This window comes from Duganella sp. OV510 (assembly GCF_900100205.1).
Lineage (GTDB): Bacteria > Pseudomonadota > Gammaproteobacteria > Burkholderiales > Burkholderiaceae_D > Rugamonas.
The window spans coordinates 55,404-112,552 of sequence record NZ_FNEQ01000002.1 but is presented as its reverse complement, the minus strand read 5'-3'; the positions used below and the strand labels follow the sequence as shown (position 1 = coordinate 112,552).

At 62.2% G+C, this 57,149-nt stretch carries 50 protein-coding genes (2 of these 50 cut by a window edge); 19 read left to right on the top strand and 31 right to left on the bottom strand.

Going from position 1 to position 57,149, the window contains the following annotated elements; translation table 11 throughout:
• The 7 genes from BLS51_RS07610 to zwf form a co-directional block, all read right to left on the bottom strand.
• Positions 1–351 carry the start of an efflux RND transporter periplasmic adaptor subunit gene (locus BLS51_RS07610; RefSeq protein ID WP_090181983.1) on the bottom strand. It extends 876 nt beyond the left edge of the window, so 351 of the gene's 1,227 nt are visible here — the first part of the coding sequence; it begins with the start codon at positions 349–351; its stop codon lies beyond the left edge, outside the window.
• Positions 352–457: 106 nt separating this feature from the next.
• Positions 458–1,393, bottom strand: a complete 936-nt coding sequence (gene tal, locus BLS51_RS07605; protein ID WP_090181985.1) for a transaldolase — start codon at positions 1,391–1,393, stop codon at positions 458–460.
• Between the two features lie 62 nt (positions 1,394–1,455).
• Positions 1,456–2,319, bottom strand: coding sequence for an EamA family transporter (locus BLS51_RS07600; protein WP_090181987.1), 864 nt, complete (start codon positions 2,317–2,319; stop codon positions 1,456–1,458).
• Positions 2,320–2,323: 4 nt separating this feature from the next.
• Entirely contained in the window at positions 2,324–2,722 is a 399-nt protein-coding gene (locus tag BLS51_RS07595) for a response regulator (RefSeq protein ID WP_229207517.1), read from the bottom strand.
• Positions 2,723–2,732: 10 nt separating this feature from the next.
• The gene (locus BLS51_RS07590; protein WP_090181993.1) at positions 2,733–4,169 is read right to left on the bottom strand and encodes an ATPase domain-containing protein; all 1,437 of its coding nucleotides are present in this window, start codon (positions 4,167–4,169) and stop codon (positions 2,733–2,735) included.
• 59 nt (positions 4,170–4,228) lie between these two features.
• A complete protein-coding gene (locus BLS51_RS07585; RefSeq protein WP_090181995.1) occupies positions 4,229–5,083 on the bottom strand; it encodes an SIS domain-containing protein in 855 nt (284 codons plus the stop codon).
• Positions 5,083–6,555 carry a glucose-6-phosphate dehydrogenase gene (zwf, locus tag BLS51_RS07580; RefSeq protein ID WP_090181997.1) on the bottom strand — a complete coding sequence of 491 codons (1,473 nt, stop codon included), beginning with the start codon at positions 6,553–6,555 and terminating at the stop codon, positions 5,083–5,085. The genes BLS51_RS07585 and zwf overlap by 1 nt, the downstream gene beginning before the upstream one ends.
• A gap of 415 nt (positions 6,556–6,970) precedes the next feature.
• Here zwf and BLS51_RS30505 point away from each other — a divergent pair, with 415 nt between their 5' ends.
• Positions 6,971–8,446, top strand: coding sequence for a methyl-accepting chemotaxis protein (locus tag BLS51_RS30505; RefSeq protein ID WP_090182000.1), 1,476 nt, complete (start codon positions 6,971–6,973; stop codon positions 8,444–8,446).
• A gap of 48 nt (positions 8,447–8,494) precedes the next feature.
• On the opposite strand, the gene BLS51_RS07570 is transcribed toward BLS51_RS30505, so the two are convergent.
• Both BLS51_RS07570 and pgi read right to left on the bottom strand, forming a co-directional pair.
• The gene (locus tag BLS51_RS07570) at positions 8,495–9,382 is read right to left on the bottom strand and encodes an SMP-30/gluconolactonase/LRE family protein (RefSeq protein ID WP_229207518.1); all 888 of its coding nucleotides are present in this window, start codon (positions 9,380–9,382) and stop codon (positions 8,495–8,497) included.
• Positions 9,379–11,031: a glucose-6-phosphate isomerase gene (gene pgi, locus BLS51_RS07565; protein ID WP_090182002.1), complete on the bottom strand. Its 1,653-nt coding sequence runs from the start codon at positions 11,029–11,031 to the stop codon at positions 9,379–9,381. The genes BLS51_RS07570 and pgi overlap by 4 nt, the downstream gene beginning before the upstream one ends.
• 213 nt (positions 11,032–11,244) lie before the next feature.
• On the opposite strand from pgi, the gene edd reads away from it, so the two are divergent.
• Positions 11,245–13,167 (top strand): phosphogluconate dehydratase, encoded by a 1,923-nt coding sequence (gene edd / locus BLS51_RS07560; protein ID WP_090182004.1) that lies wholly within the window; start codon positions 11,245–11,247, stop codon positions 13,165–13,167.
• 1 nt (position 13,168) lies between these two features.
• Complete coding sequence (eda, locus tag BLS51_RS07555; protein ID WP_090182006.1) at positions 13,169–13,795, top strand: bifunctional 4-hydroxy-2-oxoglutarate aldolase/2-dehydro-3-deoxy-phosphogluconate aldolase; 627 nt, start codon at positions 13,169–13,171, stop codon at positions 13,793–13,795.
• Positions 13,796–13,991: 196 nt separating this feature from the next.
• Here the strand turns inward: eda and BLS51_RS29250 are convergent, their stop codons facing one another.
• From BLS51_RS29250 to BLS51_RS07545, 3 genes are all read right to left on the bottom strand, one after another.
• On the bottom strand, positions 13,992–14,456 hold the full coding sequence (locus BLS51_RS29250; protein WP_139168671.1) for a hypothetical protein: 465 nt from the start codon (positions 14,454–14,456) through the stop codon (positions 13,992–13,994).
• 125 nt (positions 14,457–14,581) lie between these two features.
• A complete protein-coding gene (locus BLS51_RS29960; RefSeq protein WP_217636436.1) occupies positions 14,582–14,779 on the bottom strand; it encodes a BrnA antitoxin family protein in 198 nt (65 codons plus the stop codon).
• Positions 14,780–15,051: 272 nt separating this feature from the next.
• The gene (locus BLS51_RS07545; protein ID WP_090182011.1) at positions 15,052–15,945 is read right to left on the bottom strand and encodes a LysR family transcriptional regulator; all 894 of its coding nucleotides are present in this window, start codon (positions 15,943–15,945) and stop codon (positions 15,052–15,054) included.
• An 81-nt stretch (positions 15,946–16,026) separates the two neighbouring features.
• Here BLS51_RS07545 and BLS51_RS07540 point away from each other — a divergent pair, with 81 nt between their 5' ends.
• A complete protein-coding gene (locus BLS51_RS07540; RefSeq protein WP_090182013.1) occupies positions 16,027–16,743 on the top strand; it encodes an NAD(P)H-dependent oxidoreductase in 717 nt (238 codons plus the stop codon).
• Between the two features lie 101 nt (positions 16,744–16,844).
• Positions 16,845–18,107 carry a nidogen-like domain-containing protein gene (locus BLS51_RS07535; RefSeq protein ID WP_090182015.1) on the top strand — a complete coding sequence of 421 codons (1,263 nt, stop codon included), beginning with the start codon at positions 16,845–16,847 and terminating at the stop codon, positions 18,105–18,107.
• Here BLS51_RS07535 and BLS51_RS07530 read toward each other — a convergent pair.
• Complete coding sequence (locus tag BLS51_RS07530) at positions 18,096–18,407, bottom strand: hypothetical protein (protein ID WP_090182018.1); 312 nt, start codon at positions 18,405–18,407, stop codon at positions 18,096–18,098. The genes BLS51_RS07535 and BLS51_RS07530 overlap by 12 nt on opposite strands.
• A gap of 68 nt (positions 18,408–18,475) precedes the next feature.
• Positions 18,476–19,876 (bottom strand): cytochrome P450, encoded by a 1,401-nt coding sequence (locus BLS51_RS07525; protein WP_090182021.1) that lies wholly within the window; start codon positions 19,874–19,876, stop codon positions 18,476–18,478.
• Positions 19,877–19,965: 89 nt separating this feature from the next.
• Between BLS51_RS07525 and BLS51_RS07520 the strand changes: the two genes are divergently transcribed.
• Positions 19,966–20,802 carry a helix-turn-helix domain-containing protein gene (locus BLS51_RS07520; protein ID WP_090182023.1) on the top strand — a complete coding sequence of 279 codons (837 nt, stop codon included), beginning with the start codon at positions 19,966–19,968 and terminating at the stop codon, positions 20,800–20,802.
• 6 nt (positions 20,803–20,808) lie between these two features.
• Here BLS51_RS07520 and BLS51_RS07515 read toward each other — a convergent pair whose 3' ends face one another.
• The 3 genes from BLS51_RS07515 to BLS51_RS07505 are packed head-to-tail and all read right to left on the bottom strand — an operon-like array spanning position 20,809 to position 22,759.
• The gene (locus BLS51_RS07515) at positions 20,809–21,750 is read right to left on the bottom strand and encodes a sensor domain-containing diguanylate cyclase (RefSeq protein WP_090182028.1); all 942 of its coding nucleotides are present in this window, start codon (positions 21,748–21,750) and stop codon (positions 20,809–20,811) included.
• Position 21,751: 1 nt separating this feature from the next.
• Positions 21,752–22,384 (bottom strand): chemotaxis protein CheC, encoded by a 633-nt coding sequence (locus BLS51_RS07510; RefSeq protein ID WP_090182030.1) that lies wholly within the window; start codon positions 22,382–22,384, stop codon positions 21,752–21,754.
• A 3-nt stretch (positions 22,385–22,387) separates the two neighbouring features.
• Complete coding sequence (locus tag BLS51_RS07505; RefSeq protein ID WP_090182032.1) at positions 22,388–22,759, bottom strand: response regulator; 372 nt, start codon at positions 22,757–22,759, stop codon at positions 22,388–22,390.
• A 148-nt stretch (positions 22,760–22,907) separates the two neighbouring features.
• On the opposite strand from BLS51_RS07505, the gene rpiA reads away from it, so the two are divergent.
• A complete protein-coding gene (gene rpiA / locus BLS51_RS07500) occupies positions 22,908–23,585 on the top strand; it encodes a ribose-5-phosphate isomerase RpiA (RefSeq protein ID WP_090182034.1) in 678 nt (225 codons plus the stop codon).
• Between the two features lie 47 nt (positions 23,586–23,632).
• Here the strand turns inward: rpiA and BLS51_RS07495 are convergent, their stop codons facing one another.
• Together BLS51_RS07495 and argA are read right to left on the bottom strand one after the other, a co-directional pair.
• Positions 23,633–23,905 (bottom strand): oxidative damage protection protein, encoded by a 273-nt coding sequence (locus tag BLS51_RS07495; protein ID WP_090182037.1) that lies wholly within the window; start codon positions 23,903–23,905, stop codon positions 23,633–23,635.
• A gap of 35 nt (positions 23,906–23,940) precedes the next feature.
• Entirely contained in the window at positions 23,941–25,251 is a 1,311-nt protein-coding gene (argA, locus tag BLS51_RS07490; protein WP_090182039.1) for an amino-acid N-acetyltransferase, read from the bottom strand.
• Between the two features lie 56 nt (positions 25,252–25,307).
• Between argA and hrpA the strand changes: the two genes are divergently transcribed.
• Positions 25,308–29,657, top strand: a complete 4,350-nt coding sequence (gene hrpA, locus BLS51_RS07485; protein ID WP_229207519.1) for an ATP-dependent RNA helicase HrpA — start codon at positions 25,308–25,310, stop codon at positions 29,655–29,657.
• Between the two features lie 66 nt (positions 29,658–29,723).
• Positions 29,724–30,752, top strand: a complete 1,029-nt coding sequence (locus tag BLS51_RS07480; RefSeq protein ID WP_175472534.1) for an extracellular catalytic domain type 1 short-chain-length polyhydroxyalkanoate depolymerase — start codon at positions 29,724–29,726, stop codon at positions 30,750–30,752.
• Positions 30,753–30,758: 6 nt separating this feature from the next.
• Here BLS51_RS07480 and BLS51_RS07475 read toward each other — a convergent pair whose 3' ends face one another.
• Positions 30,759–31,715, bottom strand: coding sequence for a redoxin domain-containing protein (locus tag BLS51_RS07475; protein WP_090182042.1), 957 nt, complete (start codon positions 31,713–31,715; stop codon positions 30,759–30,761).
• Positions 31,716–31,939: 224 nt separating this feature from the next.
• On the opposite strand from BLS51_RS07475, the gene BLS51_RS07470 reads away from it, so the two are divergent.
• A complete protein-coding gene (locus tag BLS51_RS07470; protein ID WP_090182044.1) occupies positions 31,940–32,233 on the top strand; it encodes an addiction module antidote protein in 294 nt (97 codons plus the stop codon).
• On the opposite strand, the gene BLS51_RS07465 is transcribed toward BLS51_RS07470, so the two are convergent.
• Positions 32,230–33,483: a putative Na+/H+ antiporter gene (locus BLS51_RS07465; RefSeq protein WP_090182046.1), complete on the bottom strand. Its 1,254-nt coding sequence runs from the start codon at positions 33,481–33,483 to the stop codon at positions 32,230–32,232. The two genes, BLS51_RS07470 and BLS51_RS07465, sit on opposite strands and share 4 nt — an antisense overlap.
• 113 nt (positions 33,484–33,596) lie before the next feature.
• Between BLS51_RS07465 and imuA the strand changes: the two genes are divergently transcribed.
• From imuA to BLS51_RS07450, 3 genes are read left to right on the top strand one after another with little or no spacing between them, the layout of a single operon-like run.
• Positions 33,597–34,289 carry a translesion DNA synthesis-associated protein ImuA gene (gene imuA, locus BLS51_RS07460; protein ID WP_090182049.1) on the top strand — a complete coding sequence of 231 codons (693 nt, stop codon included), beginning with the start codon at positions 33,597–33,599 and terminating at the stop codon, positions 34,287–34,289.
• Positions 34,219–35,697 (top strand): Y-family DNA polymerase, encoded by a 1,479-nt coding sequence (locus BLS51_RS07455; RefSeq protein ID WP_090182051.1) that lies wholly within the window; start codon positions 34,219–34,221, stop codon positions 35,695–35,697. The genes imuA and BLS51_RS07455 overlap by 71 nt, the downstream gene beginning before the upstream one ends.
• A 9-nt stretch (positions 35,698–35,706) precedes the next feature.
• Positions 35,707–36,465 carry an alpha/beta hydrolase family protein gene (locus tag BLS51_RS07450; RefSeq protein WP_090182053.1) on the top strand — a complete coding sequence of 253 codons (759 nt, stop codon included), beginning with the start codon at positions 35,707–35,709 and terminating at the stop codon, positions 36,463–36,465.
• Here the strand turns inward: BLS51_RS07450 and BLS51_RS07445 are convergent.
• The 3 genes from BLS51_RS07445 to BLS51_RS07435 all read right to left on the bottom strand — a co-directional run bounded on the left by BLS51_RS07445 (position 36,462) and on the right by BLS51_RS07435 (position 39,422).
• Positions 36,462–36,800, bottom strand: coding sequence for a hypothetical protein (locus BLS51_RS07445; RefSeq protein WP_090182056.1), 339 nt, complete (start codon positions 36,798–36,800; stop codon positions 36,462–36,464). The two genes, BLS51_RS07450 and BLS51_RS07445, sit on opposite strands and share 4 nt — an antisense overlap.
• 16 nt (positions 36,801–36,816) lie before the next feature.
• Positions 36,817–37,455 carry a glutathione S-transferase family protein gene (locus BLS51_RS07440; protein ID WP_090182058.1) on the bottom strand — a complete coding sequence of 213 codons (639 nt, stop codon included), beginning with the start codon at positions 37,453–37,455 and terminating at the stop codon, positions 36,817–36,819.
• An 86-nt stretch (positions 37,456–37,541) separates the two neighbouring features.
• On the bottom strand, positions 37,542–39,422 hold the full coding sequence (locus BLS51_RS07435; protein WP_090182060.1) for a M61 family metallopeptidase: 1,881 nt from the start codon (positions 39,420–39,422) through the stop codon (positions 37,542–37,544).
• A 184-nt stretch (positions 39,423–39,606) separates the two neighbouring features.
• Between BLS51_RS07435 and BLS51_RS07430 the strand changes: the two genes are divergently transcribed.
• From BLS51_RS07430 to coaD, 5 genes are all read left to right on the top strand, one after another.
• On the top strand, positions 39,607–40,062 hold the full coding sequence (locus BLS51_RS07430; protein ID WP_090182063.1) for an Hsp20 family protein: 456 nt from the start codon (positions 39,607–39,609) through the stop codon (positions 40,060–40,062).
• A 152-nt stretch (positions 40,063–40,214) separates the two neighbouring features.
• Positions 40,215–41,726, top strand: a complete 1,512-nt coding sequence (locus tag BLS51_RS07425; protein ID WP_090182065.1) for a Do family serine endopeptidase — start codon at positions 40,215–40,217, stop codon at positions 41,724–41,726.
• Between the two features lie 48 nt (positions 41,727–41,774).
• Positions 41,775–42,434: a response regulator gene (locus BLS51_RS07420; RefSeq protein WP_090182067.1), complete on the top strand. Its 660-nt coding sequence runs from the start codon at positions 41,775–41,777 to the stop codon at positions 42,432–42,434.
• Positions 42,435–42,442: 8 nt separating this feature from the next.
• Positions 42,443–43,819 carry an ATP-binding protein gene (locus BLS51_RS07415; RefSeq protein ID WP_229208059.1) on the top strand — a complete coding sequence of 459 codons (1,377 nt, stop codon included), beginning with the start codon at positions 42,443–42,445 and terminating at the stop codon, positions 43,817–43,819.
• Positions 43,820–43,851: 32 nt separating this feature from the next.
• Positions 43,852–44,988, top strand: a complete 1,137-nt coding sequence (gene coaD / locus BLS51_RS07410) for a pantetheine-phosphate adenylyltransferase (RefSeq protein WP_090182073.1) — start codon at positions 43,852–43,854, stop codon at positions 44,986–44,988.
• A gap of 10 nt (positions 44,989–44,998) precedes the next feature.
• On the opposite strand, the gene BLS51_RS07405 is transcribed toward coaD, so the two are convergent.
• The 7 genes from BLS51_RS07405 to BLS51_RS07375 all read right to left on the bottom strand — a co-directional run bounded on the left by BLS51_RS07405 (position 44,999) and on the right by BLS51_RS07375 (position 53,913).
• Entirely contained in the window at positions 44,999–45,505 is a 507-nt protein-coding gene (locus BLS51_RS07405; RefSeq protein ID WP_090182075.1) for a hemerythrin domain-containing protein, read from the bottom strand.
• Between the two features lie 347 nt (positions 45,506–45,852).
• Positions 45,853–46,578, bottom strand: a complete 726-nt coding sequence (locus tag BLS51_RS07400) for a tetratricopeptide repeat protein (protein WP_090182078.1) — start codon at positions 46,576–46,578, stop codon at positions 45,853–45,855.
• A 2-nt stretch (positions 46,579–46,580) separates the two neighbouring features.
• Positions 46,581–48,698 carry a bifunctional 2',3'-cyclic-nucleotide 2'-phosphodiesterase/3'-nucleotidase gene (locus BLS51_RS07395; protein ID WP_090182081.1) on the bottom strand — a complete coding sequence of 706 codons (2,118 nt, stop codon included), beginning with the start codon at positions 48,696–48,698 and terminating at the stop codon, positions 46,581–46,583.
• 84 nt (positions 48,699–48,782) lie between these two features.
• A complete protein-coding gene (locus tag BLS51_RS07390; protein WP_090182084.1) occupies positions 48,783–50,495 on the bottom strand; it encodes a DUF3443 domain-containing protein in 1,713 nt (570 codons plus the stop codon).
• A 2-nt stretch (positions 50,496–50,497) separates the two neighbouring features.
• Positions 50,498–50,944, bottom strand: a complete 447-nt coding sequence (locus tag BLS51_RS07385; protein WP_229208058.1) for a DUF2844 domain-containing protein — start codon at positions 50,942–50,944, stop codon at positions 50,498–50,500.
• Between the two features lie 104 nt (positions 50,945–51,048).
• A complete protein-coding gene (locus BLS51_RS07380) occupies positions 51,049–51,474 on the bottom strand; it encodes a coiled-coil domain-containing protein (RefSeq protein ID WP_090182089.1) in 426 nt (141 codons plus the stop codon).
• Between the two features lie 57 nt (positions 51,475–51,531).
• Positions 51,532–53,913 (bottom strand): TonB-dependent receptor plug domain-containing protein, encoded by a 2,382-nt coding sequence (locus BLS51_RS07375; protein WP_090182093.1) that lies wholly within the window; start codon positions 53,911–53,913, stop codon positions 51,532–51,534.
• A 291-nt stretch (positions 53,914–54,204) separates the two neighbouring features.
• Between BLS51_RS07375 and BLS51_RS07370 the strand changes: the two genes are divergently transcribed.
• Positions 54,205–57,149 carry the 5' portion of an error-prone DNA polymerase gene (locus BLS51_RS07370; protein ID WP_090182095.1) on the top strand. It continues 223 nt past the right edge of the window, so the window shows 2,945 of its 3,168 coding nt (coding positions 1–2,945); it begins with the start codon at positions 54,205–54,207; its stop codon lies off the right edge, out of view.

Genomic DNA, 57,149 nt, shown 5'->3' with positions numbered 1-57,149 from the left:
CAGATTGGCCTCGGCCTTGGCCACCGCTGCCTGCGCACTGTCGAACGACGCCTGGAACTGCGCCGGATCGATGCGGAACAATACCTGGCCGGCCTTCACATCGCCGCCTTCCTGATACACCCGCTGCAGCACGATGCCCGCCGTCCGCGCCCGCACCTGGGCGATGCGTGACGCCTCGGTGCGGCCGGGCAGCTCGCTGCTCAGCGTGATGGCGGCAGGGGTGACGGTAACGACAGCAACAGTGGGAGGTGGCGGCGCGGCGGTATCGGCATGCTTTTCGCCGCAGGCGCTCAACAGCGCGAGGAGGGCAGGGAGGGTGACAGCAACGGTGCAACGAGCAGGAAAGCGCATGTACAGTCTCGCATTGGTTTCATAGTTGATGCAAGATTGTAATGCAAAAAAGGCAGGAAAGCGGCGCTGGCCACCTTCCTGCCTTTTACAGAGCAAGCGCTGCGGATTAACGCATGCCGGAGATGATCTGTTTCAGCTTGGCGGTATCGGCGACGAAGGCGCGGATGCCTTCGGAAGTCTTCTCGGTCGCCATCGCGTCTTCATTCAGCATGAAGCGGAAGGTTGGCTCGTCGATGGAGATCTTGCCGATTGGTGCGCTGCTGCTGCCATCCGGGCTCAGTTTGCGTTCCAGCGGTGCGTTGGTGTCGGCCAGCTTTTGCAGCAGGTCCGGGCTGATGGTCAGCAGGTCGCAGCCGGCCAGTTCCAGGATCTGGCTGGTGTTGCGGAAGCTGGCGCCCATCACTTCGGTGTTGTAGCCGAACTTGCGGTAGTAGTTGTAGATGCGCTTGACCGACTGCACGCCCGGATCTTCCGCACCCTGGTAGTCGATGCCGGTGGATTTCTTGTACCAGTCGTAGATGCGGCCGACGAACGGCGAAATCAGCTTGGAGCCGGCTTCGGCGCAAGCGATTGCCTGTGGCAGAGAGAACAGCAGCGTCATGTTGGTGTGGATGCCTTCTTTTTCCAGGATCTCGGAAGCGCGGATGCCTTCCCAGGTCGAGGCCATCTTGATCAGCACGCGCTCGCGGTCGACGCCGTTTTTCTCGTACAGCTGGATCAGTTCACGGCCCTTGGTCACCGAGGCGGCGGTGTTGAACGACAGCGCGGCGTCGATTTCGGTCGACACGCGGCCAGGAATCACGCGCAGGATCTGCTTGCCGAATGCAACCAGCAACTGGTCGATCACGACGCTGGTCGAAGCGTCCATGTTGTCGCGCACGGCTTTTTCCAGCAGCGGCTTGTATTCTTCCTTCTGCACCGCCTTCAGGATCAGCGATGGATTGGTGGTGGCGTCGCGCGGCGTGTACTGCTGGATGGCCTGGAAGTCGCCGGTATCGGCGACAACGGTGGTGTATTGCTTGAGCTGTTCGAGTTGGTTCATAAGCGCTGCCGTTTTGATAAGGGAGTTGTTGTCGCGCTTATTTTACTCCTAACCCGGCCCTGTCAGCCCAGCCGCATGACAATTGCGCCACAGGCGATCAGCGAAATCGCCAGAATGCGCCCCGGCGCCAGCCGCTCGCGCAGGAACAGCGCGGCTATCGCGGCAGCAAACAGGATCGAGGTTTCGCGCAGCGCGGCCACCGCCGCCACCGGCGCCTGTGTCATCGCCCACAGCGCCAGGCCGTAGGAGGCCAGCGTACCGAGGCCGCCGACCAGCATCACGCGGGCGTGGGTGCGGGCGTATGCCGGCAGTTCGGACCAGCGCCGGGTGGAGCACAACAGCAGCAGCACGGCGGTCAGCACGAACAGCCACATGGTATAGCCGGCCGGTGCACCGGAGCGGCGCACGCCGACGCCGTCGATCATCGTGTAGGCAGCGATGATGGCGGCGTTGAGCAGCGCGTACAAGGTGGCGCGGCGGCGGGCGGCGCGGTTGGCGGCGCTGTCGGCGCCGACGCTGGCGCCACGCAAAATGGTCAGCGTCAGCACGCCGCCGCAGATCAGCGCCACCGCCAGGTCCTGCCGCCAGTGCAGGCGCTCGCCCAGCAGCGGCACGCTGGCCAGCGCCACCAGCAGCGGCGCAGCGCCGCGCATCAGCGGGTAGGCCTGGCTCATCTCGCCATGCTTGTAGGCGGCCGCCAGCAACTGGTAATAGATGACCTGGCAGCAGGCCGACGCCGCCAGCCATGGCCAGCTTGCCGCCAGTGGTGCCACAACGAAGGGCAGCAGCGGCAGCGATACCAGGCCGGCGCCGCAGGCCACCAGCAAAGTCGTCAGGTATTTGTCGGGACCGGCCTTGACCAGTGCATTCCAGGTGGCGTGCAGCAGTGCGGCAAACAGGACGATGCTGGCTACCGATCCTTCCACCGTCTTAACCCCGGCGAGCGATCAGCTTGTCGATTTCGTCCAGCAGCGTGTCGAACGGCACCGGCTTGCGGAAGAAGGCGTCGCACGGCGGCTGCAGGTCCCTGGGCATGATGCCGGCGCTGGCCAGGATGAAGGGAATCTCGCGCAGCGCCGGATCGTCGCGCCAGGCCACGCACAGGTCGGCGCCATTCATCACCGGCATCATGTAGTCGGAGATCACGATGTCCGGCCGCTCGCGGCGCGCCACCGACAGCGCTTCGGCGCCGTTGCCGGCGATGCGCACACGAAAGCCGCGATATTCAAACAGCATGGTGTAGGCCGACAGGACATCGAATTCGTCGTCGACTACCAGAATGAGCTTGCCATCCGGGTTGCTGTCCATGATTGCGGGATGGTCGCTCATGGCCGGCCCGCTATCGGTTCAGTATCGGCGGCACGGTGGGCGGCACCGCGCCGTCGATGCTCATGCCCTGGTCGGAAATGAGCAGCACATGGTTGGCGGCGTCGTAGCTGTTTTCGCGCAGCTTCAGCACGCCAATCTGGCGCAGGTTGATGCCGGCCACGTCGACGTAACGCATCAGGATGATGTTCTCGAACAGGATCGAGGCGGCGGCGTCGTTCTCCATCGGGCCATGGCCGAAGTACGGCAGTTCCTGCGTGAAGAAGGTGGTGACATTGCGCACCCGCAGTTCATTGACGAAAGCCGCCAGGAAGGCGCGCCAGCGGCCTTCGTGCATGACGATCTCGCGCAGGCCGTCGACACCATCGATCAACAGGCGGCCGACATTGCGCCGGGCGATATTCTCCAGCGTACCTTGCGCCAGACTGTCGACCAGCACTTCCAGCGGCGGATGCCAGATGATCTGCAGCGCGCCATTGTCGAAGTAGGGTTGCAGTTCCATGCCGACGCTGCGCGCCTTTTCCAGCAGCCGCTGCGGCGACTCGTAGAAGCCGACGATCAGCGCCTGCTCGCCGCGCTGCAAGCCCTCGTGGATGAAATGCAGGCCCATCAGCGTTTTGCCGACGCCGGGATTGCCCAGCAGCGCAGTGGTCGAGCCCTTGGCGACACCGCCATTGGTCAGTCTGTCCCAGCCAGCGATGCCGAAGCCCAGCCGTTCACGCGACCCCGGCGGCATCGCCGCCGACAGCGTGCTGACTGCTTCCAGGCGCGGGTAGATGGCGATGCCATCCTCGCCTACCTCGAACACATGGCGGCCCAGCAGGTGCTTGGAGCCGCGCAGCTTGAACACTTTCATTTCCCGGATCAGTTGCAGGCCGCGTTCGTACTGGCTCAGTTCAATCAGGCCATCGACCAGCGTGTTTTCCGAATCCGCCTGATTGCCTTCGGTCGGCGACAGCAGGAAGGTGGTGCATTCCATGGTCGACACCAGCGAATTCAGCGACAGCATGAATTCCGACAGCGCCAGGTCCGACGGCTTGGCCTCGCGCACGGTGCGGAAGCCATCGATGATCATGATGTCCGGCCGCTGTTCAGCCAGCGTGGCGGCGATGGACTTCAGTAGTTCGCGCAGGCCGCCCCTGAGCAGATCGTTGTAAGCGCCGATAAACAGGATGCGGTCGTCGACCAGCGCATCGTCGAAGAAGGAGAAGTTGCTCAAATGGTTGAGCATCTTGCCGTGGGTTTCGGCGATCAGTGTCAGGATCAGGACTTTCTTGCCCTGGCGCGCATGCTCGAAGCCGATCTGGCAGGCCAGCGTGGTCTTGCCGCTGCCGGCCAGGCCCTGGATCAGGTACAGGCTATGCGCGGGAAAGCCGCCGCCCAGAATGTCATCCAGGCCGGGAACGAGGGTTTTCAGCAGGGGGATGCGCTGGGGCGAGCGGTTGTGCATGGCGCAAGGTTGTATGTGCAGCAAATATCCGCACTGTAGCACAACCGCTTATTTGGTGGTTAGCCGATGAATGAATCGAATTGCAAGTCGAACTCCTGCAGCGCCTTCTGCGCGTTCTGCATTTTCTTGCGGAATTCCGGCCCGCGTTGCAACGCCAGGCCCACGGCCAGCACGTCGATCACCACCAGGTAGGCCAGTCGCGCCGAGATCGGCGTGTACGGGTCGATATTGAAGATCAGGTCGATCGGGATCAGCACCGTTGCCAGGTCGGCCAGCGGCGTGCCGGACGGCGCCAGCACGATCACCTCGGCGCCGCCACGGCGTGCCAGCTTGACCGAGCGCACCAGCGACGGGCTATTGCCGCGTTGCGAAATGGCCACCAGCGCGTCGCCGGTGCGCAGCAGCGCGGCGGCGATGCTGTGGATGTGCGGGTCGGCATAGGCCACGGTCGGCACGCCGGAACGGAAGAACTTGTGCTGGGCATCGGCGGCCACGATGCCGGACGTACCCTGGCCATAGAACTCGATCTTGTTGGCCTTGGACAGGATGTCCAGTGCCTTCTGGATCGCTTCCGGATCGAGGTTGTTGCGCAGATCGAGCAGGGTGTTGATCGAACGGCTGCAGATCTTGTTGACCAGGTCGGCCGCCAGGTCGTCCTGGGTCGGCTGCTCGTTCAGCCCCGGCAGCGCCAGCGCCAGGCCCTGGGCCAGCTTGAGCTTGAACTCATGCCAGCCGTCGTAACCCAGCGTGCGGCAGAAGCGCACCACGGTCGGTTCGGATACCTGCGCGTTTTTGGCGAGTGCAGTGATGTTCTGGTTGACCGTCTGCGTCGGGTGTTCGAGCACGGCCAACGCGACCTTGCGCTCCGATTTGGAGAGCGAGTCGAGTTGGGTGCGAATGGAATCGAGTAGCATCAGTCTTCCGGTAAAACTTCTTCACGCCATTGCAGGCCGTCGCGGCCGATCAGCGCCGAAGCGGCTGCCGGGCCCCAGGTGCCGGAGGCGTAGGGCAGCGGGTAGCTGTCTTCCGATTCCCAACTGTTGAGAATAGGCTCGACCCATTCCCACGCGGCTTCCAGCTCGTCGCCGCGCATGAACAGCGTCAGCTGGCCGCGCAGCACGTCGAGCAGCAGGCGCTCGTAGGCTTCCATGCGCGGCGATTTGAATTGCTCGCGGAAGTCCAGTTCCAGTTCTGCCTGTTTCAAACGCATGCCGTCGCCCGGCGTTTTCGCCATCAGATTCATGCGCAGGCCTTCGTCCGGCTGCAAGCGGATTACCAGCGAATTCGGCTGGAAACTGTTGGTTGGCTGGTTGAAGATCGAGTGCGGAATCTGCTTGAAGCGCACGACGATTTCCGCCAGGCCGTCGGCCATGCGCTTGCCAGTGCGCAGGTAGAACGGCACGCCGGCCCAGCGCCAGGTGTCGATTTCCGCCTTCATCGCCACGAAGGTTTCGGTGCGCGAATGTTCCGGCGCATCCGGCTCGTCACGATAGCTTGGCACCGCCTTGCCGTCGACGTGGCCGGCGCGGTACTGGCCGCGCACGATGTTCTGGGCCAGCGTGGTTGGCGTGAACTTTTTCAGCGAGCGCAGTACCTGCAGCTTGGCGTCACGCACGGCGTCCGGCGCGATCGAGGTCGGCGGTTCCATGGCGACGATGCATAGCAGTTGCAGCAAGTGGTTTTGCAGCATGTCGCGCAGCGCGCCCGAGGTGTCGTAGTAGCCAAGGCGGTTACCCACGCCCAGCTTCTCGGCGATGGTGATCTGCACGTCGGAAATCCATTCGCGGCGCCACAGCGGCTCGAACAGGATGTTACCGAAGCGCAGCGCCAGCAGGTTCTGCACGGTTTCCTTGCCGAGGTAGTGGTCGATCCGGTAGATCTGCGATTCCTCGAATACCTTGCCCACTTCAGCATTGATCTGCTTGGCCGAGGCCAGGTCGCGGCCCAGCGGCTTTTCCAGCACCACGCGCGAATTTGGCGTGACCAGGCCGTTCTCTTTCAGGTTCTCGCAGATTTTGGAGAAGATGGCTGGCGGCGTCGCCAGGTAGTAGACCTTGGTGATCGCTTCTTCCTTGCGCAACGCTTCCACCAGGCCCTTGTAGCTGCCGGCGTCGGTGGCGTTCAGCGAAACGTAGACGATGCGCTTGGTAAAGCGCTCCCACGCGGCCGGAATCACGGCCGGCGATTTGATCAGCGGTTTGGAGGTGGTTTCGACGGTTTGCAGGAATTCTTCCTGGCTGGCGTCCGCACGGCCGACGCAGATGATGCGCGCAGTGGGCGGCAGGTCTTTGGCTACATCGCGGGCATACATCGCGGGCAGCAGTTTGCGCATCGCCAGATCGCCGCTGCCGCCAAACAGAACCAGATCAAAATCGGAAAGAGCCATAGTGTGTGAATCGTCGCAAAAAAAGTGCCGGGAAAATGGCCGCGAGCTTGCGGCCGCTATGTGTAAATTTACTACTTATCAAGGTGGTTTGCAAGAAATTTTACTACATTGCCCTATGGCGCCTCGTGGGAATCGCCGGCTGGCCGATGCCACTGTTGCGCGGTTGCCCCAGCTGTTGCGTTTAATTTCCTCAAGGCAAAAAGCGCTATAATACTGGCGTTCCCGCATGCGATCTGTTCGCCGTTTCGCGCCCTTTTGCGCGGCCTCCACCGGATCACGCTGCGCATGCTGCCGCCACTTCGCGGCGCCTTTTCTGGCATCCGGCCTTTGCCCCGCCGTCCTCTGACCAACCATTATAAGCTGGCCCGTCGTCGCGTGCAGTCGTGTTGCGCCGCCGGACCTGTGGGAGTTCTCCATGAATACGCGATTCGATCCCTTGCAGGCGATTGCCGTGCAGGCCGACAAGATGATGTTGTGCGTGCTGTGGGCCTTGCAGCTGTTCTCGCTGGCGCTGGCCGGGCTGAACGATACCTGGATGCTGGCGCTGGTGATCGGCCTGCTGGCGGCGGGCGTGCCGACCGCGCTGCACTTCAGCGCGCCGGGTTCGGTGCTGACACGCTGCGTGGTGGGCGCCAGCGTGATGGTGTTCGCCGCGCTCAACATCCATCAGGCGGCCGGGCTGACCGAGCTGCATTTCGGGATTTTTGTCTACCTGGCGTTTTTGCTGGCGTATCGCGACTGGAAGCCGATCGTGGTGGCGGCCGGCGTGGCAGCGGTGCATCACCTGAGTTTCCATTATCTGCAGGAGTGGGGCTATGGCGTGATGTGCTTCACCCGCCCGCAGTTGTCGACGGTGTTCATTCATGCCGCCTATGTGGTGGTGGAGTCGGCGGTGCTGATCTTCCTGGCGACCATCCTGCGCCGCGCTGCCAACCAGGCGGCGGAGCTGGAGGGCATTGTGTCGGCGCTGGCGGCGATTGAAGGGCGTATTGATTTGTCGGCCACCGAGGCGAAGCCGCGCAGCCGACTGGCGCGCAAGCTGGTGGAGATGCTGGTGACGATGCGCGACACCATTTCCGGCGTGCGCGATGGCGCGCATACGATCGCCGGCGCGTCCGGCGAAATCGCCCAGGGCAATGCCGAGCTGTCGCGCCGTACCGAACGCCAGGCAGGCAGTATTGAGCAGACGGCGACGTCGATGTCGCGCCTGGCGGCGACGGTGCGGCAGAATAACGAGAGCGCGCGGCAGGCGAATGCGCTGGCGCAGAGTGCCTCGGTGATCGCGGCGAAGGGCGGTGAGGCGGTGCGGCAGGTGGTGGACACCATGGGTGAGATCAATGCATCGTCGCGGCGGATTGTGGACATCATTTCGGTGATTGACGGTATTGCGTTCCAGACCAATATCCTGGCCTTGAACGCGGCGGTGGAAGCGGCGCGGGCGGGTGAGCAGGGCAGGGGCTTTGCGGTGGTGGCATCCGAGGTGCGCAGCCTGGCGCATCGCTCGGCTGCGGCGGCCAAGGAGATCAAGGAGTTGATTGGTAATACCGTGCAGACGGTGGACGGCGGCAGCAAGCTGGTGGACGAAGCTGGTGCGACCATGCTGGAGGTGGTCGACAGCGTGCAGCGGGTGACGGCCATCATGGGCGAGATGAGCAACGCCAATCAGGAACAGAACGAGGGTATCGAGCGCATCAACAGCGCCATTGTGGAATTTGACGAAACCACGCAGCAAAATGCCGCGCTGGTGGAGGAGGATGCGGCAGCGGCCGATGCGCTCGCGCAGGAGGCGCGTCATCTGACCACGCTGGTGTCCGCGTTCAAGCTGGAAGGACGGGGTGATAGCGCAACACTGTCCGCGCCCGCGCGACTGCAACTGGCGACCACGCCCTGACCCGCACGGCGATCCGTCGCGGGGTCAGCCCCTCTGTCGTAGTGGGGGTTAGCGCGAGCGGTAGGTCGGCTCCACGCGGCCGGCGACATCCATCTGAATCGCCAGCAGCTTGCCGCTCAGCGGATACTGCTCCAGCTCCGCTGCCGGACGCGCACCGGCGCTGGTCACGTACAAGGTGCGCAGGTCCGGTCCGCCAAACGCTGGCATGGTCGGACAGCGTACCGGCAACTTGATCTCGCCCAGCAGCTCGCCCTCCGGCGACAGCTTGACGATGCGTGCACCTTCAAACATCGCCACCCAGTAATTGCCCTCGCTATCAATGGCGGCGCCGTCGGGACGGCCGCCATAATTGTTCTCCTTATCCGCCGAGAACTGATGCAGTACGCGCTGATTCGCTACCGCACCCGTGGCGACGTCATAATCCAGCCGGGTGACGCGGTGCGCAGCGGTGTCGGCGTGATACATGGTCTTCTGATCCGGGCTGAAGCCCGAGCCGTTCGAATTGGTCATGCCGCCCGACCACGCCGTGCGCAGCTTACCCTGTTCCAGCACAAACATCTCTGCCGCCGGCTTGTCGCGCGGCTCGTAGATGGTGCCGACCCAGAAGCGGCCCGCCGGGTCCACATGGCCATCATTGAAGCGCGTGATCGCCTGATCGTAAGGCGCCGCCACAATCCCGGTCAGTTTGACCGCATCGCTGCTGGTATCCAGATGCGCAAAGCCGCTGCGCATCGCAACGATCAAACCACCCTGGTCGCTGATCGCCAGCGTTGCCGGCTCGCTGGCCAGCTTCCACGCGCGGTGTGCGCCACTGGCAGGATCAAGCCGGTGCACGGTAAAGGCCGGAATATCCACCCAGTACAGCGCCTGTTCCTGTGGATGCCACAACGGGCACTCGCCCGTCTGCATCACCTCATCGTAAGCTACGGTAATCATATGTGTTGCGCCGCTTTCGCCATGAAGATCAGGCCATTGGTCGAGCTATCGTGACGCTCGGGCTTCACCTCGCCGGTCAGCTCCGACTGGATATTCCTGGCCAGTACCTTGCCCAGCTCCACGCCCCACTGGTCGAAGCTGTTGACGTCCCAGATCACGCCTTGCACAAAGGTCTTGTGCTCATACAGCGCAATCAGCGCGCCCAGCGCAGCAGGCGTTAACTGATCCATCAGAATGGTGTTGGATGGCCGATTGCCTGGGAAAGTCTTGTGCGGCACCAGCGCCTCGACCTGCTCGGCGCTCAGGTTCTGGCCGGCCAGATCGGCGCGCACCTCATCGGCGGTCTTGCCGGTCATGAAGGCTTCGGACTGCGCGAAGCAGTTGGCCAGCAGCGCGTCGTGATGACCTGCCAGGTCATGCGTCGCACGCAGCGCGGCGATGAAATCGATCGGCGTCACATCGGTGCCCTGATGCAGCAACTGGAAATATGCATGCTGCGCGTTGGTGCCGCACTCGCCCCAGACTACCGGGCAAGTGACGGTATCCACCTCGGCGCCATCGCGCGTCACGCGCTTGCCGTTGGATTCCATGTCCAGCTGTTGCAGGTAGGCCGGGAAGCGGTTCAGATCCTGATGGTAAGGTGCGATCGACAGCGAACCGGCATTCAGGAACTGGCGGTTCCAGAAACCGACCATCGCCAGCAGCACCGGCATGTTCTGCTCCAGCGGCGCTTCGCGGAAGTGTTCGTCCATCGCATGCGCGCCAGCCAGGAAATCGTTGAAGTAGCCGAAGCCCACTGCCAGCGCCACCGACAGGCCGATCGCCGACCACACCGAGTAGCGGCCGCCAACCCAGTCCCAGAACGGGAACATATTCGCGGTGTCGATACCGAATTCCGCCACCGCCTTGGTGTTGGTCGACACAGCCACGAAGTGCTTGGCCAGGTTTTCCTGCGTGCCACCGTTGTGCAGGAACCAGGTCCGCGCGGTGCCGGCATTCAGCATGGTCTCGGCTGTGGTGAAGGTTTTGGATGCGACGATGAACAAAGTCGTTTCAGGATTCACCTGCGCCAGCGCCGCATCCATGTCATGACCATCGACGTTGGAGACGAAGTGCATTTTCAGGCGCGGATGCGCATACGAACGCAAGGCCAGCACCGCCATCTTCGGGCCGAGGTCCGAGCCGCCGATGCCAACGTTGACGATGTCGGTAATCGGCTTGCCGCTGTAGCCCAGCCACTGGCCATCGCGCACGCGGTCGGTGAATTCCTTCACATGGTCCAGCACCGCATGCACATCGGCATTGACGTCCTGGCCATCGATCACCAATTTCTTGCCGCGCGGCATCCGTAGCGCTGTGTGCAGCACGGCGCGTTGTTCGGTAAGATTGATCTTCTCGCCACTCAGCATGGCGTCGCGCTGGCGCTCCACGCCGCGCTCACGGGCCAGATCCAGCAGCAGGCCGATGGTGGCGCTGTTCAGGCGGTTCTTGGAGTAGTCGAGGAACAGGCCGGCCGCATCCACCGTCAGCTTGGGAAAGCGCTGGGCATCGTGCGCGAACAGCGAACGCAGTTGCCAGTCTTGGGCATCGGCGGCGTGGGATTCGAGAGCTTTGAAGCTGGCAGTGGAAGTAAGTGCAGGCTGGCGCATAATGTTGTGAGTAGGGAGGGGATAGCAGAATGATACAGGAAAATTCGGTAAATTCACTACGCTTTCAACGTGGCGCACGAATTTTTATAGCGCTAAAAGGGATGATGTAACCGTGTTACGAACCCGCCAGCATAAGCCAGCTATCTAAGAAAAGCCGATGGGCTTATAGATTTTGTAGTAAAATTTCACGGAATCCATTCATAAGGAACGATCATGGCGTTGCATCCAGTCCTGGAAACTGTCACCAATCGCATCATTCAGCGTAGCAAACCTTCGCGCGGCGCCTATCTGGCCCATCTCGAAGCGGCCCGTGTCAAAGGCCCGCAGCGCGGCACGCTGGCCTGTACCAACCTGGCGCACGGCTTTGCTGCCTTCCCGGCCAACGACAAGCTGGTGCTGAAAGAGGTGAAGAAGCCTTCGGTGGCGATTGTTTCGGCTTACAACGACATGTTGTCGGCGCATCAGCCATTCGAGCGTTTCCCTGAAATTATCAAACAGGCGGTGCGCGAAGTGGGCGCGGTGGCGCAGTTCGCCGGCGGCACACCCGCCATGTGTGACGGCGTCACGCAAGGCCAGCCAGGCATGGAACTGTCGCTGTTCTCGCGTGACGCGATTGCGATGGCGACTGCTGTAGCGCTGTCGCACAATATGTTCGACTCGGCGCTGTACCTGGGCGTGTGCGACAAGATCGTGCCGGGCCTGCTGATCGGCGCGCTGCACTTCGGCCATCTGCCGGCGGTGTTCGTGCCGGCCGGCCCGATGACCACCGGCCTGTCGAATTCCGAGAAAGCCAAGATCCGTCAGCTGTACGCGCAAGGTAAGGTCGGCCGTGCCGAACTGCTGGAAGGCGAGTCGCAGTCGTATCACAGCGCCGGCACCTGTACCTTCTACGGCACCGCCAACTCCAATCAGATGCTGATGGAAGTCATGGGTCTGCATCTGCCGGGCGCCGCCTTCATCACCCCGAACACGCCGTTGCGCGATGAGCTGACCAAGGCTGCCGCCAAGCGCGCCGCTGTCATCAGCGATCAGGGCAGCGAGTATCTGCCGGTCGGCCATGTGGTCGACGAGAAGGCCATCGTCAACGCCATTGTCGCGCTGCTGACCACCGGCGGTTCGACCAATCACACGCTGCACCTGGTGGCGATCGCCAAGGCTGCCGGTGTGGTGATCGACTGGAACGACTTCGACGAGCTGTCGAAAGTGGTGCCGCTGCTGTGCCGTATCTACCCGAACGGCGAAGCGGATGTGAACCACTTCCACGCCGCCGGCGGCACCGGCTTCGTCATCCGCGAACTGCTGGATGGGGGCCTGCTGCACGACGACGTCACCACCATCCTGGGCAAAGGCCTGCGCGCGCACTGCACCGAGCCATTCCTGGGCGAAGGCGACCAGGGCGTCGTGTGGAAAGACGCGCCGCTGCAATCGGGCGATGACAAGGTGCTGCGCAAGTACGACGCACCGTTCTCGCCGGACGGCGGCATGGTGCTGGTGCAGGGTAACCTGGGCCGCGCGGTGATGAAGGTGTCGGCCGTGAAGCCGCAGCACCGCACCGTGGAAGCGCCGGCGCTGGTATTCAATTCACAGGAAGACTTCATGGATGCGTACAAGGCCGGTCAGCTTGATCGCGACTTTGTTGCCGTGATCCGCTTCCAGGGCCCGCGCGCCAACGGCATGCCGGAGCTGCACGCGCTGACCCCGGCGCTGGCCAATCTGCAGGACGCCGGCCGCAAGGTAGCGCTGGTGACCGACGGCCGCATGTCGGGCGCATCGGGCAAGGTGCCGGCGGCGATCCATGTATCGCCGGAGATTCTGGCCGGCGGCCCACTGGGCCTGGTGCGTGATGGCGACATCATCAAGGTGTGCGCTGAAACCGGCACGCTGGAAGCGATCGTGGATTCTGCCGTGTGGCACGCGCGCTCGATGGCGCAAGCCGACATGTCGCCAAACCAGGTGGGCATGGGCCGCGAGCTCTTCTCAATGTTCCGCAACAGCGTGAGCGAAGCGGAGCAGGGCGCGACTACGTTCCCGCTGCCGTCGCCGATCCACACCACGGTGAACCTGCATGAAAAAGAACCGGTCGGTAACACCGTGCCGGGTTCCGACGAAGACTTCTCGACCAAGAAAGATGCCTGATATGACTCTGTCTCTTCTCGATATTATGCGTACCTCGGCCGTGATCCCTGTGATCGCGATCGACGAACCTGAACATGCAGTCCCGCTGGCGAAAGCGCTGGTGGCGGGCGGCATCCGCGTGCTGGAAGTCACGCTGCGCACCAAGCACGGCCTGGGCGCGATCAAGGCCATGACCGCAGTGGAAGGCGCCATCGTTGGCGTTGGCACGCTGACGCAGCCGGAAGAATTTGCCGCCGCGCGCGACGCTGGTGCGGTGTTTGGCGTATCGCCTGGGCTGACCCCGGCGCTGATCGCCGCCGCCAAGAGCAGCGGCCTGCCGCTGCTGCCGGGCGTAATGACGCCGTCGGAAGTGATGGTGGCGCGCGAGCAGGGCTTCAAGCAGCTGAAACTGTTCCCGGCCGTGCCGGCGGGCGGCGTCGGCATGTTGAACGGCATCGGCGGCCCACTGCCGGATGTTACCTTCTGCCCGACCGGCGGCATCTCGATCGAAACCGCGCCGCAGTTCCTCAAACTGAAGAACGTCGCCTGCGTCGGCGGCTCCTGGCTGACGCCGAAAGACCTGATCGCCAACGGCGAATGGGACAAGATCACCGAACTGGCCAAAGCCGCCAGCGCCCTGCGGGCTTGAACCACAAACGACGCTATGTGAAATGAGCCCCGAAAGTTGGACAGCAACCTTCGGGGCTCATCAAAATAATCAAGCGTTAGTATTCAATCGGCACTCAAGATTTTTGTCTGCTCTTTTTCAAGATCAGAAATGGTGGACTGTAGAGAGATTCTTATCTGCTGTATCGTATTGAAGAAATCGGTAAAATTTTCGCCATTCATTTCACGATTCTGCCGTATAGCATCCCTGACGATTTCAGAAAATTGTCGAATTGTCGAATTGTCGAGCTCAGTATCATTGCAAGACTCACGAGCTCCGGAGTAGGTAAGTCATGCAACGAGATGGCAGAAACAGCGCCAGAAATTGCATTGAGTTCACCGAGATCGAGGCGTACTCGCCCCGCCCCTACATCATGAACTTGGTCTCGGGTAGCAAGTGAGGTAGCGACATGATCCACAACTCGTCCCGAGCTTTTCGCTAGCATTCCGATGGCGCCAGTAATGCGCATCTGGGTTCTCAATAGATCAGCCTGCTGAAGCTTTCGCGCGCCCTCATACTGAGACTTTGACTGGCGATTTGAAATAAGTGCAGCAGTAATAATTGCCACGCCAGCCAAAATAGCTTGAGCCCAACTAGCCCATTCTGCACTGGTGAGATTAGACATAAAGCATAGTGTGTTCATGCGACTCCTTTTTGTCTGCAAAAGGCCTGCCCGCAAATGCCGAGGTGGAGAATAATTTCTCCCACTGGCATTTCTCGTTTAGCCTGCTTGAAAGCGAATCGGTTCCCTTCTATGGAACACTTCCTTTATGGCAGGCTCTCACTTAACAGCTTTGCCATGCGGAGCTGCCAATCGGCGCCACTGGCCTTCCATTTAGCCACGACTTCAGTTGGCAAGCACAGGGAAATGTTCTCGACCAAGGTGAGCCGGGATGGCTGACCACTTTTCATTTGCTTCACTGATTCCAGTAAATCCTGTTGGAACTGCTCTTTTTCAGAAACCATCTTGAATCTCCCTTCGTAGCTCGGCACCCGCCGCTGGCAGGAATGATGTCGCCTGCATCCGGATGAGCAGCTATCCAATTGATAAATTCTGTACGCTCTTCATCGCTCCAGATATCCGCCGCGTAGCGTATGAAAACGCTGGTTTCAGCGACGGTACGCATGGCGGGATTTTACGCTTAAATAATGCGATGCCATCAATGTCTCCGTGAAGTAGATACTCCAACGAATGGTATTGAAGATTATTTAATGCGTATTGATCCGCGCCTGAAACGCTACATGTTTGTGGCAATGTGCTCGCGCAGCCATTGGTGGGCCGGGTCGCGGTGTGAGCGTTCGTGCCAGAGCATGACCATGTCGTAGCCGGGAACCTCGACTGGTGGCGCCACGATGCGTAGGGCTGGATTGCCGCGCACCAGCCGCTCGGGCACCATCGCCACCAGGTCGGTGCTGGCCAGCGCCGAGATCACGAACAGGAAGTGCGGCACCGACAGCACCACGCGCCGCGTCAGGCCCGCCTGTGCCAGCGCCTTATCGGTGATGCCGCTAAAGCCGCCGCCGTTTGGCGAGACGATGACGTGTTCCAGTTCGCAGAATTGTTTCAGTGTCGGCCGTCGTTTCAGGCGTGGATGGGCGGCGCGGCCCGCCAGCACGTAGTTCTCCTTGAACAGCATGCGATGACGCAGCTCCGGCGGCGCATCCTCGGCGATGTGGAAAGCCAGGTCGATGATCCCTTGTTCCGCCTGTCGCGTGATGTGCGGCGGTGCCAGTTCCAGCACCGCCAGCCGCGTGCCGGGAGCGGCGGCGCGCAGGCCGGCCATGGCCGGCAGCAGGATGGTCGATTCGCCGTAATCTGTGGCGGCCACGCGCCAGGTCTGCTCCGCCTGTGCGGGATCGAATGGCGCGGCCGGCGCGATGGCGTGTCCCAGCGCCGCCAGCGCCAGCCGCAAAGGCTCACGCAACGCTTCCGCGCGCGCGGTCGGCCGCATGCCGCGCGGCCCCGGCAGCAGCAGCGGATCGCCAAAGATGTCGCGCAGCTTGGCCAGATGCACGCTGATCGACGGCTGCGAGAAATTCAGCCGCTGTGCCGCGCGTGTGACGTTGTGCTCGGCCAGCAGTACATCCAGCGTCACCAGCAGGTTGAGGTCTAGTCGTCTGAGATTATTCATGTCTATAGCTGGAATATCAGGAATTCATTTCTACTATACCTGACGCCAGCCTATGCTGAGGTTTTCCACACGGAGCCTTACATGAACATCCTGATTGTCTACGCCCATCCCGATCCACGCTCGCTGAACGGCGCCTTGAAAGATTACGCTGTCGAGCACCTGCAGGCATCCGGCCATGCGGTGCAGGTCTCGGATCTCTACGCCATGCAATGGCGGCCCACGCTGGAGGCTGGTGAAACGCCCGGCCCCGAGGTGCTGCGCGAGCAGGAAAAGCTGTTATGGGCCGACACGGTGATTTTCCAGTTCCCGCTGTGGTGGTTTTCCATGCCGGCCATCATGAAGGGCTGGGTCGAGCGCGTGTTCAGCCATGGTTTTGGCTACGGTATCGGCGAACATTCCGACCGTCGCTGGGGCGACCGCTACGGCGAGGGCACGCTGGCCGGCAAGCGCGCTATGCTGCTGATAACGGCCGGAGGCTGGGAGCCGCACTACAGCGCACGCGGCATCAATGGCCCGATCGAACAGCTGATGTTCCCCATCCAGCACGGCGTGCTGCATTACGCCGGCATGCAGGTGTTGCCGCCATTCCTGATCTACCGCACCAGCCGCATGGACGAGGCGCGCTTTGCGGCGGCGCGCGCAGAATTAGGTCAGCGCCTGGATACGCTGCACAGCACCGCGCCAATTCCATTCCGCCGCCAGAACCATGGCGACTACGACATTCCCGCGCTGACGCTGAAGAATAAGGTCGCGCCAGATCAGTTCGGTCTGGAAATTCATGTTAAGACGCAGGAATAAAAGTTTACAAAATTAAAATATTGATAATTTTCTGTGGCTCGGTTATTGTCTTAAGTTGTACTTAAAAGAACAACTTTATTTAACCCTGACGGAGAAATTCAATGACCTTAGCCACAAAGAAATTCTTGGCGGCAGCCGTGATGGCTGCCATGGCAAACCTGGCCTCTGCGGCCGCCACCAGTGGCCCACTGTTGACCGGGCTTGGCGGCGACAGCGGTTACGGCACGCGCATCATGGAACCGAATGATGACAGCTCCAGCCTGCAGCAGGCCTTGCCTTTCTCGTTGAATTTCTTTGGCAATAGCTATGACAACTATTTCGTCAACAACAACGGCAATATCTCCTTCGGCCGCGCCTTGTACGAATTCACGCCAGAGGTCTTCCCGATCGCCAACGTACCGATGATCGCGCCATACTGGGGCGACGTCGACACCCGCAACCAGGGTGGATTGAGCAACCCTTTCCATAACAACGTCTACCTGGCCACCACCGGCAGCTCGGTGGTAGTGACCTGGGATACCGTGGGTTACTATGATTACCACAACGACAAGCAGAATACCTTCCAACTGGTGCTGACCGATCGCTCGGCGCAAACCTCGCGCGCCGGCGACTTCGACATGGAGTTCCGCTATGGCCGCCTGGAATGGACGACCGGCGACGCCAGCGGCGGCAACGGTGGTCATGGCGGCAACGCGGCGGTGGCGGGCTGGAATGCCGGCGCGGCGGTGAACTCGTTTGCGCTGGCCGGCTCCGGCACGCAGAATGTGCTGCAACTGCTGAACGGCAGCAACACCGGCCAGACCGGCGTCTACCGCTTTGAAGTGCGCAGCGACGCGCTGGTTGGCAGCACGCCCTACAATCCTATCCTGCCGACCAATCCAGGCTCGGGCGATGGCGCGTGGGAATTCGTCAACGTGCCGGTATCGGCTACCAACCCAGTGTGGTTCGATCCGGACGTGGCAGTGGGCTATGTGTATCAGGTGAATGGCGCCGGCCCGCTGATAAGCTCGGTGATCCTGCCGCAAGGCATCGGGGATGGCCGCTACGATATCTACGTCTGGGAAAACGGTGACTGGAAACTGCTGCAGGGTAATGTGCTGGGCGGCCAGACCTTCAGCTTCGGCACTGCGGTGGACCGCTTCAAGGTGCTAGGCATCGAAGAAAGCGCCGGTCTGAATCCGGCCAGCCCGATTGCTTTCTCGGCCGGCCTGGTGTTCGACCAGAATGGCACGGTCAACCTGAGCCAGCACGCTATTTCGGTGAGCGCCGTGCCCGAGCCGGCAACCTACGCCATGATGGGCGCCGGCCTGGCGATGCTGGGCATGGTGGCGCGTCGCCGCAAGAAGGCGGAATCAGCCGCCTAACTTGTTGTACAGCGTACCGGACCAACGGGCGGTGATGCGGCTGCAATGCATCTCGAACTCATCGCCGTCCTTGGTCTTGGTCGCCTGGAAGTGATTGATGGCGATGCGCGTGGCGTCCTGCAACGCGCCCGCCTCGGTGATCTGCTTCGGTGGTGGCTCGTCGCGGACGTGCAGCAGGTATGCCACTTTTTTCGGATCGCTGTTCTGGTCGTACCAGATCTCCACGCGGATGGCGTCATCATCATGTTCGCTCTCCGCGAAGCACCGGCCCTGTCGCCTCGTTTCAAATTTAAACCGCATCGCGCCCCTCCATAGAACCGATGGAGCAGCCTAGCACGGCTGCCGCGCACGCGAAATATGCTTGCAAATCAGGAGTGTTGCAAGCGCATCCGCAAGCCGATCGGGGACATGGTGAAGGCCATCAGTTCCTCGGGCTCCTTGCCATCGATGGTATCGATCGAGGCGATGTCGAAACTGGACAGCAGCATGGCGCTGGCGATCTTGATTTCGAGTAGCGCCAGGTAGCGCCCCGGACAGGTTCGCAGGCCGGCGCCGAAAGGCATCGAGACGTGCTTGCTGATCGCGCCTTCGCCACGTTGCAGCCAGCGCTCCGGCTGGAACGCCGCCGCCTCCGGCACATGCGATGCCGTCACGCTATCGTTGCGCATCACACACCATAGCAGGCCGCCCTTTGGCACTTGCACATCGCCGACCACGCTGTCACGCAGCGCTTCCAGTGGAATGAATGGCGCCACCGGTTTCAGGCGCATCGCTTCCTGCGCGCAGGCGTCGAGATAATCCAGCGCATCCATTTGTTCGATGGTGAACGCACGCACGTCCGGTGCGATGCGCATGACTTCCTCGCGTGCCTTGTGCATGGCGGCGGGATTTTGCTGTAGCAGGTAAAGCATCCACGCCAGCGTGTTGCTGGTGGTGTCTTCGCCAGCCAGCAGCATGGTGGTGACATTGCCGGCCACCGCGTCGTCGGTGACACCACTGCCGCCTTCATCCGCCGCGCAGATCATTGCCTCCAGCAGGTTGGCCGGATGCGCGCGCCGCGATGGTTCCGCCGCCAGCCGCGCGCGGGCGGCGGCGACCAGCTCATCGACGGCCTTGTTCAATGCCAGCAGGTGTGTGTCCAGCTGACGGTCCTGCGGTAGCTTGAGATAGCGCCAGTAGGGAAAGAGGGCGATCGAACGACGTGCGACGGCCGGCAGCACCACGTCCATGTGGCGCTGAATGACGTCCTCGCCACCATCGATGGTATTGACCTCGGTGCCGAACGCCAGCCCGGCGACAATGTCGATGCTGTAGCGCTTCAGGTCTTCCGCCAGATCGATTGTGTCGCCATCGTGCGCGGCGGTCCGCCAGCGCTGTTGCAGCCGCAGCGCCACGGACACCAGCGATGGGAAATAGGCCTTCACCGCATGGGGCGCCAGCGCCGCCATCACCATGCGCCGCTGATCGCGCCACGCTGTGCCTTCGGCCAGGAACACGCCGGGACGGCCGCCCATTTCATCGGAGATGCTGGCGGTGATGGCCGGGCGGCGGAAGCCATCGGGGCGGTCACGCAGCACGGCGCTGACCAGTTCATGGTCCGCCACCACCAGCAGGGGCGTGCGGCCAAAGGTGATCTTGAATAGCGGGCCATATTGCCGCGCCCATGCTTCCACATCCTGATGGATGCGCAAAGGCCGCATCTGCGGCAGGTTGCCGGCCAGTGGCCAGGGCCGTGGTCCTGGCAGGTCGTTCATGTGGCGTGATCGCATGCGGGCTTTCCTCGATGAAGATGCCTGAGTGTGCGCCTGGCTGCGGCCAGCGTATTGAACGTTTACGACATTGGTATACACTAGCCGGCATGGAAACGCCTACCCGATTGGTCTTCCCGCGCAAGTCGCTGTCGTCGTGCGTGCGGGCTTATGTTTTGCGCAGTACAGTCGAGACGCCGCTCACCGAGCGCGAGGACCGCTACAACCATTATCCGGCCACGCCGCACTGCTCGGTCACCTTTTACATCGAGGGCGACGTGGAAGTGGTTGATCCGCCAGGCGTGACGCCGGACCAGTTCCGCGCTGTCTTCTGCGGACCGCAGACGCGGCCGCTGAGTACTTACAATCCCGGCCCGGTGCGCATGCTGATGGTGATGTTTTATCCGCAGGCGCTGCACACGCTGTCCGGCGTGGATATCTCGGCGTGGGTGGATCGCTGGGCATCGGCAGGCGAGGTGCTGGGCCCCGCGTGGCACACCTTGACGCAAGCAGTGTTGAACGCGCCCGATGACGCCGGGCGGCTGGCGTTGATCGAGGAATTCCTGGAGCCGCGCTGGCAGGCTACGCGTCCCGGCGGCGCTGGTGCGCTGGCCGGCGACTGGGTACGCCACCTGGCCGCGCAAGCCGCCGATACCGCGCTGGGACGCGGCGTGCGCAACATCGAGCGCCGCATCAAGATCCGCGCCGGCCAGCCGCTGCGCAAGCTGCTGCGCTTCCAGCGCGCCGAACACTCCTTCTTTGAGGCGCGTGAAGAATACCTGGCCGGCAAGGCGGTATGGTCCGACATCGCCGCGCGCGGCGGCTACTCGGACCAGGCCCACTTCTGCCGCGAAGCGCGCGAGATCACCGGCCACAGTCCACTGGAACTGGCGCGCGTGCTGGCGTCCAGCGACGAGAGCTACTGGATCTATCGCGTGTGGACGTGACGCTTCTCATGCTGGCAGCAGCGCCGCGACCAGGTTGCGGCCGTTGCGCTTGGCCTGATACAAGGCGCGGTCAGCGGCGCCGATCAGGGCTTCGATTTCCACCGGCGTTTCGGGCTTCTGCGTGGCGATGCCAATGCTGACCGTCACCCGTTGCGATGGATCGGTGTTGCGTTCGTGCGGTATCGCCAGTTCCTGCGCCCGCGCGCGTATCGCCTCGGCCATCAGCAAGGCCTGATCGACATCGGTCTCCGGCAGGATCATCGCGAATTCCTCGCCGCCATAGCGCGCCATCAGGTCGCAGGGACGCTTGAGCATTTCTGCCAGCGCGCCGGCCACCTGGATCAGGCACTGGTCGCCTTTCTGGTGGCCGTAATGGTCGTTGTAAGCCTTGAAGTGGTCGATGTCGATCATCAGCAGTGACAAAGGCGTGGCGCCACGCTTGGCGCGCCGGTGTTCCTTCTCCATCGCTACATCGAAGTGGCGGCGGTTGGCGATGCCGGTCAGGCCGTCGGAGAAGGTCTGCGAACGCAGCACCATGGTCTGCTCGCGCAGCAGCCGTTCGCGTCCGACGGCGATGCTGACATCGCTGACCTGGATCAGGCAGTGGCGCGGCGCGCCTTGCACGTCGACCGGCGTGACTTCGACCGCCTGCTGGATGCGTTCATCGCGCAGGTATAGCGCAAAAGGCGCCTTGTTCAGCGTCTGCGACAGCAGCGACGGGAAGTTGTTATACAGCGCGTACTGGATGGCGGTGTCGACCCGGCCGCCGCGCAGCTCGGGACAGACGGCAAAGAAGTCGCGGCCGATCACCTGTTCATGCGTCAGGCCGGAATGCCGGACCATCCACGCATTCCACAGCACGATGCGGCGCTCGTGATCCAGTACGACGGCGCCCAGGCTCACCGCGCAGAACACGCTTTCCAGCAGGGGCAGGCGGAGCGGGTCCATGTCAGCCCTGTCCCATCGCGCGCGCGATGTAGAGATTGATCTGGTCTTTGAGGTCGTGCAGCGCGGAGATGGCCAGCACAAACGCCACGTAGCCGTGGATCTGGTGCTTCTCCAGCACGAAGTCGATGTGCAGCATCAGCACCACCGTGTCGGCCTGGCTGCCGGCTGCCGTCGCGCTGAGGATTTCATCGCTGGTGCCAACGTGGTACTGCGGCAGCGAGCCTTGCAGCTCGCGCTGGAAGATATTCGCCAGCGTGCCGACGCAGGAGTTCAGCATGATATTACCGATCTCGCACATGGCTTCCTGCTCCATTTCGGTCAGCTCCTTCAGTGGCACCGACTCGCCGACCATCAGCCGCACGATCTCCAGGCTTTTATCTTCGGGGAACATGAGGATGGCTTCCGTCTCGAAGGCGCCAGTGTAATGCTGGCTGACGCCGCAGATGCGTTCCGGGCCTGTGTCGCTGGCGCCCAGCAGCCGCGCCGCCTCGGCCCTTGGAATGAAGCTGATCGACGGCACCGACATGCGCACCGCCTCATTGACGATGGCGCTCATCGAGGCGGCCGCGTGGCCGACGCCGATGTTGAAGATCTCGATCAGCGCATCGTTCTCCAGTTCGGACAGCTGGAACATGCTCTACGCCGCTTCCAGCGTGGCGACCAGCTGGGCGATGCGCGCCTCGGTGATCGGCTTCTCGACAAAGCCGATGCCCATGGCACTGGCGCGCTCGCGGGTGGCGGTTTGCACATTAGCCGTCAGCAGCGAGATCGGTATGGCGGGGAATTCCTGGCGCAGCTGCTCGGCGGCGGCGATGCCGCCCATGCCGGGCATGTTGACGTCCATCAGGATCAAATCGGGCGTAGTGTGGCGCGCCTTGACCAGCGATTCCTCGCCGGTGGCGGCTTCCTCGACAATCCAGTCGGCGCGCAGGCCGGACAGGTATTGCCGCGCCATCATGCGCGACACGCGGCTGTCATCGACTATCAGGACGGTTTTGGTGCTGGCCATGTCTCTTTTCCCCGATGGATCTTTTTAACCATTCTCGCATATCCCATGGCCAAACTGACTATAGTGTTGCATTTGTTGTACGCTGATTCGGTAAAAATCGGGATGGTAAAATAGCGTTATCCGATTTCCCATCTCTTATGTATTTATCATGACCCAAGACGAACTGAAACAAGCCGTAGCCCGCTCCGCCATTGACTATGTGGTGGAAAACGAGATCATTGGCGTCGGCACCGGCTCCACCGCCAACTTCTTCATTGATGAGCTGGCCAAGATCAAGCACAAGATCAAGGGCACCGTGGCCTCGTCGGAAGCCACCGCCGCCCGTCTGCGTGGTCACGGCATTGACGTGTTCGACCTGAACGATGTGGCGGAAATCGCCGTCTACATCGATGGCGCCGACGAGATCGACGCTTCCGGCGCCATGATCAAGGGCGGCGGTGCTGCGCTGACGCGTGAAAAGATTGTCGCTTCGGTATCGAAACAGTTCGTCTGCATCGCCGACGGCTCGAAGCTGGTAGATGTGATGGGCAAGTTCCCGCTGCCGGTGGAAGTGATTCCGATGGCGCGCGCGTCGGTGGCGCGTGAGCTGGTCAAGCTGGGCGGCACGCCGAAGCTGCGCCTGAAAGCCGGCACGGAAGAGGCGTTTGTGACCGACAACGGCGGTTATCTGCTGGATGTGGCGGGCCTGTCGATTACCGAGCCGAAGGCGCTGGAAGCGCAGATCAATCAGATCGTTGGCGTGATTGCGGTGGGGCTGTTTGCGGCGCGTGGCGCCAATGTGTGCCTGCTGGGCACGGCGGAAGGTGTGAAAACGCTGAAGTTCTAAGGAAGAGATGCTCCCCGGCTGTGGCCGGGGAGTGGGCTGGCCTAAGCTTACTCGGCCGGTGGCACGTAGCCTTGTGCCGCATCGGCGCCGTCGCCGAAGAAGTGTTTTTCCATCTGTGCGGCCAGATATTTGCGGGCGCGCTGGTCGGCCAGGTTCAGGCGGTTTTCATTGACCAGCATGGTCTGGTGCTTGAGCCACTGGGCCCACGCTTCCTTGGACACTTGCTCCCAGATCTTCTTACCCAGTTCACCCGGATACGGCGGGAAGTCCAAGCCCTCGGCTTCCTTGTTGAGTTTAATGCATTGAACGGTGCGGGCCATGTGGGTTGCTCCTAAAGCTATCTGTAAAATAGTGATTATAAGGTCTTAATCAAAACCTGGGATTTGCGCTGCCAGTTATACATGCGCTGGCGGTCCTTCGGCAGGGCGTCCACCGTGGCCGGATGGAAGCCGCGCTTGATGAACCAGTGCGCTGTGCGGGTGGTCAGCACGAACAGTTTCTGAATGCCCATGGCGCGTGCGCGGTTTTCCATGTGCTTGAGGATGCGGTCGCCGTCGCCCTGGCCCTGTACTTCCGGGTTGACGGTCAGGCAGGCCATTTCGGCCATTTTCTGTTCCGGGAACGGATACAACGCAGCACAGCCGAACAGCACGCCATCGTGGTCGATGACCGAGAACAGGTCGATTTCGCGCTCGATCAGCTCGCGGCCGCGCTTGACCAGCGTGCCGTCGGCTTCCAGTGGCTCGATCAGCTTGATAATCCCGCCAACGTCCTCAATTGTGGCGGGACGCAGCGATTCCAGGTTCTCGTGCGAGATCATGGTGCCCACGCCATCGTGGGTGAACAGTTCCAGCAGTGCCGAGCCATCCATGTCGAACGAGACGATGTGCGAGCGCTCGACGCCGTTGTCGCAGGCCTTGATGCAGTGCTTCAGGTAGAAGGCGGTGGCGTCCGGCAGGAAGCCGGCTTGCAGCACGGCTTCCGCTTGGTGCGACGACAGCTCGCGGATTTCGGCGCCGGTGGCGTCGGCCATCAGCGGAGTCTCGGTGATGAAGATCAGCTTGTCGGCGTGCAGCGAGATGGCGGCGCTGCACGCCACGTCTTCCATGGTCAGGTTGAACGCCTCGCCGGTGGGCGAGAAGCCCAGCGGCGACAGCAGCACCAGGCCGTCCGAGCCGAGGATGGAGTGAATGGTTTCCGCGTCCACCTTGCGGGTCACGCCGGTCAGTTCCAGGTCGACGCCGTCGATGACGCCCAGCGGGCGGGCGGTGATGAAGTTGCCGGAAATGATACGGATCGCCGCATTGGACATCGGCGTGTTCGGCAAGCCCTGGCTGAACGCGGCCTCGATATCGAGGCGCAGTTCGCCGGCGGCTTCCTTGGCGCATTCCATGGCGGCGGTGTCGGTGATCCGCACGCCGTTGTGGAAGCGGCCTTCGACGTTACGCAGGGCCAGCTGTTCGGCCACTTGCGGGCGCGAGCCGTAGACTACGGTGACATTGATGTCCAGCGCATGCAGCAGCGACAGGTCGTGGGCCAGCACCGGCAGCGCGCCGGCGGCAACCAGTTCACCTGGGAAGGCGACCACGAAGGTCTTGCCACGGAAAGCGTGGATGTAAGGCGCGACAGAGCGCAGCCATTGGACGAATTGGGTAGGGTTTTCCATTAGCCGCATTATAATTCGGGGCGCGACGTCCGCGCCAAATACCTTTGTAAAAAACAATGTCAGAAGCCAGCAACAAGCCACAGAAACCGTCTTCCAGCCCTCAAACCGCTGCCAACCGTCCCGCGCCAGCCGCCCAGGCCCGCGCCGGGCAGGGCCAGCCACGCCCGCAAGGCGAGCGCGCTCCGCGCGGCGAGGGCGGCGCGCAGCGACCCGCAGGCCAGCCGCAGCAGGGCCGCAATCCGCGTGCTGCTGGCGCCGAGCCCCGTGTGGACGGCGCCGCGCCGCAGGGCCGTGGCCCGCGTGATCTCCGTGTGGACAGCGCCTCGCCGCAGGGCCGTGGTCCGCGTCCGGCGGGTGCCGAGTCGCGTGGGCCGCGTGGCCCCCGCCCTGAGGGGGATGCTGGCGAGCGTGGAGCGCGTCGTGATGGCCGGCCACCGCGTTTGACGCCGGAGGAACAGGCGGCGCGCGAGGCCGAGCGTAATGTCCGCAATCCGCTGCCGCCGATCACCTTCCCTGAAGACTTGCCGGTCTCCGGCCGCCGCCACGAAATCGCCGAGGCGCTGCAAAATAACCAGGTCATCATCGTCTCGGGCGAAACCGGTTCCGGCAAAACCACCCAGCTGCCGAAGATCTGCCTGGAACTCGGCCGTGGCCAGAAAGGCCTGATCGGCCACACCCAGCCACGCCGTATTGCCGCCTCGTCGACTGCCAAGCGCATCGCCGTGGAACTCGGCTCGCCGCTGGGCGAACACGTCGGCTTCAAGGTGCGCTTCGCCGACACGCTGCAAAAAGGCGCATCGGTCAAGCTGATGACCGACGGTATCCTGCTGACCGAAACGCAAAGCGATCCGCTGCTCAAGGCCTACGACACCATCATCATCGACGAGGCCCACGAGCGCAGCCTGAACATCGACTTCCTGTTGGGCTACCTGAAGCAGCTGCTGCCGCGCCGCCCGGACCTGAAAATCATCATCACCTCCGCGACGATTGACGCCGACCGCTTCGCGCGCCACTTCGGCACGCCGGAGAAACCGGCGCCGGTGATTGAAGTCTCCGGCCGCCTGTACAAGGTGGAAGTGCGCTACCGCCCGATCGAGAGCGACGTGCCGGCCGGCGCCAACGCCGCCGCCATCGCCAACGCCGAAGGCAAGGGCGCGCGCACCGCCGCCGCCCGCGAAAAACGCGATCTGATGGATGCCGTGGTCGACGGCGTCGACGAACTGGCGCGCATCGGTTCCGGCGACATCCTGGTGTTCCTGCCGGGCGAACGTGAAATCCGCGACACCGCCGAAGCGCTGCGCAAGCACCACCCGCCGCATGTGGAAATCCTGCCGCTGTTCGCCCGACTGTCGGCAGAGGAGCAGGAGCGCGTCTTCAAGACCAGCAACGCGCGCCGCATCGTGCTGTCCACCAACGTGGCCGAGACGTCGCTGACCGTGCCCGGCATCCGCTATGTGGTGGACGCCGGCCTGGCGCGCGTGAAACGCTACAGCTACCGCAACAAGGTCGAGCAATTGCAGATCGAGCCGATCGCGCAATCGGCCGCCAACCAGCGCGCCGGCCGTTGCGGCCGTGTCGCCGATGGCGTCTGCATCCGCCTGTACGACGAACAGGACTTCCTGCAGCGTCCTAAGTTCACCGAGCCGGAAATCCTGCGCTCGTCGCTGGCTTCGGTCATCCTGCGCATGAAGACGCTGCATCTGGCCGATGTGGAGACTTTCCCGTTCATCGAGCCGCCGCTGGCGCGCGCGATTGCGGATGGCTACCAGCTGCTGCAGGAACTGGGCGCGGTCGACGAATACAACCAGATCACGCCCCTCGGCAAGAAGCTGGCCAAGCTGCCGCTGGACCCGCGCGTCGGCCGCATGATCCTGGCCGCGCTGGACAACGTCTGCCTGAACGAAGTGCTGATCATCGCCTCCGCGTTGTCGGTGCAAGACCCGCGCGACCGTCCGCTGGAACACCAGCAGGCCGCCGATGAGGCGCACAAGAAGTTCGCCGACGAGAAGTCCGAATTCCTCAGCTATATCAAGATCTGGAAGTGGTTTGAAAGCGCGATTGAGCACAAAAAGACCAACCGCCAGTTGCAGGACAACTGCCGCAGCAACTTCCTGTCGCAACTGCGCCTGCGCGAATGGCGCGACGTGCATTCGCAACTGCTGACGATCGTGAAAGAGCAGGGCTGGCGCCTGAACGAAGCACCTGCCACCTACGAGAACCTGCACATGGCGCTTCTTACCGGCTTGCTGGGCAATGTCGGCTTCAAGCAGGAAGACGATCCTGGCTTCCTCGGCGCGCGCGGCATCAAATTCAATATCTGGCCGGGTTCCTCGCTGAGCAAGAAGCCTGGCAAGTGGATCATGGCGGCCGAGCTGGTGGATACCACGCGTCTGTACGCGCGCTGCATCGCACAGATCCAGCCGGAGTGGCTGGAGAAGGTCGGTGGCCATCTGCTGAAGAAATCGTGGGGCGAGCCGCGCTGGGAAAAACGTTCGGCGCAAGTTACCGCGTCCGAGCGCGCCACCTTGTATGGACTGGTGGTGTACAGCCAGCGCCGCATTAACTATGGCGTCTTCAATCCGGTTGAGGCGCGCGAAATCTTCATCCGTGATGCGCTGGTTGGCGGCGACTACGAAACCCGCGCGCCGTTCTTCGCGCATAACCACAAGCTGATTAAAGAGATCGAGAACCTCGAACACAAGTCGCGCCGTCAGGACGTGTTGGTCGACGATGAGCTGATCGCCGCTTTCTACGACAAGCTGATTCCAGCCGACGTAGTGAACGGCGCCGGCTTCGAGAAGTGGCACAAGGATGTCACGACCCAGGAACCGAAACTGCTGTTCCTGAATCGCGATGAACTGATGCGCCACGAAGCGGCAGGCGTGACCACCGACCTGTTCCCGAAGAAGATGAATGTCTCCGGCCTGGAACTGGCGCTGACCTATCACTTCGAACCGGGCAGCGTGCGCGATGGTGTAACGTTGGCGGTGCCGCTGTATGCGCTGAACCAGCTGTCGCGCGAGCGTTGCGAATGGCTGGTGCCGGGCATGCTGAAGGAGAAGGTCCATCTGCTGCTGAAATCCCTGCCTCAGAAGCTGCGTCGCCATTGCGTGCCGCTGCCGGATTACGCGGCCAGATTCTGCGAGCGCATCGAAGAGAAGCATGCCTTCGGCCGTGGTGAACTGATTGACGCCATCATCGCCGACATCCGCGCGCAGATCACGATTACGCCGCTGACCACCGACTTCAAGCCGGAAACGCTGTCGGCACACCACTTCATGAACTTCAAGGTGATCGACGAGCATGGCCGCCAGCTGGACATGGGTCGCAATCTCGCTACTTTGCAAGCGGAGTACGGTACGCAGGCGCGTGAGAGCTTCCAGAAGATGGCGGAAGCCTCCGGCCCGCAGGCGACAGTCGCCGCGCGCGCGGTGATCCCGGCGAAGGGCGGTGTTGTCACTGCGGGCGCTTCTGCGGCCCCGGCCGTCGGCGCGGGTGCCGGCAGCGCGGGCGGGAAGGGCGCTGCGTCTCCCGGTGCGCCAGCCAGCAACATCACACTGACCAACCTGACCTCGTGGACCTTCGGCGAACTGCCGGAGCTACTGGAAATCGCCCAAGGCAAGCTGACGCTGATCGGCTTCCCCGCACTGGTCGACAAAGGCACGCACTGCGACCTGGAAGTCTTCGACGACCCAACCGTGGCCGCACGCACCCACCGCATCGGCCTGCGCCGCCTGTTCGCGTTGCAGATGAAAGATCAGATCAAGTTCATCGAAAAGAGCATCCCGAACCTGCAACAAATGGGCATGCAGTTCATGAGCATGGGCACGCAGGAAGAACTGCGCGAGCAGATCATCAACAAGGCACTGGACATCGCCTGCCTGCAAGACCCGTTGCCGATCGATGCAGCCACTTTCACAAAGCGCAAGGACGAAGGCAAATCGCGCCTGGTTCTGCTGGTGAATGAGATTGCGCGTCTGCTGTCGCAAGTGCTGACCGAATTCCACGGTCTGCCGAAGCGTCTGCAAGGCCTGCCGCAACAGGCCGCGCAGGACATGCAACAACAGTTGCAAGGTCTGGTGCACAAGCGCTTCCTGCAAGAGAACGAATACAGCCAGTTGTCGCACTTCCCGCGCTACCTGAAGGCGATGAACGTGCGGATCGAAAAGCTGCGTGGCGATCCTTCCCGCGATACGAAATTGATGGCGGAATGGCAGCAGGCCGCAGCGGCTTATCTGCGTGCGAGCCGCGACAAGTCGGCCGGCAAGAACACCGATCCGAAGATTGTGGAGTTCCGCTGGATGCTGGAGGAGCTGCGCGTATCGCTGTTTGCACAGGAACTGAGGACGCCGATGCCGGTGTCGGCAAAACGTCTGCAAAAAGTGTGGGAGTCCATGCTGCGCTAAGCGCGTTAGCGAACGTGTGGTGGTGCGGCTTTCCGGTAGACTGTTTTGCAACAGGAGGACGTTGCGATGGCCAAGACCGGAAAGCTGCTGCGTAGTCTGATCCGCGCAGGCACGCGCACCGCCAAACTATTCGCCGCCGCCACGATGCCGCCTAAGCCACGAAAGCCACGAAAGCCCCGCGCCGCCAAGCCACTCGCCTCAGGCGCTGTTGCCGCGCCACCGGCCGTCGCACCGGGCAAATGGCTCTCCGGTCATGCACCAAACGTAGCCGGGCAGCGCATGAGCTACTGGCTTTACTTGCCAAACAATCGCTCTGAAAACGGCATGCCACTGGTCGTCATGTTGCACGGCTGTCAGCAGACCGCCACCCAGTTCGCCCAAGGCGCGCGCATGAACCTGCATGCGGAAAAAATGGGCTGCGCCGTCCTCTATCCGCAGCAACTGGTGAGCAGCCATTCACACCGCTGCTGGAAATGGTACGAACGCGCCACGCAGGACGGCGGTGGCGACGTCCCTACAATCATCGGCATCGTTCACAAGGTGCTGATGCAATACGCTATTGACCGTTCGCGGATCTACGTTGCCGGCATTTCGGCCGGCGCCGGCATGGCCGACATCCTCGCACTGAACCACCCAAGACTGTTCGCCGCCATCGGCCTGCACTCAGGCCCGGTCTTTGGCGCAGGCCACAGCTCACTGGGCGCACTCAGCGTCATGAACAACGGCGCCCTCGGCCTGCGTGCCGACATCGCCGTCCAGGAAATCCTGCAACGCCACCCGCAATTCCCCGGTATGCCCGCCATCCTGTTTCAGGGCGAGAGTGATAACGTCGTCAAATCCATCAACCAGATCCAGCTGACGCGTCAAAGCCTGCTGCTGAACCGGCTGTCCTCGCCGGCCAAGGTCACAGAAAGACGCCACTATCGCCTGCTCGACTACTACGAAGGCCGCAAGCTGCTGCTGCGCGTGGCACAAGTGTACAAGCTTGAACACGCATGGAGCGGCGGCGATCCGGCATTCAAATTCAACGACCGCTCCGGTCCGAATGCAAGCAAAATGATGCTGGAATTTTTCGCCCGCCACCGCCGGGTATAAACGGCTTCATGGCGTGGTCACATTGCTGATGCGGCCCTGCGCATCCAGCTTGACGACGGTGGGGATGTTATGCACGCCAAAGGCGCGGAAGATATCGCCGTTTTCATCCAGCGCGAGCGGGATGGTGGTGCGCTGTTCTTTGGCGTAATCCGCCAGCTCCGCACGCGAGGTCCACAGCGGCGACGAAATCGCCAGCCATTCCGTGCTGCGGTCCTTGGCCAGCGTTTCGCTTTCGATACGCACACGCTCGCAGGCCGTAGCGACTGCGGGGCGTGTATCGCGCAGATAGGACTCGCACCATGGCGAGAAGAACACCAGCGCGCGCGGCTTGCCGGCGCCGAACGATACCTTCTTGCCTGCCAGCGTCGTCACGCTGATGCCGGTGACGCGATCACCCACCTTGAACTGCGCCGCAACTGCGCCTTGTGGCGCCAGTGGCAGCGCGCCGCCTGCCGGCTTGGTGGTGGCAACGCGTTCCAGCGCATCGCGCAACGGCTGGTCGTCCAGATGGCCCACATGCACGATGCGGCCGTTGGCGTCGATGACCACATGCTGCGGCGTGACGCGCAGATTCAGCTTGCCGGCCAGGCTGCCGTCATCGATCACCACCGGCATGTGCAACTTGTACTTGGCCTGGAATGCGCGTACATCAGCCTCTGTTTCGCTGTAGCCGGTATTGACAGCCACCACCGCGATGCGCTTGCCATATTGCTGATACAGTTTTTCAAATTCGGGCGCCTGCTCATTGCAAGGCTTGCACCACGTGGCCCAGAACTTCAGATACACCGGCTGCTTGCCGTACAGCGAAGCCAGGTCGATACGCTGGCCATCAATCGACGTCAACGTGGCCGCAGGCCCCGCCTGCCCGATCAAGGTCTTCCCCGCGCGCTGCGCCCGCTGCGTGCCATCATCCGCCGACGCCAGCCCGCACAACAACATCAAAACCGCAGCCCATTTCATCATCCATCCCCATCAGTTAAACATCAGCCCATCCTACTTACGAGGTGGAGCAAGCAAAAGGTGCAAGAACCGCCTAAACGACTAGGCCATGATGATGCTCAAAGCCGTTTGGTCTCTGGCAAATAGAATCGTTCTTGTCGCACTGTATCCCGAGGAATACAATTCCATGGACGTTTTACAGACCTCCGAAAGCACAAGCGCTGGCAAGGAAATTGTAGGAGAAAAGAATGGCGCTTAAATTAAGCAAATGGGATAGCGTGGAGCATCTCCAAACCCAACAAGATATCGCATTGTACTTTGATGCGTGTCTTGAGGAGGCAGGGGATGACGTGGCGTTTATCACTAAGGCATTGGGAAATATCGCGCGCGTACATGGAATGACTGAGTTGGCGAACGATATCGGTCTGGGCCGGGAAAGTTTGTATAAAGCCCTCTCCGCAGAGGGGAACCCAAGCTTCGCGACGATTTTGAAGGTAACGCGCGCGCTTGGGTTGCAACTGCACGTCTCGGTAGCTGCTTAAAGCAGCAGGAAAGCCAGGGCGGAGATCGCGGTGGGGGCGGCGGCGCCGGCCAGCAGGCCGAGGGCGCCGATGGATTCGTCGCGGAAGCCGCGGCGCAGCAGCGCGGCGCCGGCTGGATTGGGGGCGTTGGCGATGACTGTCAGGCCGCCGCCGGTGACGGCGCCTGCCATCAGCATGTATTGCGCCTCGGCCGACATGCCGTCGATCAGCGAGCCGAGATAGGTCAGCGCGGCGTTGTCGGTGATCGCTGTCAGGCTCATGGCGCCAAAGAACAGCGCCAGCGGCGACAGGCTTTCGACGATCGGCTGCAGCCACCATTGCTGCATTCCGCCCAGCACCACCAGCCCGGCCAGGAAGAAGCCGACCAGCAAACCTTCCTTGATGATCAGCGGGCTTTGGTAGCGCTGGTAGGCGGTGGTGAAGCCGAGGAACAACATGAAGATGCCGAGGAACAGCACCGGATGATGGCCCAACACCACCACCGCCGCCAGGAAGCCGAGATGGATCAGCGTCACCGCCAGCGGCACCGCCGGCGCAGCGGACGCCGCGTCGGCGTTGGCTGGCGCGTGCAGGTGCTTGCGTAGCATGAAGCTGATGACAGTCGCGTTAATGATGACCGCAATCACCGCCTTCCAGCCGAAGTGCGCGGCCATGTAGGCGGTATCCCAGTTCCAGGTGGCGGCCACCATCAGCACTGGCGGCGCGGCGTAGGAGGTCAGCATGCCGCCGATGGAGATGTTGACGAACAGCACACCCAGCGCGGCGTATTTCAGCCACTCCGGCATGTTGTCGCGGAAGATCAGTGGTGCCAGCATCAGCGCGGCCAGCGTCATCGCCGCCGGCTCGGTGATCAGCGACCCGGTCAGCGGCACCAGCGCCAGGCCCAGCCACACCAGCGCCAGTTCATTCTGCACCGGAATCAGGCGGGCAAGTGCAGACAACACGCGCTGCACGATGTCCATCACCGGGCGCGACGCCGCCACCACCATTACCACAAACACAAACAGCGGCTCGGTGTACTGGCGCGACTCGGCGTAGGCGATGGCCGCCTGGCCACCGTTGAGCAGGGCCAGCGCCATCATCAGCACGAAGGCCCAAAAGCCAAACACCACCTCGACCTCGCCCAGCAAATGGAACAGGCCCGCGTGGCGCGGATAGCGGTGCGACAGCTGTTCGAAAGACTTGGCGGCGAAGGTGTGCAGCAGCGCCAGGCCGAACAGGACGGCGCCCACCAGTTGTATCGTTTGCAAAGTGCATCCTTTGATAAATCGCTAGCCCGTATGGTACAGCAAGGCAGATATCCCTTGCAAAACAAGCGTGCCAAGAGTACTGTGTATTTATACAGTATTTGCGGTACAATGCCATGACACACCCGGAAACCTTGCACCCGTCGCTATGGCGGGCGGATCAGCTCGCCCAGAGCGCCACGCGCTGCATGGACACAGGCTTTGCCGCCTTGTCCGCGCAACTGCCTGGCGGCGGCTGGCCACTGGGCACGCTGATCGATCTGCTGGTGCAGCAACACGGCATTGGCGAGCTGCGCCTGTTGCAGCCGACGCTGGCTGCGCTCGGCAAGCGTCCCATCGTGCTGTTGCAGCCGCCGCATGTGCCGCAAGCGCTGGCGCTGGCCGCGCTGGGCCTGGAGCCGTCGCAACTATTATGGGTGCGCAGCGGCGCCAAGGCCAGCGACGCGTTGTGGGCGGCCGAGCAAATCCTGCGCAGCGGCTGTTGCGGCGCCTTGCTGTTCTGGCAGAAGCAGGCGAGGGGAGAAACCTTGCGCCGCCTGCATCTGGCTGCGCAAAGTGGCGAGACCTTGTTCTGCATGCTGAGGCCGTTGTCGGCGGCGCAGGATGCTTCGCCGGCGCCGTTGCGGCTGTCGCTGAAACCGGCGGCGGGCGGCATGGACATCGGCTTCGTCAAGCGACGAGGACCACAGCGTGACGTACCTTTATTTTTACCGTTAACTCCTGCCTTGCTTCAACGCCATGCGCCTCTGGATCGCTCTACACCTGCCACGGCTCCCGCTCGAAGTATACAGCCCACGCTGGTCGGCTGACCATTGTACCGTGGTGCTGGAGCAGGAGCGGGTCATCGCCCTGTCGGATGCTGCTTATGAGGCTGGCGTGCGCACCGGCTTGCGGCGCGGCGGCGCCATCATGCTGGCGCCGCAAACGCAGTTCCAGCAACGCTCGCTGCCGCTGGAGGCGGAGGCCTTGCAGGCGGTGGCGATGGCGCTGCTGCAATTCACGCCGCAACTGGCGGAAGCGGAGGAAGCCACGTTGTTGCTGGATGTCGGCGCCAGCCTGCGGCTGTTCGGCGGCATCCAGTCCTTGTGCCGCAAGGTGGCGGACAGCGTGCGTGCGCTGGGTTTCACTGGCACGTTGAGTTGCGCGCCGACCGCGCGCGGCGCCTGGCTGCTGGCGCGTTGCAATGCCGGTCGGGCCTTGACGATGGCATCGCTGGAGCGCCGCCTGGAAACCCTGCCGGTCGGCGTGCTGCCGCCGGCCCGCGCCTATCTGGACTGGATGGAAGGCATAGGCTGCATGACGCTGGGGCATTTGCGCCGCTTGCCGCGTCCCGGCTTGCAAAGGCGCTGTGGCCGCGCCTTGCTCGACATGCTGGATGACGCCCACGGCGCCCGTCCGGAAATGCATCAATGGCTGGAAGCGCCGGCCAGCTTCCACGCGAAGATGGAATTGTTTGATCGCGTGGAAAATGCGGAAGCCTTGCTGTTCGGTGCGCACCGGCTGGTGCTGCAACTGACAGGCTGGCTCAGCGCACGTCAGCTGGCGGTGGAGCGCATCCGGTTATTGCTGGAGCATGAGCGTGGCCGCACCGCCCGTCCGCCCAGCATGATCGAAATCGTGCTGGCCGAACCGACCTGGAAAGACGGGCATCTGGTGCGTCTGCTGAAAGAACGCCTGGCCAAGCAGGAACTGCAGGCACCGGTGATCGGTCTGAGCCTGGAAGCACCGCAAGTGCAACCGATGGCGCCACCCAGCGACTCGCTGTTTCCCGAACCCGGTGGCAGCAAGGAGGATTGGCAGCGCCTGCTGGAATTGCTGGCCGCGCGCCTGGGCGCGGACAATGTGCTGCAAGCCGCGCCCAGCGCCGATTACCGGCCGGAGCAGGCCAATGTCTGGCGCAGCATCCAGGAAAAAATCCGTCCGGCCGATGCGCGCGCACAGCTGCCGGCCGATGTGACCGCCTTGCCGCGTCCGACCTGGCTGTTGCCCAAGCCGATTCCCTTGCTGATCCGCGACCACCGCCCTTACTACGGCTCGCCGCTGCGCATCCGCTCGACCGGTGAGCGTATCGAAGCCGGCTGGTGGGGCACGATGCAAGCGCGTGACTATTTCATGGCGCAGGGCGAGGACCATGCGCACTACTGGCTGTTCAAGGAGCGCGACGCCAGCGCCACCGAGCCGGAAACGCGCTGGTATCTGCACGGCCTCTTCGGTTAAAGTATGCGTATGAAATCACAACGACTAGAATTCACCGGCGCCCACGGGCACAAGCTGTCTGCGCGCCTGGACGGGCCGGATGGTGACGTGAAAGCCTATGCGCTGTTCGCCCATTGCTTCACCTGCGGCAAGGACGTGCTGGCCGCCCGGCGTGTGGCGGAAGCGCTGGCCGGGCATGGTGTTGCCGTGCTGCGTTTCGACTTTACCGGCCTTGGCGCCAGTGAAGGCGAATTTGCCAACACCAATTTTTCATCGAACCTGGCTGACCTGGTGGCGGCTGCCGATTTCATGCGTGCAACCTTGCAGGCGCCGTCGCTGCTGATCGGCCATAGCCTGGGTGGTGCGGCGGCGTTGGCGGCAGCAGAGCAGATGCCGGAAGTGAAAGCGGTGGTGACAATCGCCGCGCCGGCGAACCCGGTCTATGTGACCGGCATGTTCGATCAGCATCTGGAGGAAATCGCGCGCGAAGGCGAGGCGCAAGTGCAACTGGCGGGACGGCCCTTCCGCATCAAGCAACAGTTCGTTGACGATGCGGGTGAGCATAACTTGAAGGAAAAAATTGCGGCGCTGCGGCGCGCCTTGCTGGTGATGCATGCGCCGGGCGACGATACGGTCAGCCTCAGCAATGCGATGGAAATTTTCACCGCCGCCAAGCATCCGAAAAGTTTTATCTCGCTGGATGATGCCGATCATTTGCTGACCAGGCGCGAAGACGCGGCTTACGTCGCCAATCTGATCGCAGCCTGGGCAGACCGGTATATCTTTTAGAAATCTTCCGACAGGTCTTTCCAGCCCTTGCTGGCGGCGAAGGCGTTGAATTCATCGGGCGTATCCAGCACCAGCAGGCGGTTTTCCTGTAGTACCGGGTCGCCGGCGATCAGGTCCGGGCCTTTGTAGCCGACGGTGCGCAGTTGCGCCACCACGGCGGCGATCAGCGCCTTGTCCTTGTGCAAGCCGCTGATAGGCGCCTTGAAATCCACATAAACCTCGATGGCGCCATAACCTTCGTCGAAGATACGGATCGCCTTGGCGTCGTGGGCACGGCCGGAGCCGTCGGTGGCCGTGAATGGGCCGCTGAGCTGGATGTCGGTGTCATTGTTCATGGGCGCAGCATACAGCTTAGTCCACTTTCGGTAAAGCCATGCCGCGCTGTACGGCCGGGCGCGCGCCGATCAGCGCCAGCCAGCGCTTCAGGTGCGGCTTGCTGTCCATCTGCTCGCCCAGCACCGGGCGCATCTTGTCGAGCACGGCCACGGTCCATGGATAGCAGGCGATGTCGGCAATGCTGTAATCGTTGCCGGCGATATAGGCGTGTTTGGCGAGCTGCTTGTCCATCACGCCCAGCAGGCGGTCAGCTTCTTCGATGAAATGCTTGATCGCCAGTGGCGATTTTTCTTCCGAGCGCACGGCGAAGAAACCGGCCTGGCCGAGCATCGGGCCGAGGCCGCCGATTTGCCAGTGCAGCCATTCCAGCACCTTGTAGCGCTCCGGGCCGGAAGCGGGCAGCAGCTTGCCGGTCTTCTCTGCCAGATAGGTCAGGATGGCGCCGCTTTCAAAAATGCTGAAACTGTTACCGTTGTTGTCGGTCTCGACGATGGCGGGGATTTTGTTATTCGGGGAAATTGCCAGGAATTCTGGCTTGAACTGTTCGCCCTTGCTGATGTCGACGGCCAGGATGTCGTATTCCAGGCCCAGTTCTTCCAGCATGATAGGGATTTTGCGACCGTTGGGCGTGGTCCAGGTATGCAGGGTCAACATGCGCGGTCTCCGGATGAATTTTCATAACGATAATCCATCCGGCCACAACGCCGCGCCCTGTACAAGCGGGCGCGGCGCGGCGAAGCTTATTTCAGTGGCTTCAGGATCTCTGTCAGGCGATCCGGCGTGCCGGGGATGCGTTCCAGGCGCGGGTACTTCAGGCCATCATGGTAATCCAGCGCCACGGTCTGATACAGATTACCTTTCTTGACCAGCAGGTTGATCGGCTCTTTTGCAGTCTTGGCTGCGATGATCGCGGTGCGCAGGATTTCCGGCTTGTAGGCGCGGCCGTTGACTGCCAGCAGCGTGGTGTTGCCTGACAGGCCAGCCTTGAAGCCGACGCCTTCCCAGATGAACGACTCCAGCTTGCCTTCCGAGCTGACCGAAAAGCCCAGCGAATACTGGAAGTTGGCCGACTTGCTCAGGTCTTCCTGGGCTTTCAGGAAGTCGGTCTGCTTTTCGGTGTAGACCAGTTTCCAGCCGGCGCGCGTCAGGCCGTCCAGCGGTGCGCCCGGTCCGTGGCTTTCCACGCGGCTGCGCAGGAAGGTGGCCCAGTCGTAAGGCTGCACGGCGTTGAGCGCTTTCACCACTTCGTCAAAGGTGTAGTGCTTGGCGACGTACATGCCGTCGTCGACGCCGAAGAAGGCGCGGGCGAAATCGTTCAGCGAGCGCTTGCCGCCCGACATTTCACGGATGCGGGTGTCGGCGTCCAGCCAGATCAGCTGGCCTTCCTGGTAGTAGTCCTCGCCGCGCTGCCAGTTGTTCCACACCTGCGGGCGGCGGGCGTTGACGATAGGATCGTAGGTGGTGTCCTGCACCGCGCGCCATTCGCGCCCCTTGACGTTGTCCAGGCGCGCGGCCGAGGCGGCCAGCAGGTCCATCGTGTTTTCCGGCTTGAGCAGGCCCGAGCGTGCACCCAGCACCGCGCCCCAGTATTGCGTCTGGCCTTCGTACACCCACAGCAGCGAGTTGTCGAGCGGGGTGTTGAAGTTCGGCACGTCCTGGCCGTCCGGACGGCGGAACTTGCCATTCCACGAGTGCGTAAATTCATGCGGCAGCAGTTCGCGGCGCGCTTCGTATTTGTTCCATTCGGTGAAGTAGCCGAGCTTGACGCCGTTCTCGCTGGACTGGTGATGCTCGCGGCCAATGCCGCCGAACTCGTCGCTGATCGCCAGCAGGAAGTCGTAGTGCTTGTAGTGCTTGGAGTTGAACAGCTTGTAGGCTTGCTGGATCAGCGCGCGGTGCGGCGCGATCTGTTCCGGCGTTGCTTCCAGCTGCTCCGGGCTGTCGGCCACCAGGTTCAGGTGCACCGGCAGCTTGGCGCCCGGATCGAGGTCGATGCGGCGGAAGTAGCGGCCGGCGAACAGCGGCGAGTCCAGCAGGGTTTCCAGGTCGAGCGGCTTGAAGGCGATGGCGTCGCCCTTGCGCTCGCTCACTTCCAGCGCGCTGCCGAACTGCCAGCCCGGCGGCACGGTCAGGTTCGGCTGCACGGTGATGTTGCGGCTGCGGTAGCCGGCCGGGTACAGCGCCAGCGATTGCCATTGCACGCCAAGAATGTCGTTGGTGAAGGTGGTGCGGCCCTGGCTGGCTTCCACCGGCGACACGTACTGGAATTCCACGTCGACCGAGCTGGCGCCGTTTGGCACGTCGATCTCGAAGGACCAGACATTGAGCGGATCGCGCTTCCAGTTCAGTGCCTTGCCGCCCGTGCTGACCTTGAAGCCGGCAAACTGGTTCAGCGCGCCGCTCGGGCCGTGATTGGCCACCACCCACTGAGGATACAGCAGCGTCAGCTTGCCGGGCTGGGCCGGAATGTTCTGCGTGACGCGGAAGATTTGTTGCGCATTATTGGTGGCGTCCACTTTCAGCACGATGGTGCCCGGATAGGGCTGTTCGGAAATGGCGGCGGCCTGGGCGCTGAAGGCGGTAGCCAGCAGGCCGGCAAGTACGGCACGAGTCAGGGACATAATCTTTGATAAAACGGTTGACAAGAAAAAGAGTGTAGCACGCGGGAAACGAAAAATTTTTCAAAAAAACCTCTTGAAAGCGTTCCGGGGCGACTTATATGGGACTCAGCGGTTGCCCAGGACGGGGGCCGCGAGCGGGGAATTCCCCACCAACATATCGCTTAAACTGAAAAGGATATCTACCATGCGTAATTTTGACCTGACCCCACTGTATCGTTCGGCTATCGGCTTTGATCGTCTGGCACAAATGCTCAACGACGCCCAGCGCAACGACACCCCTAGCTATCCTCCCTACAACATCGAGCTGGTATCGGATGACCAATACCGCATCGTGATGGCGCTGGCAGGCTTCAGCCGTGCGGAAATCGACATCACCTTCGAGCGTGATTCGCTGACCGTGATTGGCCGCAAGCAGAAGGACACCACCGAGCGTACCTTCCTGCACCGAGGCATCGCCGCCCGTGACTTCGAACAGCGCTTCCAGCTGGCCAACCACGTCAAAGTGACCGGCGCCAGCTTCGACAACGGCATGCTGACCATCGAACTGGTGCGTGAGATTCCTGAAGCGCTGAAACCACGTAAAATCGTCATCGACGGCGGCGACAACGTCACCGCCCTGGAGCAGCGTCAAGTCGCTTGATCCAGCTTTGATGTAGTCTTTGCAACTGGCCGGTTTATCCGGCCAGTTTTGCGTTGTAACAAGATATTTCGGCCAGGATTTTCTAAGCAGCGCCTAAGTTTTTAGGCTCATATTAGATACATCTAAAGTCTTCATCCAATAGGAGAACCGTTATGTCCAACACTACTCTCAAGCGTGCTGCCATCGCTGTCGCCGTACTGGGCGTGGTCGGTGTCGGCGGTGCAGTCGCTGTCAAGCAGAACGCCGCCGTGGCCGCCGCCAACACGCCTACCGTTGCCATGGTTGCCCCGGCGGTTGCCGCCGCGCCAGCGCCGGCAGCTGTTGCAGCGCCGTCCATTTCCCTGCCGGACTTCAGCGTCATCGTCGCCCACAATGGCCCTGCGGTGGTCAACATCAATGTCACCGGCAGCACCAAGACCGCTTACGATGGCGATGGCCCGCAGGGCCGCAACGATCCGTTTGCCGACGATCCCTTCTATGAATTCTTCCGCCGATTCCAGGGTCAGCAACGCGGCCAGCAGCGCCAGGCGCCAAGCCATGGGCTGGGCTCGGGCTTCATCATCAGTTCGGACGGCATCATCCTGACCAATGCCCACGTGGTGCGTGACGCCAGCGAGGTGGTGGTCAAGCTGACCGACCGCCGCGAATTCCGCGCCAAGGTGCTGGGTTCCGACCCGCAAAGCGACGTCGCCGTGCTGAAGATCGACGCCAAGGACCTGCCGGTGGTGCCACTGGCCAAGAGCAACGACCTGAAAGTAGGCGAATGGGTGCTGGCGATCGGTTCACCATACGGCCTCGACAATACTGTGACCGCCGGCGTGGTCAGCGCCAAGGGCCGCTCGCTGCCGGATGGTAATGTGCCGTTCATCCAGACCGACGTGGCGGTCAATCCGGGTAACTCCGGCGGCCCGCTGTTCAACACGCGTGGCGAAGTGGTCGGCATCAACTCGCAGATCTACAGCCAGACCGGCGGCTACCAGGGCTTGTCGTTCGCCATCCCGATTGATGTGGCGAACAAGATCAAGAACCAGATCGTTGCCACCGGCAAGGTGGTGCACGCCAAGCTGGGCGTGACGGTACAGGAAGTGAACCAGGGCTTTGCCGATTCCTTCAACCTGGCCACGCCGGAAGGCGCGCTGATTTCCAACGTCGAGCGCGGCGGCCCGGCCGACAAGGCCGGCCTGAAAGCCGGCGACGTGATCCGTTCGCTGAACGGCCAGAAGATCGTCAGCTCGGTCGACCTGCCGTCGGTGGTGGGCCTGTCGACGCCGGGCGAGAAAATCACGCTGGACGTATGGCGCCAGGGCAAGCCGGTGCAGATCGTCGCCACGCTGGGCAACGCGAATGACAAGGTGGCCGCGCAGGCGGACGCCCAGTCGGCCGACCCGGCCAGTGCCAAGCTGCGCCTGGGCCTGGCGCTGCGTCCGCTGAATCCGGCCGAACGGCAGGAATCCGGCATCCCGAACGGCCTGCTGATCCAGGATGCGGGCGGCGCGGCAGCCAACGCCGGTGTGCAGCCGGGTGATGTGTTACTGTCGGTAAATGGTCGCCCGGTCAACAGTATCGACCAGGTGCGCGAGGTGGTCGGCAAGTCGTCCAAGTCGGTGGCATTGCTGATCCAGCGCGGCGACGATAAAATCTTTATCCCGGTCCGCCTGGGATAAACCTCGGGCTGGCAGAACGCTCAACAAAAACAGAAAGGAAACAACAATATGCGACTTCTGCTGGTAGAAGACGACACAATGATCGGCGAAGTGGTGCTCGACCTGTTGCGGGCCGAGCACTACGCGGTCGATTGGGTCAAGGACGGCGACATGGCCGATACCGCCTTGCAAACCCAGACCTATGACCTGGTGCTGCTGGACCTGGGCCTGCCGCGCAAGGATGGCCTGGAAGTGCTGCGCTCGATGCGCCTGCGCAAGGAGCTGACGCCAGTGCTGATCGCCACCGCGCGCGACGCCAAGGAGCAGCGCATCGCCGGCCTCGACGCCGGCGCCGACGATTACGTCCTCAAACCCTACGACCTGGACGAGCTGCTGGCCCGCATCCGCGCGCTGCTGCGCCGTTCGGCCGGCCGCGCCGAGCCGGTGTTCGAGCATGGCAATGTCACCGTCAATCCGCAAACCCGCGAAGTGATCGCCGACGGCAAGCCGGTCAGCCTGTCGGCGCGTGAATGGGCGGTGCTGGAGGCACTGATCGCCCGTCCGGGCATTGTGCTGTCGCGCCACCAGCTGGAAGAAAAGCTGTACAGCTGGAAGGACGAAGTCAACAGCAATGCGGTGGAAGTCTACATCCACGGCCTGCGCAAGAAACTCGGCGCCGAGCTGATCCAGAACGTGCGCGGCCTCGGCTACATGGTGCCCAAACTATGAAAGTGAGGATGCCGCCACTGCCGCGCGTGCCGGTGGTGACGCACTCCTTGCGCGGCCGCCTGCTGTGGTTCCTGCTGGCAGCCATCATCATGGCGGCCATCGCGCAGGCGCTGATCGCCTACCGCAGTGCCTTGAGCGACGCCGACCAGATTTTCGATTACCACATGCAGCAGATGGCGATGTCGCTGCGTTCCAGCGCCACGCTGACCAACAAGGCGGCCGACACGGCTGCCGATCCTGAAAACGACGACCTGGTGGTGCAGGTGTGGACGCCGGACGGCGCGCAAGTGTTCCGTTCGCTGTCGCGCGCGGCGCTGCCGCAACGGGCGGTGCTGGGCTTCTCCAACGTCCGTGTCAACAACACCACCTACCGGGTGTTCTCGGTGCAGACGTCCAACCAGACGGTGCAAATCGCGCAGGACATGGCGGTGCGGCAGCGCATGGCCGGAACGCTGGCCTTGCGCACGGTCGGCCCGATCGCCGTGATGGCGCCGGTGCTGATGCTGGTGGTGTGGTGGGTGGTGTCCGGTTCGCTGGCGCCTGTGTCGCGCGTCAAGCGGCAGGTGGCGGCGCGCCAGGCGGAGGATTTGTCGCCGGTGTCGGAAAACGATTTGCCCGACGAGGTGCTGCCGCTGGTGCAGGAGCTGAACCTGCTGTTTGTCCGCGTGCGGACAGCCTTCCAGGCGCAGCAGCACTTTGTGGCTGATGCCGCGCACGAGCTGCGCACGCCGCTGGCGGCGCTGAAATTGCAGGTGCTGAGCCTGGAACGGGCGCAGGACGAGGCGGCGCGCAAGGTGGCGGTGTCGCGCGTGTCGGCCGGCATCGAGCGCGCCACGCGGCTGGTCGAGCAATTGCTGATGCTGGCGCGGCAGGAAGGCGGCAGCGAGGAAATCAAGCTGGAGCCGGTCAACCTGGGCGAGATCGTCAAGCGCGTGCTGGGGGATATGAACGGACTGGCGCAGGCGCGCCAGATCGACCTTGGCCTGTATCACGCCGACGACGTGGTGGTGGCCGGCCAGCAGGATGCCTTGCTGATCCTGCTGCGCAACCTGGTCGACAACGCCATCAAGTACACGCCGGCCGGCGGCACGGTGGATATTGACCTGCGGCGTAGCGTGGCCGCCACAAAAAACGCCAAGCCACGCATCGTGCTGAGCGTCGAGGATTCCGGTCCCGGCATCCCCGCCGAGGAGCGCGAACGGGTGTTCAGCCGCTTCTACCGCGTGCCCGGAAGCCCTGCTGGCGGTAGTGGTCTGGGCATGGCGATCGTGCAGTCGGTGGCCGAGCGCCACAACGCCACATTGTCGCTGGACCAGTCGGAACGCCTGGGTGGTCTGAAAGTCAAGGTTGATTTTCCTGAGACTGGCAAGCCCACTCCGGTCTAAAATGCCGTTTTTATACGGTGCTGGAGTGGCGCATGAAGAAAATCGGCTTTTCGGGAACTTTGGACCCGATCACCAACGGTCACATGTGGGTGATCAACGAAGCCCGTTCGCTGGCGGACGAGGTGGTGGTCTTTCTTTCTGAAAATCCCGCCAAGAAGCCCAAGTTCACCGCCGAGGAGCGCAAAAGCATCATCGCGCTCAGCTGCGCCGAGCAGGGCTGGGACAATGTGTCGGTGGTGATCGTGCGCGGCGACTACACGGCGCGCGCGGCCAAGAAGCAGGGCGTGCATTGCCTGATCCGCGGCATCCGCACCACCGCCGATTTCGATTACGAGAATCTGATCCAGCAAACCAATGTCGACGTGCTGCAAGGCGCGAAGACGGTGTTCGTCATGCCGCCGCGCGACCTGGGTTCGGTCAGCTCGTCGTTTGTCAAAGCGCTGGAAGGGCCGATCGGCTGGAACTGGATCATGAAGAAATTCGTGCCGGGGCCGGGCTATCACGCCTGGGTGCTGAGCTGGCTGCGCAAGGAATGGGAAACGCTGTGGGATTACGTGCACCGCGACGCCACCGCCATCGCCCATGCCGACGACTGGTTCGCCAAGCTGACCGGGCCGTCGTGCTATGGCGGCGCTGCGCGCTACTACCACAACCTCGATCACCTGGTGCACGGCCTGTGCGAGATCCGTGTGTGGGCGGCCAACACGCGGCCGGACCCGGCGGATGTGGACATCATCAAGCAGGCGTTCTGGTTCCATGACGCCGAGTATGGTTTCGGTGGCGAATCGGCGCTGAGCAATGAGGAGGCCAGCGCACAGCTGTGGATGGGCAGTCATCTGGGGCAGGAAATGGGCGATGCGGCCGAGTTGATACGCGCCACCGATCATTTCCAGGGCGCGTCGATCACGCACCGGCTGAAGGATGTGCTGTTGAGCGTGGACCTGGCAATCCTCGGCCAGGATGACGAGGTCTACCAGAACTATGCGCGCGCGATCCGGCAGGAATACATCCACCTGCCGGATGACGAGTACCGCAAGCAGCGCAGCGGGGCGCTGGCGCATCTGTGCCGCAAGGCGCAGGCGGGACAGCTGTTCGGCAACGATTACTTCGCCGAACAATACAACGAACGCGCCATCGACAATATGCAGCGCGAGATGGCGCGCCTGTAAATTCCCCGGTTTACACTGGTGGCAGCTGGATTTGTTCCTTGCGGGCGGACATGGCTTCGCCCAACTCTTCCAGGTCCAGCTTGGTTTTGCGGACTTTCGGGAACATCTCGGTTTCTTCTTCTTCGACGTGGTGCTCGATCATTTCCGACAGCACCTTGACCTTGGCATCGAACAGGTCGTCGGTTGGTTCCATCGACTGGATCTGGGCGATCAAATCCTTGGCCGAGGCGTGCTCGACGATCGCTTCATCCATCAGGTCGTCTTCCTTGAGGACTTTACGCACGGCCGGATAGAAGATTTCTTCCTCGATCATGGTGTGCTTGGTCAGTTCCTCGCAGATTTGCAGTGCGAGCTTGTGCTTGCTGACGTGGGCGCGGTCGCCTAGTTCCTCGAACTGCTCAAACATCGACTTGACGTTCTCGTGATCTTCGATCAACAGCGAAATCGCATCTGCTGGCTGGCTTTCGGTCGGTATCGGCTTGGGCATCTTGCCCGACGAATGGGACGTGGTTCTCATATCGGCTCCTTGCGTGGCTAATGAAGGGACTACCAGCCCAGTCTAAAAGCCTACCCTCCAGCGGTCTGTGCGCCGGACCACGCAAGGTAGTTCGATGCGAGCCATGATCAGGGAACAAATTTATGAGGTTGGGGGCGTGGGGGAAACGTGGCACTTGCGCGGAGCTCAAGGTACAAACTGGCTGCTGCCCAAGGGATGGACTGCTGGGTCTTTAGAAAATTCTCAAAGCGCTCATTTGCTAGTCTAAGCAAGTCTGCTTTGCGCTCTTGTTGGGTAAACTCATCCATGATTTTCTCCCACGATGATATTCATCCTAGCTCCGTGGGAGTTGCTGACTTTGCGCCAAGTTAAAATCGATTCCAGTTATTGCGGCGGTGTTCGCTGGCTTCCTTCATCAGGTGGCTGGCGCGCAGTGCGTCCTTGGGACTATGGGCGTCGCCCAGTTCGACTGTCATCGCCAGCTCCTGCAATGCCGGCGGATACTCGTGCTCGGCAGCTTCTTCCAGCATTGCACGGGCTTTGGCGAGGTCTTGCGGCACGCCCAGGCCTTGGTTGTAGATGTTGGAGAGCAGGAACATTGCATGCGCGTTGCCAAGCTCGGCTGCTGCGGCCAGCCAGTGGGCGGCGATGGCGTCGTCACGCTTGACGCCGTTGCCGTTCTTGTACAGCAGGCCCAAGGCCAGCGCGGCCTTGGCGTGCTTGTGCTTCGCTGCCTGTTCGTACCATGGCGCCGAGGCGGCCGGCGCCGCCGGCACGCCCAGCACGCCGACACGCAGCATCTCGCCCAGCTGGAACGGGGCCTCGGTATCGCCACCGCGTGCCGCCTGCTCGAAAAGCTTCAGCGCATCGGCGCGCTGCTCCGGGCGGGCCTGGTACAAAATGGCCAGCTCGCGCTGCGCCACCGGCATGTCCTGCTCCGCCCACGCCATCAGCTTGCGCTCGGCATGCGCGTCGGCTTCCTGCTTGGCTTTCATGCCGATGACTTCGATCTGCGCAGAGGTCGGCTTTTCATGCTGAATCTGGCACCCGGTCAACAATGCCGAACCCAGCGTAAGGGCGATCAGGACGCGCATGTTTATTTGCTCAGGTCGATGGTGTACTTGGCGAAGCCGCTGGCGTCCAGGCCGCCTTCGGCTGTCAACGCCGTCAGGCCGCTGCTCTTTGCCAGCGCCAGATGACCAGGCGCCGAACGCAGGATCACCGGGCCAGCTGTCGTCGTCTTGACGAAGCTCCAGCTGCGCGCGCTGCCGTTGCCGGTCAGCGTGACCTTGCCGGTGGCCGCGCCTTGTGCGGTCAGGTAGTTGCTGACCACGGTCTGGTTGGCGTCCGGCGACTTGATGATGGTCTTGCTGCCGTCGATGCCAGGCACGGCGCCGCCACCGCCAGCGCGGTAGTCGTTGGTGGCAACGATGAAGTCATCGCCGTCGGCAATCGGCTTGCCCTTGTAGGTCAGGTTGACGATGCGGCTGCCGGCTGGCTTGGTGACGTCGATCTGATAGGTCAGCGCGTTGTCTTCGGCGTAGAACACGTCGTAGTTGTAGATGGTGCCGTAGGATGGCACCAGATCCTGCTCGGTGGTCTTGGCCGGATCGATCTGGCCGAACTGCCTGGCGGCCGTTTCCAGCCAGGCCTTCAGGTCGGCACCCTTGATCTTTACCGCTTGCAGGTTGTTGTTCGAGTACAGGTACAGGTCGCCCGGATTGCGTACTTGCAGGCCGATCGGCGCGGTGGAGCTGGCGCCTGGCGCCACATCGGTGAAGTCCGAAGGCCCGTTGCGCCCGGCCTTGAACGGCGCGCTGCACGAGATCACCGGAATGTTCTTGTAGCTGGCCAGCGTGGCATCGGTGCTGGTGGCGATGAAGTTCTTCACATACGCCAGCTGCGCCTGGTTGACCAGCTGGATCGCGGTCACGTCACCGGCCAGCGAGAAGTACGAGGACATCTCGAAGTCGGTGGTGACGCCCAGTGGCTGCTTAGCGAACGCGATGGTGGCGGCGTGCTCGGTGGCGATCAGCGGGGCGACGCTGCTGTCAGCAGCGACGTTGGTGGTGCCGTCGGTGTACTTGAAGCCGCGCGATTCCACCGTGGTTTTGCTTGGCTGTACCACCCACTTGCCGGCGGTGTAGCTCAGCGTCATCTTGATGATGCCCAGGCGACGGCCCCAGCTTTGCGCCATTACGGTCGGCACACCGTTGACGAAGCCGTTGACGGCGTCGATGTTGGCGCTGGCTGGGAACGCAGCAAACGACGCATCCAGTGCTGCCGCGCCGACTTCCTTGCCTTTCGGGAAGATCAGGTGCGAATGGCCGATCATCAGCGCATCAATGCCGGTGCTGGTCAGGTGGTAGGAACCGTTTTCCATTTTCGGGCTGTAGGTGCTTGGATCGAGGCCGCCGTGCGACAGCGCCACCACCAGATCGGCGCCCTTGGTGCGCATCTCAGGCACGTACTGCTTGGCCGCTTCCTGCACGCCGGTGACGGCAACCTTGCCGGCCAGATTTTTCTGGTCCCATTCCAGGATCTGCGGCGGCACGAAACTCATGATGCCGATGTTGAGTTTGACATCCAGCTTGCTGCCGTCCGGTTTCACCGCCGAGAAGGTGCGCGGCAGCAGCGTGTACGGCTGCACAATCGGCTTGCCGCTGGCAACGCCGGTCACATTGGTCAGCACCATCGGGAAGGTTGGTGCGCCGCAGGTGCCGCTTGGCTTGCTGACGCCAGGAATGCCGAAATCGGTATTGGTGACCTGGCTCAGGAATGGCAGGCCGTAGTTGAATTCGTGGTTGCCGAAACCGCCGCCGTCAAATTTCATGGCGTTCATGACCTTGTGCACGGCCAGCGTTTCGGTGCAGGGAATTGGCTTGGTGACGGCTTGCAGGTCGCCCAGCAGCGTGCCCTGGATGGTGTCGCCGTCGTCCAGCAGGACGTTGTTCGGGTTCTCGGCGCGGGCGGCCTTGACCAGCGAGGCGGTGCGCTCCAGGCCCAGGCTGGTGTCTTCGGCCAGCGAGTAGTAGTTGTAGCTCATCACGTTGGTGTGGATGTCGGTGGTTTCCAACAGTGCCAGCGTGACCGTGGTGCCTTCCGGGATCGCCGGCGTGGCTGGTGGCGTCACCGCAACAGGATTGTTATCGCCGCCGCATGCTACCAGGCCGGCAGCGCTCAGGGCCGCCAGCATCACCAAATTCAATTTCATCGCAACCTCGAAGAGTGGGAAAATTCAAGGTTGCGACTTTAGCTATTGATCGTGACAACAGCATGACATTACCAATCAGTAAGATCAGTAAGCCCAGTACGGCCCGGCCTTGCCGGCCACGGTATTGTTTTCCATCACCACAAACACGCGGCGGCCGTAGAAAAACGGCATGCCCCAGTCGAAGTAAGTGCTGGACGATACGCTGCCGCTGCTGAGCGTGCCGCCGACCTGCGCCGCCGTGACCGTCGAGGCCAGGCCAACCAGGTTGACCACGTTGAAGCTGACGTCGCCGCTGGCGCTGCCGTCGGCCGCGCTGTTGGTGGCGCTCAGCGACAGTGTCGATGCCGGGCAGTAGAAGTCGCCGCCGGAGCAGGTGCGTATCGTGCTGTCACTGAAAAAATAGCCGTTCGAGCCGCTGTCGATGAAGCTGGCGGTGTAAGCCTTGCCCTTGTAAGTGGTGGTGAAGTCGCCGCTGCTGTTGGCCTTGAAAATGGTTTCGCTGGCGATGGTGTTGTTGCTCTGCGTGTTGACGCCGAAGTACAGCGTGCCGCTGATCGAGGTGGCGCCGGCGGTGCTGACTGCCGGCATCTGCATCATCAGGCCGTTGTTGTTGATGGCGAAGGAGGCCACCGGGTTGCTGATCTGTTTTGCCAGCGGCATGGCGCTGGCGTTGCAACTGCCGCTGGCGCAGGCATAGTAGACGCCGCTGATGGCGGCGTTGGCACACGCCGTGCCGCAATCCTGCTTGAACATGCCGACGCCAAGGATGCCCTTGGCGCCGATGGTCGCCAGCGTGCCGAGGTTGGTGCCGGCGCTGCTGCAGGTGGACGGTGTGCTGGCATAGCTGGCGCCGGTGTCGCCGATGACCTGGATCGAGATGCCGGAAGCCACTTCATCGGCCATCTTGACGTCGGCCTGGCGCACCGCGCCCCAGGTGTAGCCGCTGATGAACTTGCCGCACTCGCCTGCGTCTGCGCCGGATGCGGTGGTGACGGCCGGCAGCGCCAGTGTCGAACTCATCTGGCTGGCCAGCAGGCGCAGACCGTAGGAGCCGGTGTCCAGCAGCACGTGGTCGATGGTCTGGCAGACCGTGGTGCCGGGACGGCAGACGGTAACGCTGACATACGGCACGTTAATTACGCCGCTGACGCCGCTCGGGCCGCTGTCGACGATGATGGCGGTGCTGTTGCTGAGCGCCGCCGTGACGCTGAGCGCGGCGCTGCCGCTGGCCGTGCCGCCATCGCCGCTGCAACTCATGCTGTAGGTAAAGCTGCCCACCGCTGACGGCGTGATGAGCACTGAGCCCGAGGTGGCCTTGCTGCCGCTCCAGGCGCCGCTGGCGGTGCAACTGCTGGCATTGGCTGATGACCAGCTCAACACGCTGGTCTGAGCCGTGGTGATGTTGGCCGGCGCCAGCGTCAGGCTGACGCTCGGCGTTGGTGGCGGTGTGCTGACCGTGACCACTGCGGTATTGCTGACGCTGCCGCAGGTGAGCGTGTAGTTGGCGCTGCCCACATCGCCGGCTGTGACAGCCTGCGTGCCGCTGGTGGCGACGCTGCCGCTCCAGGCTCCGGAAGCGGTGCAGGTGCTGGTGGTGGGATTGCTGACGCTCCAGCTCAGCGTGATGACTTGTCCACTGGTGGTCGCGGTTGGCGTGGCGCTGATGCTGACCACCGAGGTTGGCGTTGACATCGCTTCGGTGGTCGAGGTGCTGCTGCTGCTGCCGGACGCCGAACCGCCGCCGCATGCCGCCAGCGCCAGGCACAGCAAGGCGCCTGCCAGTTGGATATATTTCATGGTTATTCTATGGTCGAGGTATCGAAGCCGGCTGGCAGCGCGCTGGGTATCCAGGCCTGGCCGGCGTAGGCGCGCATGTGGCCGTTGGAGACGATCACCACGTCCGACTGGTCAACCGCCAGTTGCGAGTGGCCGGCCTTGGGGCGCTTGGCGGCATTGCTGGTCATGACGGCGAACTTGTCGCCGAGCAGTGTGCGCAGGTCGGGCAGCGTCGGTCCTTTCCAGCTGACGGCGAATACCACGTTGTTGGTGTCCATGTATTCGCGCACGATGGTGCCGCTGTCGAGCGTTGATTGGCTGACGGTGTAGACCGAGGTGGTGGCAGCTGTCGTTGTAGCCAGGCTGCGGGTTGCCATTTTGGTCTGGGTGGCGCTGCCGCCGAAATCGGAAGGTGAGCTGCCCAGCGCGGCCCAGGCCAGCGCGCCTTGTAGCAGGGACAGTAATAACATCAAAGTGAATGCGCGGCGCATAGGGAACTCCATTGCCGAAAATAAAGACAATGAAGTGTAGAACGCGCGGACGTTGGGTTAAGTTAGCGAGATGTAAGAAAACGTTACATCTGCGGCGGTGGCGGGGCAGGCTGGGTGTAGATGACTACCGGTGGCAATGGCGCAGGCGGCGGCGCCTTTGGCGTGGCATTGTTAAGCACAAAGGTGATGACGGTAATGCCGGTGCCGCCCAGCACGATGGCTGTACCGACCACCCATTTGATCATCCCGGCGAAGCCCTTGCGCATTTCAACCTGCAAAGCGTTGAGCTTCTCGTTGAGGACAGCCACATTTTCTTCCAGGCGCACCAGTCTCTGTTTTGCATCGGTAGCGAATTCCTCAAGCTTCGTCAGCCGTTGCTTGGCGTCTTCGGCGAATTCCTCAAGCTTCGTCAGTCGTTGCTTGGCGTCTTCGGCGAATTCCTCAAGTTTCGTCAGTCGTTGCTTGGTGTCATCTGCGAACTCTTCAAGTTTTGCGATCCTGGTTTCCATAACCAGGATCGTATTCCCCGCCAATTGTGCCCGTCAAGCGGGCACAATTGATACAGCTTAAAACTTCACGTACAGACGGCCAAAGTAGGAAGCGCCGTTCAGGCCGAACTGTACCGATTCGTACTTGAAGCCGTTGTCGGTTTCGTCCGGATTCTGCGTGGTTGGCTTGACGTTGAAGATATTGTTGCCGCCAAACGAGAACTTCATGTTCTTGTTGATGGTGTAGGTGAACGCCAGGTCAGCCGAGGTCTTCGCATCGTAGTGCTGGTTGGCCACGCCGGCAGCGGTGCCGCTGTAGGTGCCCAGCGTTTGCGGACCGAAGTGGATGATCTTGAAGTCGGTGTTCCAGGCATTGTGCGTGAAGTCGAAGCCCAGCGTTGCCTTCGAACGCGGTGCACCTTGCTCGATGTACAGGCGCTCCTTCTCCGACAACAGCACATCCTCATAACCCTTCAGCGAAGCCGGCGCGTGGATGCCGGTCACCTCGGTCTTGCTGACGTTGAGCGCCAGGAAGGTGTTCAGCTTGTCGGCGCCAAACGTGGCCTTGTGCGACGCGGTCAGGTCCAGGCCACGGGTCTTGGTGTCGACCGAGTTGACGAAGAACTGTGCCTGGCCGACGCCCAGCGTGGCCAGCTTGGTCGCCAGGTCCGGATAGTTGCTGTCGTCAAAGCGGCCGGACAGCACGATGCGGTCTTTGATCTTGATCTGGTACAGGTCGGCGGTAAGCGACAGCGATGGCGTCGGCGTCCAGGTCGTGCCCAGCGTGTAGCTGGTCGACTTCTCCTTGGTCAGCTTGGGAATGCCGGCCAGGTTGGTGACGGCGCTATTGTTTGGCGCCAGCACCACGTCGGTCGGCACGCCGCCAATAAAGTCGGTAAAGGTCGACGAGAAGTACATCTGTTGCAGCGACGGCGCGCGGAAGCCGGTCGAGGCCGAGCCGCGCAACAGCACGGTCGGCGCCATGCGCCAGCTGCCGGCCAGCTTGCCGGTGGTGGTCGAGCCGAAGTCGCTGTATTTCTCGTAGCGGACCGCGCCTTGTGCCTTGACGGCGTCGGTCAGGTCCGCCTCCAGGTCGAGATAGGCGGCGGTGCTGTGACGGTTGGCGTTCACCTGGTCGGCTGGCTGGAAGCCTGGGAAGCCCTGGCTGCCGGCGTTGCCGCCAATGCCGACACCATCGGCGTCGATATAGGAGCCGAGCTCGCCGGCATAGATCTTGTAGTTCTCGTGACGGTACTCGCCGCCGAAGGCGACGTTCAGGCCTTGGCCGGCAACGCCTTCGAAGTAGCGGTTGAAATCGAGGTTGGTGGTCAGCTGTTCAAACGAGAAACCGCCGGCATTGAAGCTGCTTGGGCTGATGCCCTTGCCGCCGGCCAGCAAGTCCTGGTTGGCGATCGACGCATTCAGCGTGTTGCTGATGTCGTAGATCATCTTGTTCTTGCCGTAGGTTTGCGACAAGTCCATATTCCACAAGCCGATCTGGTTGCGGTGACCGAGGATGGCGTAGTAATCGTCGATGCGGGCGTTGATGAAGGGCACGAAGCCGTTCGGGTACATGGCGGCCGAGTTGCGCGACGGGATGTCGTCGCTGCCGATGCCATCGCGCGCCCAGGCGCCGGACGAGGCGTCACGCTTTTGCGCGCCGGCGGTGAAGTACAGGCGGCCGGTGCCAGTGGTTGGCAGCTCGCCGTTCAGGTAGATGGTCTGGTTTTCGGTTTTGCTGTCGCCGATGGTGCGCGGATTGCCGGCTTCGGCACGGTTCGAGCGGCCACGGTCCAGGTACTCGCCGGTGATGCCCAGCACGCCGTTGTTGCCGATATCAAAGCCGCAGTAGGCCGAAGCCAGCCAGTTCTTGCCGTCGCCTTTGCTGTACTGGCTGTAGCCGGTGACCGCTTCGCAGCCCTTGGACTTTTTCAGGCCGATGTCCATCACGCCAGCGATGGCGTCGGAGCCGTACTGGGCGGCGGCGCCGTCGCGCAGCACTTGCACGTCCTTGATGGCCAGCATCGGGATGGCGTTCATGTCGGTGCCGGTGTTGCCGCGGTTGCGCGCGCCGAACAGGTTGACCAGCGCGGTGGTGTGGCGGCGCTTGCCGTTGACCAGCACCAGCGTCTGGTCCGAACCGAGGCCGCGCAGCGCGGCGGAGTCGACCAGGTCGGCGCCGTCCGAGCCAGTTTGGCGGGTCGAGTTGAACGATGGGGAAATATAGGTCAGCGTCTGCGCCAGATCGAACTGGCCGCCGGATTCGCCAGCCTTGGTCATTGGAATCACATCGACTGGCGACACAGTGTCGGTGGCGGAGCTGGTGGCGCGGCGCGAGCCGACCACGCTGATCGATTGCATCTCGCTTTGCGCATAAGAGGTGGCTGGCATGGCGGCCAGTGCGCCGGCGCCGTACAGGCTGGCCAGCACGGCTTTACGTAGGATTGTTGTTTTGAGCACGAGGCCTCTCCCTGAAAAATTTTATTCTATGCAAATTACATATACAACTAAGTGATTTGATAGCAATTTTTCGTGTGCACATTATTTTGTGTTGTATATCTGCGCCACCTCCGTGTTTCCCTTACGTAGCACTACGCAAACTCGGTTTTTCCTCCGATTAAAATACTTTCAGCGCGGAACTCTGTCCGAAGTTCGCGTTCTGCCGCCACCGGCCGCCATGCCAAACAAAGAAGTTACTGTACCTGCATCCTGATACTTGATAATATACTGTATAAAAACACAGTATATGTTATGACTGCTCCAATGCCCGCCGCCGGTCTGCCGGCCTATGCCGAGTTGTTTTGTTTGTCCAATTTCTCGTTCCTGCAAGGCGCGTCACGCGCCGAGGAGTTGGTCGCACGCGCCCGGCAGCTGGAGTATGCCGCATTGGCCATCACCGATGAATGTTCATTGGCCGGCGTAGTGCGTGCTCACGCCGCAGCCAAGGAAGCCGGGCTGCCGCTAATTATCGGCAGCTATTTCCGGCTCACCAATCCGGATGGCAGTCCAGCCTTGTCCTTTGTGGCGCTGGCAAGCAACAGGAATGGCTACGGCAATCTGTGTGAGCTGATCACAATAGGACGCAACCGCGTCGTCAAAGGCAGCTATTTGTTGACGCCGGCCGATCTGGCTTCGCCGCCGCCTGAGTTTTCGCATCTGCAAGGCTTGCCGGATTGCCTGTTCATCTTACTGCCTGAATATCCTGCTTACCGTGCCGAGGATGTCGATCAGTTGCACGCGCAGGCCGCATGGATGGAGGCAACTTTTCCCGGCCGTGTCTGGATGGGACTTAACCTGCTGCTGCGTTCCTTCGATGAAGCGCATCGTATCAGCATTGCCGAGGTGGCCTCGCAGCACCAGATGCGCGTGGTGGCGGTGGGCCACGTCTGCATGCATGTGCGTTCACGCAAACCGATGCAGGACACGCTGACCGCGATCCGCGTCGGCAAGCCGGTTGCCGAGTGTGGCTATGCGCTGGCACAGAACGCCGAACAGCACCTGCGGCCACGCGTGCAATTGGCCAATCTGTATCCGCCAGCGGCCTTGGCTGAAACGCTGAGCATCGCACTCAGATGCAAGTTTAACCTGACGGAGTTGCGTTATCACTACCCGAAAGAGATGATCCCGGCCGACCATAGCCCTGCCAGTTATCTGCGGCAGGAAGTTGAGCTCGGTGTATTGCGCCGCTGGCCGCAAGGCGCTCCCGACAACGTCCGCACACAAATCGAGGCGGAGCTGACGCTGATTGCCGAATTGGAATACGAGTCTTATTTTCTCACCGTATATGACATCGTAAAGTTTGCGCGCCTCAACGGCATTCTGTGCCAGGGACGAGGTTCGGCGGCCAACTCGGCTGTCTGTTATTGCCTGGGTGTGACGGCCGTCGACCCTGCTCGCGGCACCTTGCTGATGGGGCGATTCATTTCCAGGGAGCGTAATGAGCCGCCCGATATTGATGTGGATTTCGAGCATCAACGGCGCGAAGAGGTGATTCAATACATTTACGAAAAATATGGCCGTGACCGTGCTGCACTGGCCGCCGTGGTCATCAGCTATCGGCCCAAGAGCGCGCTGCGCGATAGCGGCAAGGCCTTGGGCGTTGATCTGGCCATCGTCGAAAAAGTTTGCAAGTCGCAGCGCTGGTTCGACAGCAAACATGACCTGGTGGAGCGGCTTGCCGAATGTGGACTCGATCCCGCGTCGCAACTGGCACAGCAATGGGCGGCCCTGGCGATTGCGTTGCTGAGTTTTCCGCGCCACCTGTCACAGCATCCTGGCGGTTTTGTGATTTCGCACGAAAAACTGACCCGGCTGGTTCCGGTCGAGGCTGCAACCATGGAAGGGCGTCATGTCATTCAGTGGGACAAGGACGATCTTGAAGAGCTGGGCCTGATGAAGGTGGATGTACTGGCGCTTGGCATGTTGTCGGCCTTGCGGCGCGCACTGGCGCTGGTCAGTGCGCGGCATGGGAAAACCATCGGCATTTATGATATTCCGCCCGAAGATCGTGCAACCTACCAGATGATCTGCGAAGCCGACACCATCGGCGTGTTTCAGATCGAATCGCGCGCGCAGATGAGTATGCTGCCCCGGCTGCGCCCCAGGGAGTTTTACGATCTGGTTGTCGAGGTGGCGATTGTACGGCCGGGGCCGATACAGGGTGGCATGGTCCATCCGTATCTGCAACGGCGCATGGGGCTGCAGAAAGTGGATTGCCCGAAGGGCCTGGAGGTGGCGCTGGGACGCACGTTGGGCGTGCCCATTTTTCAGGAGCAGGTGATGCAGATTGCCATGATCGCAGCCGGCTTCACCGAAGGGGAGGCTGATGAGTTGCGCCGCGCCATGGCGGCCTGGAAGCGCAAAGGCGGCGTTGATAAGTACCGGGATCGCATCATCAACGGCATGACTGAGCGGGACTATGATGTGAAGTTTGCCCACGCGATTTTCGAACAGATCAAAGGTTTCGGCGAATACGGTTTTCCCGAATCGCACTCGGCCAGTTTCGCACTGCTCAGCTATGCCAGCTCGTGGATCAAGTGTCACGAGCCGGCTGCTTTCCTGTGCTCGCTGCTGAACAGCCAGCCGATGGGCTTTTACAGCCCGTCGCAGCTGGTGCAGGATGCCAGGCGGCATGATGTGGTGGTGCGCGAGATCGACGTGACCATCAGCGGCTGGGAGACAACGCTGGAGGGGCCGGCGGGCAAGCGCGGGCAGCCGGCGGTGCGGCTCGGGCTGAATATGCTGAAGGGAATGAGCGCCGAGACGGCGGCGCGGATCGAACGCGCACGCGCCAGCGGGCCTTTTGCCAGCGTCGCCGACCTGGCGCGGCGCGCCGACCTGGACCGCCATGCGCTGCAGGTGCTGGCCGGTGGCGATGCGTTGCGCCAGTTGTCCGGCCATCGGCGCCAGGCGCTGTGGCAGGCGGTCGGTGCGGTGCCGGACAAGGATCTGCTGCGGCCCACCATGCCGGACGAGGAAACGCCGCAGCTGCAAGCGCCCAGCGAAGGCGAAGACATCCTTGGCGATTACCGCTCGCACGGCCTGAGCCTGCGCCGCCATCCGCTGGCGCTGCTGCGCGAGACGCTGCTGAAACACCGCTTCATGCCGGCCGAAGTGCTCAACACGTACGCCAACAACATGCTGGCGCGCGCCTGCGGCATGGTCACGGTGCGGCAACGCCCCGGCACCGCCAAGGG

Coding starts and splice junctions, on each gene's coding strand:
- tal (WP_090181985.1), bottom strand. CDS start 1,393: ATGAACCAACTCGAACAGCTCAAGCAATACACCACCGTTGTCGCCGAT.
- BLS51_RS07595 (WP_229207517.1), bottom strand. CDS start 2,722: ATGAGCGACCATCCCGCAATCATGGACAGCAACCCGGATGGCAAGCTC.
- BLS51_RS07590 (WP_090181993.1), bottom strand. CDS start 4,169: ATGCACAACCGCTCGCCCCAGCGCATCCCCCTGCTGAAAACCCTCGTT.
- BLS51_RS07585 (WP_090181995.1), bottom strand. CDS start 5,083: ATGCTACTCGATTCCATTCGCACCCAACTCGACTCGCTCTCCAAATCG.
- zwf (WP_090181997.1), bottom strand. CDS start 6,555: ATGGCTCTTTCCGATTTTGATCTGGTTCTGTTTGGCGGCAGCGGCGAT.
- BLS51_RS30505 (WP_090182000.1), top strand. CDS start 6,971: ATGAATACGCGATTCGATCCCTTGCAGGCGATTGCCGTGCAGGCCGAC.
- BLS51_RS07570 (WP_229207518.1), bottom strand. CDS start 9,382: ATGATTACCGTAGCTTACGATGAGGTGATGCAGACGGGCGAGTGCCCG.
- pgi (WP_090182002.1), bottom strand. CDS start 11,031: ATGCGCCAGCCTGCACTTACTTCCACTGCCAGCTTCAAAGCTCTCGAA.
- edd (WP_090182004.1), top strand. CDS start 11,245: ATGGCGTTGCATCCAGTCCTGGAAACTGTCACCAATCGCATCATTCAG.
- eda (WP_090182006.1), top strand. CDS start 13,169: ATGACTCTGTCTCTTCTCGATATTATGCGTACCTCGGCCGTGATCCCT.
- BLS51_RS29250 (WP_139168671.1), bottom strand. CDS start 14,456: ATGAACACACTATGCTTTATGTCTAATCTCACCAGTGCAGAATGGGCT.
- BLS51_RS29960 (WP_217636436.1), bottom strand. CDS start 14,779: ATGGTTTCTGAAAAAGAGCAGTTCCAACAGGATTTACTGGAATCAGTG.
- BLS51_RS07545 (WP_090182011.1), bottom strand. CDS start 15,945: ATGAATAATCTCAGACGACTAGACCTCAACCTGCTGGTGACGCTGGAT.
- BLS51_RS07540 (WP_090182013.1), top strand. CDS start 16,027: ATGAACATCCTGATTGTCTACGCCCATCCCGATCCACGCTCGCTGAAC.
- BLS51_RS07535 (WP_090182015.1), top strand. CDS start 16,845: ATGACCTTAGCCACAAAGAAATTCTTGGCGGCAGCCGTGATGGCTGCC.
- BLS51_RS07530 (WP_090182018.1), bottom strand. CDS start 18,407: ATGCGGTTTAAATTTGAAACGAGGCGACAGGGCCGGTGCTTCGCGGAG.
- BLS51_RS07525 (WP_090182021.1), bottom strand. CDS start 19,876: ATGCGATCACGCCACATGAACGACCTGCCAGGACCACGGCCCTGGCCA.
- BLS51_RS07520 (WP_090182023.1), top strand. CDS start 19,966: ATGGAAACGCCTACCCGATTGGTCTTCCCGCGCAAGTCGCTGTCGTCG.
- BLS51_RS07515 (WP_090182028.1), bottom strand. CDS start 21,750: ATGGACCCGCTCCGCCTGCCCCTGCTGGAAAGCGTGTTCTGCGCGGTG.
- BLS51_RS07510 (WP_090182030.1), bottom strand. CDS start 22,384: ATGTTCCAGCTGTCCGAACTGGAGAACGATGCGCTGATCGAGATCTTC.
- BLS51_RS07505 (WP_090182032.1), bottom strand. CDS start 22,759: ATGGCCAGCACCAAAACCGTCCTGATAGTCGATGACAGCCGCGTGTCG.
- rpiA (WP_090182034.1), top strand. CDS start 22,908: ATGACCCAAGACGAACTGAAACAAGCCGTAGCCCGCTCCGCCATTGAC.
- BLS51_RS07495 (WP_090182037.1), bottom strand. CDS start 23,905: ATGGCCCGCACCGTTCAATGCATTAAACTCAACAAGGAAGCCGAGGGC.
- argA (WP_090182039.1), bottom strand. CDS start 25,251: ATGGAAAACCCTACCCAATTCGTCCAATGGCTGCGCTCTGTCGCGCCT.
- hrpA (WP_229207519.1), top strand. CDS start 25,308: ATGTCAGAAGCCAGCAACAAGCCACAGAAACCGTCTTCCAGCCCTCAA.
- BLS51_RS07480 (WP_175472534.1), top strand. CDS start 29,724: ATGGCCAAGACCGGAAAGCTGCTGCGTAGTCTGATCCGCGCAGGCACG.
- BLS51_RS07475 (WP_090182042.1), bottom strand. CDS start 31,715: ATGATGAAATGGGCTGCGGTTTTGATGTTGTTGTGCGGGCTGGCGTCG.
- BLS51_RS07470 (WP_090182044.1), top strand. CDS start 31,940: ATGGCGCTTAAATTAAGCAAATGGGATAGCGTGGAGCATCTCCAAACC.
- imuA (WP_090182049.1), top strand. CDS start 33,597: ATGACACACCCGGAAACCTTGCACCCGTCGCTATGGCGGGCGGATCAG.
- BLS51_RS07455 (WP_090182051.1), top strand. CDS start 34,219: ATGCGCCTCTGGATCGCTCTACACCTGCCACGGCTCCCGCTCGAAGTA.
- BLS51_RS07450 (WP_090182053.1), top strand. CDS start 35,707: ATGAAATCACAACGACTAGAATTCACCGGCGCCCACGGGCACAAGCTG.
- BLS51_RS07445 (WP_090182056.1), bottom strand. CDS start 36,800: ATGAACAATGACACCGACATCCAGCTCAGCGGCCCATTCACGGCCACC.
- BLS51_RS07440 (WP_090182058.1), bottom strand. CDS start 37,455: ATGTTGACCCTGCATACCTGGACCACGCCCAACGGTCGCAAAATCCCT.
- BLS51_RS07435 (WP_090182060.1), bottom strand. CDS start 39,422: ATGTCCCTGACTCGTGCCGTACTTGCCGGCCTGCTGGCTACCGCCTTC.
- BLS51_RS07430 (WP_090182063.1), top strand. CDS start 39,607: ATGCGTAATTTTGACCTGACCCCACTGTATCGTTCGGCTATCGGCTTT.
- BLS51_RS07425 (WP_090182065.1), top strand. CDS start 40,215: ATGTCCAACACTACTCTCAAGCGTGCTGCCATCGCTGTCGCCGTACTG.
- BLS51_RS07420 (WP_090182067.1), top strand. CDS start 41,775: ATGCGACTTCTGCTGGTAGAAGACGACACAATGATCGGCGAAGTGGTG.
- BLS51_RS07415 (WP_229208059.1), top strand. CDS start 42,443: ATGCCGCCACTGCCGCGCGTGCCGGTGGTGACGCACTCCTTGCGCGGC.
- coaD (WP_090182073.1), top strand. CDS start 43,852: ATGAAGAAAATCGGCTTTTCGGGAACTTTGGACCCGATCACCAACGGT.
- BLS51_RS07405 (WP_090182075.1), bottom strand. CDS start 45,505: ATGAGAACCACGTCCCATTCGTCGGGCAAGATGCCCAAGCCGATACCG.
- BLS51_RS07400 (WP_090182078.1), bottom strand. CDS start 46,578: ATGCGCGTCCTGATCGCCCTTACGCTGGGTTCGGCATTGTTGACCGGG.
- BLS51_RS07395 (WP_090182081.1), bottom strand. CDS start 48,698: ATGAAATTGAATTTGGTGATGCTGGCGGCCCTGAGCGCTGCCGGCCTG.
- BLS51_RS07390 (WP_090182084.1), bottom strand. CDS start 50,495: ATGAAATATATCCAACTGGCAGGCGCCTTGCTGTGCCTGGCGCTGGCG.
- BLS51_RS07385 (WP_229208058.1), bottom strand. CDS start 50,944: ATGTTATTACTGTCCCTGCTACAAGGCGCGCTGGCCTGGGCCGCGCTG.
- BLS51_RS07380 (WP_090182089.1), bottom strand. CDS start 51,474: ATGGAAACCAGGATCGCAAAACTTGAAGAGTTCGCAGATGACACCAAG.